The organism is Paracoccus tibetensis (assembly GCF_900102505.1).
Taxonomy (GTDB): domain Bacteria; phylum Pseudomonadota; class Alphaproteobacteria; order Rhodobacterales; family Rhodobacteraceae; genus Paracoccus; species Paracoccus tibetensis.
Map to the genome: position 1 here is coordinate 111,499 of NZ_FMVT01000004.1, position 55,648 is coordinate 167,146.

Consider the following 55,648-nt stretch of genomic DNA (forward strand, 5'->3'; position numbering starts at 1 on the left):
TAGACGCCGTCCACCTTCGTCCCCTTGAAGATCGCCTCGCAGTTCATCTCCGAGGCGCGCAGTGTCGCCGCCGTGTCGGTGGTGAAGTAGGGATTGCCCGTGCCGGCCGCGAAGATGACGATGCGCTTTTTTTCCAGATGCCGGATCGCGCGGCGGCGGATATAGGGCTCGCAGACCTCGTCCATGCGGATGGCGCTGATGACGCGGCAGTGCAGGCCCTTGGCTTCCAGCGCGGACTGCATCGCCAGCGCGTTCATCACGGTCGCCAGCATCCCCATGTAGTCGGCCGTCGTCCGCTCCATTCCCTGCGCGCTGCCCTGCAGGCCGCGGAAGATGTTGCCGCCGCCGATGACCATGCAGACCTCGACGCCCATCTGCTGAACCGATTCGACCTCGTCCGCGATGCGGCTGACGGTGGGCGGGTGCAGCCCGTAGCCCTGGTCGCCCATGAGCGCCTCGCCCGAGATCTTCAGCATCACGCGGCCATAATGGCGGGAGGGCTCGGTTGTCATGGATCAGGCTCCTGGGATGTGAGGCATCGCTTTCATCGCCGCGTTAGATGTCGCAAAAGGCCGCCAGTATCAACCGCCGGATCGCCGGCCGAAGCGCCTCGTGAGAATGCTAGAGCTTAGCCAGATCGACCCGGACCGCCACCTGCTGATCGCGGGACCGACCGCCAGCGGGAAGTCGGCGCTGGCGCTGGCCGTCGCGCGGGCGCAGGGCGGCACGATCGTGAACGCGGATGCGCTTCAGGTCTGGTCCTGCTGGCGCGTCCTGACCGCCCGCCCCTCGGCGGCCGAGGAGGCGCTCGCGCCCCATGCGCTGTATGGACATGTGGCGCCGGACCAGGGCTATTCGGTCGGCGCGTGGCTGCGCGAGGTGGCCGGGCTGATGGGGCGCGGGCGGCTGATCGTCGTCGGCGGCACGGGGCTCTACCTGACGGCGCTGACCCGCGGCCTGGCCGAGATCCCGCCGGTCCTCGACGAGATCCGCGCCGAGGGCGACGCGCTCCTGCGCAGCGACCGGGGCCTTGCGCGCATGATCGCGGGCCTCGACGCGGCGACGGCGGCGGGGATCGACCTGCGCAACCCAGCCCGCGTGCAGCGGGCATGGGAGGTGCTGCGGGCCACTGGGCGCGGGCTGCGGGACTGGCAGGCCGAGATGCCGCCGCCCCTGATGCCGGAGGCGCACAGCCAGCGGCTGGTTCTTCAGGCCGACCCCGCCTGGCTCGCCCGCCGCATCGCCCGCCGCTTCGAGACGATGCTGCAGGGTGGCGCGCTGGAGGAGGTGCGGGCGATGCTGCCTCTCTGGGACCCTGCGCGCCAATGGGCGCGGGCGATCGGGGCGCCCGAGCTGGTCGCGCATCTGGACGGGCGGATGGACCTCGCGGCCGCCTGCGAGGCGGCGACGATCTCCACCCGGCAATACGCCAAGGCCCAGAGGATCTGGTTCCGCGGCCGGATGCGCGATTGGGAAACGTGGCCGGCCGGAGACAGTCCGCACGCACCCGCCTGATTCGTGCGGGAACTTGCAACGATTCATTGTGTTTTAACCAGAGTGGGCGATTATCCGCCTATGGTGGTTGTAATGATGGACCGGGGCGCCTCGCCATGTCGATGTTTGGACGGACGGATTGGACCAAGGGCTTTCCCTTCTCGCCTTCGCGGCTGCGCGAGGTCGGGCGGGGCGTCGCCGCGCCTGGCCGCGCCCGGATCACCCGTGCCGACATCCTCGACGACGGCGCCCCGCTCGCGCTGCCTCCCCGTCCTGCGGTAACCGAGGATGCGCCCGCCCGCGCGGCCCAGGCCCTGCCGGAGGCGCTGCGGCTGCGGGGCACGCCGCCCTCGCGCCGTTTCGCTCCGCGCCGGGCCAGCCTGCGGCTTCTGCCGCTCGGTTCGTTCTGCTGGGGCAGCCGCAGCACCCCGCCGCAGCCGCGCACCCGCCCCGACCATGTGCTGGTCTGGGTGACCGCCGGCCGGCTTCGGCTGGACCTGCCGCGGCAGGCGATCCTCATGTCGGCGGGCGACATCCGCTACATCCCGGCCGGCACCGCCTTCGCCGCGCTGCCCCAAGCCGGGACCGAGGGCCACGCCCTACTCCTCTCGCCCGAGATGACCGCGGGGCTGGAGCCGCCGCTGCCCGCCAGCCAGTTCGCGGGCGCCGCCGGGGCGCAGTCCGAGGCGCTGGCCCTGAACCTCTCCGAACTGGCGGAGGAGGCCGCGCGCGCCACCGATCCCAAGGCCCTGCTCTGCCTTCTGAACATGCTCTCGCTGCGCCTCGGCCGGCTCGCGCCAGAGCGTGCGGCCGAGGACGATCCGGCGCTGCCGCCCGATCTGCCCCTGGTCGACCGGTTCCTCGGCCTTGCCGTGCAGGACCTGTCGACCTGCCGGACGCTAGCCGACCTCGCGCAGGATCTCGGCACGACGCTGACCGCCCTTGACCGCGCCTGCCGCAGCGCACGTGGGCGGCGGGCGGTGGATCTGGTCAACGAGCTGCGGCTCGAGCGGGCGGCCGAGATGCTGCGCCACAGCGACGCGCCGAGCGCGCGCATCGCGCAGGAGCTGGGCTACAGCAGCCAGGCGCATTTCGCCCGCGCCTTCGTCGCGGCCACGGGCCGCACGCCCGACGTCTTCCGCGCGCAGCGCGGCTGAGCGCGTCAGGGCCAGCGGGCCAGCGGCGGCAGGCTCATCAGCACCGCGTCGGCATTGTGGCCCGTCTCGAGCCCGAACTTCGTGCCGCGGTCATAGACGAGGTTGTATTCGGCATAGAGCCCGCGATGGACCAGCTGCCGGTCGCGGTCCCCCGCGTCAAAGGGCGTCGCCATCCGCTGCTCCGCCAGCGGCAGGAAGGCCGGCAGGAACGCCTCGCCCACCGCGCGGGTAAAGGCGAAGTCCGCGGCCCAACTGCCGGTGTTGAGGTCGTCGTAGAAGATGCCGCCGACGCCGCGGGCCCGCCCCCGATGCGGGATGAAGAAATACTCGTCCGCCCAGGCCTTGAAACGGTCGTAGTAGTCGGCTCCGTGCGCCGTGCAGGCATCGCGCAGCGTTCCGTGGAAATGGGCGGTGTCCTCGGCATATTCGATGCAGGGGTTCAGGTCGGCGCCGCCGCCGAACCACCAGGCGCCCGGCGTCCAGAACATGCGGGTGTTCATGTGGACGGCCGGTGCGTGGGGGTTCTGCATATGCGCGACGAGGCTGATCCCCGAGGCCCAGAAGCGCGGGTCCTCGGCCATGCCCGGCACGCCGCGCGCGGCCATCGCCGCCTGCGCGCGCGGGGCGAGGGTGCCGTGTACCTCGGACCAGTTCACGCCGACCTTCTCGAAGACCCGCCCGCCGCGCATCACCGACATGAGGCCGCCGCCGCCATCCTCGGCGCGCGTGGTCGGCGTCACCTCGAAGCGGCCGGGCGCCGTCGTGCCGGGCCCGCGATCCTCCAGCGCCTCGAAGGCGGCGACGATGCGGTCGCGCAGCGCGTGAAACCAGTCCGCAGCCTGGCGCCGTTCCATGTCCATCGCAGCACCTTTCGTGATTTGCCAAGGCTCGCGGCCGGGCCTAGCATTCGTGGCATCGATGTAAAGAGACCCGTCATGCCCCGCAACACCGCCCTGGCCCTGATCGCGGCCCTTCCGCTTGCCCTCGCCGCCTGCGGCACCCCGCAGGAGCAGTGCATCAGCCGCAACACCAGCGAATACCGCACGGTCAGCCGGCTCCTGGCCGAGGTCGAGGGCAACCTCGCGCGCGGCTACGAGTGGCGCGAGCGGCAGGTGCTGCGCTCGCGCTTCGCGCAGTGCCAGTATGTCAGCCGCGACCGCGACGGCAACCAGGTGATCGGCACCTATGGCTGCTGGCGAGACTACACCGACAGCGAGCGCTACCGCGTGCCGATCGATCCGGCGGCCGAGACGCGCAAGCGCGACAACCTCGTGGCCCGGCGCGCCGCGCTGGCCCCCGGCGCGCAGCAGGCGGTCGAGGCCTGCCGCGCCGCCTATCCCGAGGCCAGCTAGAGGATCTGCGCCGTCACCGGGTCGGCGAGGCTGCGCCCGCCATCGACCGTGACGATCTGCCCGGTCACGAAGCGCGCGCCCTCGCTGACCAGATACTGCACCGTCTCGGCCAGCTCGTCCGCCGCCGCGATGCGGCCAAGCGGCGTGCCGGCGATGATCTGCCCGCGCTTTTCGGGGGTCTCCTTCAGGGCGCATTGCAGCTCGTGCGACATGACGCTGCTGAAGCTGACGCCGTTGACGCGGATGCGGTGCGGCGCCAGCGCCAGCGCCAGCCCCCGAGTCGCCTGCTCTTGCGCAGCGCAGGCGATCGAGTAGCCCAGCATCGACGGCACCGGCCGCCGCGCCGCCAGGGTCGAGACGTTGACGATGGCGCCGGCCTGCACCTGCTCGCCGTCGTCCTCGGCCTGCCGGATCATCCGCTTGGCGACGATCTGCGACAGGCGCAGCCCGGCCAGCATGTTCTGGCGCAGCATCTCCTCGACGGCGTCGATATCGGTGTCCAGCGGGTCCGAGCTGCGCACGAAGCGATGCGCGTTCACCAGGATGTCCACCCGGTCGAAGGCGTCCAGCGTGGCCGAGAGCAGGTTCGCCATGGCCAGCTTCTCGGACATGTTGCCGATGAAGCGCCGCGCGTCGGGCACGTCCTGGTAGTCCGAGATGACCGAGTTCAAGGCGGCCTCGTCCCCGTCGGCCAGCATCACCCGCGCGCCCCGCTCGACGAAGTGGCGCGCGATGGCGAGGCCCACGCCGCGGGCGGCTCCGGTCACGATGGCCGTCCGGCCCTGGATCGACAGTGTCATCTGGATCTCCTGCGCCGCGCGGGTGCGGCCTGAGGCTGGCCGCCGGCGCGGCGGGCGCCCGTCGCCTCGATGATCTTGAAGCTGTTGTCGCCGCCGATCTCGGTGACCTGCGCGAAATGCTGCGCCAGCGCCGCCTCGTAGGGCAGATGCCGGTTCGCCACCATCCACAGCCGCCCCGCCCCCGTCAGCAGCCGCGCCGCCGTCGCGATGAAGGCCTGTCCGAGCCGCGGGTCGGCCTGCCGCCCCTCGTGGAAGGGCGGGTTCATCACCACGCCGTTGACCGGCTCGGGCAGGCGGAAGTCGCGGGCGTCGGCCCAGTGGAAGCGCGCGCGGCGGTCGGTCACGTTGCGCCGCGCCAGTTGCAGCGCGGCGTGGTCCGCCTCCACGAGGTCAAGCTGCTGCACGCCGGGGCGCGCCAGGACCTGCGCCGACAGCCAGCCCCAGCCTGCGCCCAGATCGACCATCCGCGTCGGCAGCTTGTCGGGCAGATGCGCCGCCAGGACGGCCGAGCCGGGATCGACGCCATCGGCCGAGAAGACCCCGGGAAGGGTCGCAAAACCCGCCGCGGCCTCGAGCGGCGTCTCGCGCCAGTCGGCCGGCAGCCAGTCGCCCGCCGGCAGGATAAGGCGGAAGATCTTGCCATGCGCCTTGCTGTGGACCTCGTCGACTGGACCGAGCTGGCGCAGCTCGCGCAGCAGCGCGTCGACCCCGTCGGTCTTCTGCCCGTCGATCCACAGCGCAGCCCCTGCCGGAAGCCGCGCCGCCGCATCCGCAACCGCCGCCCGCGCCGCGGCCTTGGACCGCGGCAGCCGGACGATCGCCAGATCGAACGCGCCCTCGACCTCGGGCGCGACGTCGTAGCCGCGGGCGGCGAGGGCCTGGTGGTCGGGGAAGTTGCCTTGGCGGATCAGGGTGAGTGTCGGGTCAAGCGGCGAAAGATCGTCGCTGCCGCCGGCGCCGATGACCAGCACCCGGCCTCCGGGATGGCCGTCCGGGAAGGCCAGGTGAAGTCGGGATTGCGTCAACTGCTACTCTTTTTCCATGGTGCATTGCAGCGGGTGCTGCTGACGGCGGGCCAATTCCATGACCTGCGCCACCTTCGTCTCGGCGACTTCGTGCGAGAAGACGCCGACCACCGCGACGCCCTTGCGATGGACGGTCAGCATGATCTCGATCGCCTGCGCATGGGTCATGTGGAACAGCCGCTCGAGGACATGGACCACGAACTCCATCGGCGTGAAGTCGTCGTTCAGCAGCAGCACCTTGTACATTGGCGGGCGTTGCGTGCGGCTGCGGGGCTTGACGGCCAGATCGGACTGGTCGTCAGGCGGCGTGCTGTCGGTCATCCAGTGCGTCATCGGGGTAAGGTCGTTCCTGAGGCCATCCGCGGGCGGAGCCGCGCCCCGGCACCGCCTGCATCCAGCGGAATATAGTCGAAACCTGCCCGGATGAAAGCCCCCCGCCCCCGCGCCGGTTCCCGCGCCGCCACCCAAGGCAGGGGCAGCGTGCGGGATGCCGTCGCAAAATATCTTCAATCCAAGGTTTATTGCGGTTTTGCCCCATGCTATTGTCATTTTGATAATGATTGGCGTGCAACAAACGACACGCCTGCCAGAGGCAGAGAGACAGTGACAGTGACCCGATTCCTTTCCGCATTTCGGCTGTGGGCGCTTGCGGTGGTGACCGTGCCGCTTCTTGCCGGCGCCATCGCGCAGCCCGCCGCCGCCGCGCCCTTCGCGGCCTATGTCATGGACGCGCGCACCGGCCAGCCCGTCTACCGGCAGAACTCGGACACGCGGCTGCACCCGGCCTCGCTGACCAAGATGATGACGCTCTACATGGCCTTCACGGCCATCGAGCGGGGGCAGGTCCGGCTCGATTCGCGCTTCACCATCTCCAGCAAGGCGGCGAACGAGCCGCCCTCGAAGCTGGGGCTGCGCGCCGGCCAGCAGATCGAGCTGCGCTATCTCATCCGCGCCGCCGCGATCAAGTCGGCGAACGACGCGGCCACCGCCATCGGCGAGGGGCTGGCAGGCTCCGAGGAGGCGTTCACCCAGCAGATGACGCAGATGGCCCGCGCCCTGGGGATGAACAACTCGCAGTTCCGCAACGCGCATGGCCTGACGCGCGAGGGGCACTACTCGACCGCCCATGACATGAGCGTGCTGGGGCGCCACCTCTTCTACGACTTCCCGCAATACTACAACCTGTTCTCGCGCCGCTCGGCGGATGCGGGCGTGGCGCAGGTCGCCTCGACCAACCGGCGCTTCCTCGATGATTACGCCGGCGCGGACGGGATCAAGACCGGCTACACGCGGGCGGCGGGCTTCAACCTGACCGCCTCGGCACAGCGCGGCAACAAGCGCCTGATCGCGACCGTCTTCGGCGGCACCTCGACCGCCCACCGCAATCAGGTCATGGCCGGGCTGCTGGACGCCAGCTTCCCCCGCATCGCCGACCGCGTGCGCGAGGTGCGGCCGCAGCGCCCGCGGATGCTGGTGCAGACGACGACCCGCCGCGCGCAGGTCGCCGCCAGCCCCGCCGCGACGCAGCCCGAGCCGCAGCGCATGGTCCTGGCCGCCTCGCCGGCCCCGCAGGCTCGGCCGGCCGAGGCCGCGAGTCTCGTCGCCGTCGCCGCCCCCGCCATTCCCGCGGCCCCTGTCCCCGACCTGACCGAGGCGCTGCGCCAGGCCGGCGCGGTCCCCGAGGCCCCGGCAGCGCCCAAGGGCGCGCTGGCCCTCGCCTCCAGTCAGCGTCCGCGCCTGCGCCCGGGCAGCGCGGCGCCGACGGCAGTGGCCGCAGCCCCCGCCGCCGAGGCCGAGACCGCCGTGACCGCAAGCCTCGCCGCCCCTGTCCTGGCCGCCTCGTCGCGGCCGCGCCCCTCGCCCCGCCGCAGCACGGCCAGCGCCGCCAGCACGGCTGCCGTCGTTGCCGATGCCGCGCCGGCGGAGGCCCCGGTCGCCGCGCCTGCCGCCGCCAGCGAGGCCGGCCTCGGCCTGCTCAGCTCGCCCGCGCCCCGTCCGCGCTCCGAGACCGTCATCCTTGCCGCGATGGGCGAGGGCGATCTGGGCAACCCGGAGGCGCTGGAGATCGTCAGCCGCCCGGCCGACAGTGGCCGCAGCTTCGGCGTCTCGGTCGGCATCTACCCTTCGCAGAGCCAGGCCGAGCGCGAACTGCTGAGCATGGCGCTGCAGGACGGCGCGATCCTCGGCAACGCACGCCGACACGTCGCCGACACGCGTCGCGGCTTCAACGCCCAGTTCGTGAACCTGAACAAGGGCCAGGCGGAGCTTGCCTGCGAGCGCCTGCGCAGCCGCTCGCGCGAGTGCAGCGTCATCGGCCGCTGACGGACTGAGACATCCGCAACAAAGGCGCGGCCTCGGCCGCGCCTTTTTCTTTGTCTAGGATCGACGCGAACGGACGCGTCGCGCTGCAGCCGGAGAGTGTCGCGTGCTGTGGATGCGTCGCCCGCGCATGCCTGATGCCCGTCCCGTCTCTGGGCGACCGGCCGCGGCACGAGGCCGACCGACATCCGCGCAAGGAAAAGGGGCGGGCCTTCCGGCCCGCCCCTGCAGTCGCGTCGCATATCCCTCAGTCGGCGCGGCCTTTGGCCAGGACGTTTGGCGTCACCATCTGGCGCTGCCAGAGGAACAGCCCCACCGCCGCCGTCAGGCCGATTGCGTCCGAGATCCACCCGACCGCGATCATCGACAGCGCCGCGGCCAGCAGCACGATCCGCACCAGGCCGGAGGCATGGCCGAAATAGTAGCCGATCACCCCTGCCGACAGCAGGAACATCCCCAGAAGCGCCGAAGCCGTCGCGTGGATGATGTCGATCGTCTCGCCCTGCATCAGCAGCTCATGCGCGCCGAAGAACATGAAGGGCACGATGAAGGCGGCGAGGCCCAGCTTGAAGGCCTCGACCGAGGTCTTCATCGGGTCCGACCCCGACAGCCCCGCCCCCGCATAGGCGGCCAGCGCGACCGGCGGCGTGATGGCCGACATGACCGCGTAGTAGAAGACGAAGAAATGCGCGACCAGCACCGGCACGCCCAGCTGGATCAGCCCCGGCGCAACCACCGCCGCCGCCACCGCATAGGCGGCCGTCGTCGGCATCCCCATCCCCAGGATGATCGAGATGCACATCGCGAAGAACATCGCCAGATACTGGTTCTGGTCGGCGATGGTCAGCAGCAGCGAGGAGAAGCGCGCGCCGACCCCGGTCAGGGCGATGACGCCGACGATCACGCCCGCCGCGGCGCAGACCGCGACCAGCTGGATCGACATCTTCGCGCCCAGTTCCAGCGCGTGGAAGATCTGGCGCGGGCCCATCTTGTGCGGCGTCAGCCAGCTGACCATAGCCGCCGCCGCCATGCCCATCGCCCCCGCCCGGATCACCGAATAGCCGGCAAAGAGCGTGTAGATCAGGATGATGATCGGCAGGAACAGGTAGACCTGCTTGATCAGGTCGGCAAATCGCGGCAGCTCGGAGCGCGGCAGGCCCTTCATGTTCAGCTTCAGCGCCTGCAGGTCCACCATGAAGTAGACCGACACGAAGTAGAGCAGCGCCGGGATGATCGCGGCGATGACGATGTCGGTATAGGGAATGCCCGTCACCTCGGCCATGATGAAGGCGCCCGCGCCCATGATCGGCGGCAGGATCTGCCCGCCCGAGGAGGCGGTCGCCTCGATGGCGGCCGAGGTCTTGGGCGAATAGCCGACCTTCTTCATCAGCGGGATGGTCAGCGAGCCGGTGGACACGACGTTGCCCGCCGAGGTGCCGTTGATCATGCCCATCAGGCCCGAGGCGAAGACGGCGACCTTCGCCGGGCCTCCGCGCGCCTGGCCCGCGCAGGCAAAGGCGAAGTTCACGAAGTAGTCGCCGACCTTCGAGGCCTGAAGGAAGGCCGCGAATGCGATGAAGAGGATGATGTAGGTCGAGCTGACCGCGATGGGATCGCCCAGCACGCCCTGGTCGGTGAAGATGTAGGTGAAGAACCGCGTCGGCGTGTAGCCGCGGTGGTTCAGGAAGCCCGGCAGCCACGGCCCGAGGAAGCTGTAGGCGATGAAGACGCCCACGATCACCACCAGCGCAAGGCCGGTCAGGCGGCGCGCCAGCTCCAGGATCAGCAGGACGCCCGTGACGGCGGCCCAGAGATCGCCCGGCTGCGCCATGCCCGTGCCCGCCCGCATCCGCAGCGGCGCGACGACGAAGAGGATGTAGCCCAGCACCGCCAGCGCCGCAAAGCCGAGCGCGACGTCAAGAAGCGGGATGCGGCGGCGCGAGCGGGGCGAGAAGAACCAGCCCGCGAGGATGGCGGCGACGGTGCCGACGGCCAATGGGATGCCGTAGGTCCTAAAGGCGAAGCCCGGCGGCTGCGCGGCGCCGGCGATCCACCATCCGCCCCAGGCAATCGCGATCATCAGGAAGCCGTAGCCGATGCCGGCCACGGCCACGGCGGTCAGCGCGAGGCCGACGGGATGGCGCGCCGCGCCGGGCGCGGGGTCCTCGGTCGTCTGGCTGAGGGCGGAATAGGTCAGGAAGCCGATCAGCAGCCCCCCGCAGAGGTGGATCATCCGGTAGGTCCAGGTCTCCAGCGGATAGAGGACCATGACGACCAGGTGAAAGACGGTATAGGCGGCGCAGAGGATGGCGATCAGCAGGCCGATGCGGCCCTGTGGGTCGCGCTGGTTGCCGGCCAGCGGCTCGTCATCGACGCCTTGCGCGATGACCGGGCCGGCTCCCGCCGCCGAGGCAGCTTGAACGGACATGTGTGGGTTCTCCGTCGGCGCGGATCACGCGGACAGGGTGCCGCCGCCGGGCCGTTCGATATGGGACAAGGGGAGAGGCAGGCTTCCCGGGGGCCGCGACGGCCCCCGGGGCAGGATCAGGTGCGGATCAGCCGCGCAGCTCGTCCGGGATCTCGATGCCGGCCTCGTCGAAGAACCGCAGCGCGCCCGGGTGGTAGGGCAGGAAGGTGTTCTTGTCGGCGTTCTCCGGCAGGGTCTCGGCGGCGGTCGCGTGGATCTGCATCATCGCCTCGTTGTTCTCCATCACCAGCTTGGTGATCTCGTAGGCGAGGCTTTCGGGCATGTCGGCATGGGCGATGGCGAAGTTCCACATGGCGACGGTGCCGTGGCCCTCGGGGAAGCCCTGGTACATGCCGCCCGGCACGTCGAAGGCCGACACTTCCGGCAGCGCTTCCAGGATCTGGGTGCGCTGCTCCTCGGTGAAGCCGAAGATGTTGACCGGGTTTTCCGCCGCGATCTGCGCAAAGGCCGAGATCGGCACGCCCGCCGCGAAGGCGAAGGCGTCGATCAGGCCGTCCTTGACCTGGCTGGTGGCGTCGTTGGCGCCGGCGTAGCTGATGTTGGCTTCAACGCCCAGCACCTCGAAGAAGCGCGGCCAGTAGGTCGCGGCGGTCCCGCCGGCCGGGCCGACCGAGACGCGCTTGCCGTTCATGTCCATGACGTCGGCGATGCCCGAGGATTGCAGCGCCACCGCCTCGAACGGGGTCTGGTACATCGGGAAGAGCGCGCGCAGCGAGGCATGCTCGACGCCCGGGGCCAGCTCGCTCTGGCCGGTCCAGGCCTCGTAGGCCGGGCCCATCGTGACGAGGCCGATCTGGTGATCGCCCGTCTCGACCAGCGTCGCGTTCTGCACGGGGCCGCCTGTCACCTCGGCCGAGGCGTTCACGTTGAGGCTCTGCGAGATGAGGCCGGCAAGGCCCGTGCCGTAGATGAAGTAGGTGCCGCCCTGGCTCGCGGTGCCGATGGTCAGGCTGGACGGCCAGTCCGCGCGGTCCTCCTGCGCGAGGGCGGGCGAGATGGCAAGGGCGGCGGCGGCCGCGATGGCGGCTGTGGTCAGGCGCATTGAATTCCTCCCGTTGGTGATCGGACGGCGCGGGGCCGGCCGGACGGGATCAGCTACTGCCCGTCATGCACCCGGCGCAATGCGGGCATGCGTCCGCCGCGCAGGAAAACGTGGATGCGGGCGCCGCGATGGGTGGAAGCGGTAACATCGGCCGGCCAGGCATGTGTGGATTTGGCCCCATCACTCGCCCTCGTCTCCGCCATCGCCATAGAGCGCCTTGTCGATCCGGTGCTTCTGCATCTTCTCCCAGAGCGACTTCCGCGACAGGCCGAGCGTCTCGTAGACCGGCTTCAGCCGCCCGCCATGCGCCGCAAGGGTCGAGACGATCAGCTCGCGCTCGAATGCGGCCACCCGCTGCGCGAGGCGGGCCTGGCCGGGCGCGTCCTCCTCGGCCGGTTGCAACGCGATGCCCAGGGCGTGGCGGTCGGCGGCGTTGCGAAGCTCGCGCACATTGCCGGGCCAGTCGCGGCTGGCGACCTCGGCCAGCAGCTGCGGCGGCACCGGGGCGAGCGGGCGCTGGTGGCGCGACGCGGCCTCCTGCACCAGCTTGATGAACAGAAGCTGCACGTCCTCGCGCCGCGCGGAAAGGGGCGGGACATGCAGCGTCACCACGTTCAGCCGATAGAGAAGGTCGGCCCGGAAACGCCCGGCCAGCGCCTCGTCCTCGAGCGAGCGGCGCGAGGTGGCGATGAAGCGCACGTCCAGCACCCGGTCCTCGTTCGAGCCGAGCGGCGTGATGACCCGGTCCTGCACCACCCGCAGCAGCTTGGCCTGCAGGTCCAGCGGCATCGAGCCGATCTCGTCCAGCAGCACCGTGCCGCCCTTGGCATGTTCGAATTTGCCGTAACGCGCCCGGAGGGCACCGGGAAAGGCGCCGGCCTCGTGACCGAACAGCTCGGATTCGATCAGCGCCCCCGGCAGGGCGGCGCAGTCGATGGCGATGAAGGGGCGGCGCGCGCGCGGCGACAGGTCATGCAGGGCGCGGGCGACGACCTCCTTGCCGGTGCCGGTCTCGCCCACGATCAGCACGTCGGCATCGGTCGGCCCGATGGTGCGCAGCCGCCGGCGCAGGTCGATCATCGCGGTCGAGCGGCCCACGAGCCGCGTCTCCAGATCGTCCGCCTGCCCCGCCGCGGCGCGCAGCACGCGGTTCTCCAGCACGACGCCGCGATAGGCCAGCGCGCGCGAGACGATCTTGACCAGCTGCTGGGCGTCGAAGGGCTTTTCGACAAAGTCATGCGCCCCCTCGCGCATCGAGCGCACGGCCAGCTGCACGTCGCCATGGCCGGTGATCAGGATCACCGGGATCTCGGGGTCGATGTCGCGGATGCGGTTCATCAGCGTCAGCCCGTCCATGCCGGGCATGCGGATGTCCGAGATGACGACCCCCTCGAAGCCGAAGCCGACCCGGTCCAGCGCGGCTTGCGCATCGGGCAGTTCCTCGACCTCGAAACCCTCGAGATCCAGGGCCTGGGCCGTCGAAAGCCGCATCGCCGCGTCGTCATCGACCAGAAGGACGCGCCCCTTCATGCCACTTCCTGCTGCGCCGACGGGCGCGCCAGCTCCACCTCGAACACCGCGCCGCCGTCATTCATCACGCGAAGTTCCCCGCCGAAGTCCTTGATGATGTTAAACGAGATCGAGAGGCCCAGCCCCAGCCCGCTGCCCACCCCCTTGGTCGAGAAGAAGGGGTCGAAGATCCGCTCCTCCAGCCCCGCCGGCACGCCGGGGCCGTTGTCGCTGACCCGCAGGACGATGCGCTCGGGCGTCTTGCGCACCGCCAGGCGGATCAGCCCGTCCTCGCGCCCCTCCAGCGCGTCGAGCGCGTTCGAGATGAGGTTCACGATCACCTGCTGGAAGCGCACCGGCCCCGCGCGGACCATGAGCGGGCCGGGCGGCAGGTCGGTCTCGATTCGCACGGGCCGGTCCCCGAGCCGCCAGGCGATCACCTCCATCGCGTCGCGGACGACCTCGTGCAGGTCCACGTCCGAGAGCTGCGCGTTCGGCTTGCGCGCGAAGTTGCGCAGGGTGCGGCCGATTTCGGTCATCCGGTCGGCAAGGCCGAGGATGCGGGTGATGTTCTCGCTCGCCTCGGCCTGCCGTCCCCGCTGCAGATAGGTCAGCGCATTGGCCGCAAAGTTGCGCACCGCGCCAAGCGGCTGGTTCAGCTCGTGCGAGAGGGCCGCCGACATCTGGCCGAGCGCGGCCAGCTTCGCCGACTGCACCAGGTGGCGCTGCGTGCGGCGCAGTTCGGCCTCGGTGGCGCGGCGCTCGGCGACCTCGGCCTCGAGGCGGGTGTTCAGCGCCGCCAGCTCGGCCGTGCGTTCGGCCACGCGCCCCTCCAGCTGGCTCTGCGCCTCCTGCTGCATCTGCAGCCGCTCGCGCAGGCGGGCGCGGCGCTGCGCCACGGCCGCGACACCCGCCGCGCCGAGGGCCAGCGCCAGCAGGGCCAGCACCACCGCGATCACGGCCTGGCGACGGGCGGGCGCGGTGTCCAGAAGCACCTGCACCGTCCAGCCGGCCTCGGGCATCGCCTCGGCGACGACCACGAATTCGCGCCGGCCCTCGGGCAGGTCCAGCTGCATCAGCCGATGCGCGCCCACCTGGCCCACCCGCTCCAGCGGCAGCGGCTCGAGCGGGGCGGCATCATAGCGGCGGGTGGCGGCGACGCGGGCGCGGGCCTCGTCCGACAGCGGCGCCAGCGCGCGGAACTGCCAGTCGCGGCGGCTGGCGAGGAAGACGATCCCCTCGTCATCCGTCACGATGATCTCGTATTCCGCGGCGCGCCAGCTGTCCTCAATCGCGTCCACATCGACCTTCAGCGCCAGCGCGCCCACGATCCGGCCCCGGTTCCGCACCGGCGCGCCGAAATAGTAGCCGCGCTTGGCCGAGGTGGTTCCGAGCGCGAAGAACCGCCCCTGCCCGCCCGCCACCGCATCGCTGAAATAGGGCCGGTAGTCGAAGCGCTGGCCGATGAAGCTGAGGGGCTGGTCGAAATTGCTGGCCGCGACTGTCATCCCGTCGAGCCGCATGATGTAGCTGTCCGACAGGCCCATCATCGCGTTGACATGGCGCAGGTAGAGGTTGGCCCCGGCGATGGTCGCGCCCGGCGCCTCGGGGTCCAGCGCATCCGCCAGAAGCTGCTCGGTCGCCATGAGCTCGGGCAGGCGCTCGTAGCGGGCAAGCTCCCCGCGCAACCCCGAGATGGCGAGGCGCAGCACGTTCTCGCCCTGCGGCACCGTCGCCGCGATCGAGCGTGCGGGCAGCCAGCCGGTGCCGAGCGTCAGCACGACGGCGATGCCGAGCGCCAGCGCCAGAAGCGCCGCCGCCCGCCGCTTTCGCCATGTCCCGCGCTGAAGCCGTCTCACGTCGCCCCTCCTGCCCGGCGCATCTTCCCCCGCCCGGACAGGCGCGGCAAGCGGCCTTGTCAGCCATGCGGGGCCGTGGAACAAGATGCGCATGAGCGAACGTGTCGGACCGTCAGAGCTGATCGCGCGGCTGCGGCCGCTGACCGAGGGGCCGCAGCGGCGGCTGGTGGCGCTGGCCGGTCCCCCGGCGGCGGGCAAGAGCCATATCTGCGACATCCTGCAGAAGCAGCTGCCACAGGCGGGGCTCTTGCAGATGGACGGGTTTCATCTCGACGACCGGTTGCTGCACCAGCGGGGGATGCTGGCGCGGAAGGGCGCGCCCGAATCGTTCGATCTGGACGGGCTTTCGGTGATGCTGGACCGGCTGTCAGCCGATGACGGGCGCGACGTCCTGGTGCCGGTCTTCGACCGAAGCATCGAGACGAGCCGGGGTGCTGCCGCCGAGATCACTGCGCAGACGCGGCTCATCCTGGTCGAGGGCAACTACCTGCTGCTCGACCGCCCCGGCTGGCGCGACCTGGCGCGGCACTTCGCGCTGACGGTCATGCTGGAGGCGCCAGAGCCTGTGCTGCTCGCACGGCTTCAGGGCCGGTGGGCGGGGTATGATCCCGGCACGCTGCGCGTCAAGCTGGACGGGAACGACCTGCCGAACATGCGCCTCGTGCTGGAGGCGAGCCGGCCGGCCGACCTGATCCTGCCTACGGGCTAGGGCGACCGGCCCGGCGGCGCCGCGCGATCTCGAAGGCGATGGCGCCGACGACCGTGGCGGCGATGATGATCAGCGCCAGCGCGTTGACCGCCGGGGTCAGGCCGGTGCGGACCTTGGTCGCGATGAACACGGTCAGCGGCGTCTCGAAGCCGCGCACGAAGAGCGTCGTGTTGTAGTTCTCGACCGATTGCAGCACTGCAAGGCCGCTTGCCGCCAGCAGCGCGGGGCGCAGGAAGGGCAGCGTCACGCGGCGGAACACCATCACCTTCGAGGCGCCGAGGCCCAGGGCCGCCTCCTCCTGCGTGCGGTCGAAGCGTTGCAGGCGCGCCATCACCATCAGCATGACGTAGCAGATGATGAAGGTGGACTGCGCCAGCACGATCAGGAAGATGCCCCCGCCGATCCCCAGCTGCCGCCAGAGGATCAGCGTCGAGATGCCGATGACCACCCCCGGCGTCAGCAGCGGCGAGACCATCAGCGCGTATGCGAAGCCCTTGGCGCGCGCGTGCAGCGAGGTCAGCACCAAGGCCGCCGCCGTCCCGATGGGCACCGCCACCACCACCACGCAGACCGCCACGATCAGCGAGGTCCAGAGCGACTGCCACATCGTCCGGTCCGCCCACATGGCCGCGAACCAGTCGGTCGTCGTGCCCTGCCAAGGGATCACGGTCGGAAAGCGGCTCTCGTTGAAGGCGGCGGCGCCCATGATGATGAGCGGCGCGAAGAGGTAGAGCCCGAAGGCCACGAGATAGAGCCAGAAGAGGGCGTTGAAGATCCGCTCGGAACCGCTCATTTGGCGACATCCGCCAGGTTGACGCGGGCGATCTTCAGCGTGACCAGCACGACGGCGAGGCAGAGGACCAGCAGCACCAGCGCATATGCCGCCCCCCGATTCCAGTCGCCGCCCTCGAAGAACCAGTTGTAGATGATCTCGGTGAACCAGCGGCTGCCGGGCGCGCCCAGCAGCGCCGGCGCGACATAGCTGCCGGCAGCCAGCATGAAGGTGAAGACGAAGCCCGTCGCGATGCCGGCCTTGGCATGGGGGATGACCACGCGGGTATGGATGCGCCAGGGCGAGGCGCCGAGGTCGCGCGCGGCCTCGATCTGCGCCTTCTCGAGGCTCTCGATGGCGTTGTAGATCGGCAGCAGCATGAACAGGATATAGGCATAGACCATCGCGGCCAGCACGCCGCCGTCGCCCTGCCAGCGGATCGGCGCCTCGATGATCCCGAGGTTCATCAGCACCGCGTTCAGCGGGCCGCGATAGGCCAGGATGATGAACCAGGCGAGGGTCCGCAGCACCTCGTTGATGAAGAAGGGAATGATGATCAGCAGCAGGACGACCGAGAGCTGGCCCACCGTCGCCCGCTGCGCCATCCAGAAGGCGATCGGATAGCAGACGAGGAAGGTCGTCAGCGCGACCAGGGCGCTGGCCCAGATGGTCTTGAGGAAGATCGTCCGATGCGTCGCCTCGCCGGCGAGATAGGCGATGTTCGCCAGCGAATAGGTGTCGGTCGGCCCGCCGATCGCCGCGGGCGGCAGGTTCGGGCGCAGCGCATAGTCGATCATCATCAGGTTCGGCGCCAGCACCATGCCGGCCAGCCAGACCAGCACCAGCGCGACGAAGATCGTCGAGAGGCCCGGTCCGAAGCGGCGGTAGAGATCACCCATCTCCCAGCACCACCGCATGTTCGGGCTGAAAGCCGAAGCGCGCCTCGGCCCCGGGCGCGGGCGCATCGCCAAGCCGCGTCGAGGGGACAGAGGCCGCCAGCGCCGCCCCGTCCGCAAAGGCGCCGTGGACGAGGGCGAAGGCGCCCTCGAAATCCACACGCTCGACCTTGGCGGTCAGGCTGTTGGTCGCGCCGCCGGGCATCAGCGCCTCGGGGCGGATGTAGATCGTGCCCGCCTGCCCCGCGGCGGCCCCCTGCCCCGCGCGGCCGGTCAGCGCGCCGAGCGCCGTCTCGATCCGCGCCTGCCCGCCCGCGACTTCGGTGATGCGGCCGGCCAGCGCGTTCGTCTCGCCCACGAAGCGGGCCACGAAGGGCGTGGCGGGGTTGTCGTACAGCTCCCGCGGGGTGGCGACCTGTTGCAGCAGGCCCGCCGACATCACGGCGACGCGGTCGGACATGGCCAGCGCCTCGGACTGGTCGTGGGTGATGTAGATGAAGGTGACGCCGGTGCGCTTTTGCAGCGCGCGCAGCTCGGCCCGCATGTGCTGGCGCAGCTTCAGGTCAAGCGCGGACAGCGGCTCATCGAGCAGCAGCACCCCCGGCTCGACCGCCAGGGCGCGGGCGATGGCGACGCGCTGGCGCTGGCCGCCCGATAGCTCGCCCGGCATCCGGTTGCCATAGCCTTCCAGCGCGATCAGGCGCAGCAGCTCCTCGGCCTTGGCACGGCGTTCCGCCTTGCCGACGCCGCGGGCCTCGAGGCCGAAGGCGATGTTCTCCCAGACCGTCATCAGCGGAAACAGGGCCAGCGACTGGAAGATCATCGCGGTCGGCCGCTGGTTCGGACCGAGGCCCTTCATGTCGCGCCCGCCGATCAGCACCCGGCCCTCGGTCGGCTCGATGAAGCCCGCGATCATCCGCAGGATCGTCGTCTTGCCGCAACCGGATGGCCCGAGGATCGAGAAGAACTCGCCCTCCCGGACCTTGAACGTGACATCGCTGACGGCGCGAGTCGTGCCGAAGGTCATGCCGATGCCGGCCAGCTCGACGGAATGGGACATGGAACCTCCTTGATGGGGGGCGGCGTGAAGGCCGCCCCCGGAAAGATCAGGCCGACAGGAAGCGGTCCTGATACTCGTTGCGGCGGGTGACGTACCAGTTTTCCTGGATCGGCCACCACCACAGCTTCTCGAGCGCATCCCCGGGATAGGCGGCGGCGAAGAACGCCCGCGCCTCGTCCGAGATCAGCTGGTCCGAGCCGACGGCGGTCGAGTTGATCGAGGTGGCGTTGGTGTACATCGCGCCGGCTTCCGGGGTGAGGAACCAGTTGATGAACTCGTAGGCCTCGTCCACGTTCGCGGCGCCCGACGGGATCGACAGGCCCTCCATCCAGGCCAGCGCACCCTCGCGCGGGGCGATGAAGCCGACCGGCAGCCCCTCGCGCGCCAGCGCGGCGGCGGTCGAGTCCCAGGTCTGGCCGATGTTCGCGCCGTTGACGCGGAAGGCGCCCTGCGCCTCGTTCTCGTTGGTCCAGAACTGGATGATGCGGCCCTTGCGCTCGATCGCCTCGGCCAGGATCACGTCGAAGATCTCGACCTGCGCCTGCTCGTCGGTGAAGGCGTCCAGCAGAGGGCGCGGCAGACGGCCCTCGGCTTCCAGCCACAGGCCCAGCCCGATCAGCGAGGAATGGCCGCGCACGGTCGCCTGCGCGTTCTCGTTGTTCCAGATGTCGCCATAGGAGGCGGTGCCGTATTCCAGCGGCATCTGCTCGGTGTCATAGGCGATGGCCTCGGTGCCCCAATCGGTCGGGACCTGGAAGCGCTGTCCGTCCACCACGGCGCCGAGATTGGTCGAGTTCTCCCACGCGCTCGGCAGGACGCGGTCCACCTCGATGCGCGATTCGTCGATGGGCTGCACCAGGCCGAACTCGACGTAGTTCGGCACGCGGTCCACGGTCGGCCAGATCAGGTCGAAGCCGGCACCGTTGTTGGCGCGCAGCTGGTTCAGCAGCTCGTCGTTCGTGCCGTATCCGGTGAAGTTCGGGGTGATCCCGGTGGCTTCGCGGAACGCGGTCAGGATCTCCTCCGTCAGATAGCCCTCCCATGCGAAGATGTTGACCTGCCCCGCGCCCTGCGCCATCGCGCGGCGCGCCAGATAGGGCGAAGCCAGAGTCACGCCCGCGGTGGCCGCAGCGCCCCGCAGCAATCCGCGCCTGTTGATCCGGTTCATGGAAACTTCCTCCTGTTGATCAAGATGATCGCCACCTCTAGCCGCAGGGCAAGACGGTTCCGTGACAGCGCCCTTTGGTCATGCCGGGGATGCTAACCGCGCTGTCACAATCTGCAAAGAACAAGTTGCCGCAACAACTTGCGCGAGAGAGCGGGACGCCGTGGCACCCGCCGTGCGGAAATTTTGGGCAGCGCGGGCCGGCGCTTATTTTACCATTTGATAAAATTTCGGACCTGTGAGAGCCTGATTCTACCAACAGGGAAAAGCCAGGAGACGCAAATGTCCCAAGCCAGACTGTCGCCCGGCGTCGTGCCGGGGCGGCTGACGCCCGATGCGCTGGCCGCGAACTTCACCGATGTCGCGCCGCCCTTGGACCGGCACGAGGCGCAGGTGGCCGCCGACCGCTGCTATTTCTGCCATGACGCGCCCTGCATCACGGCCTGCCCCACCGGCATCGACATCCCGCTCTTCATCCGCCAGATCGGCACCGGTACGCCCGACGCGGCCGCGATGACGATCCTCGGCGCGAACATCTTCGGCGGCATGTGCGCTCGCGTCTGTCCGACCGAGAACCTCTGCGAGGGCGCCTGCGTCCGCGAGGCCGCCGAGGGCCGACCGGTCGAGATCGGCGCCCTGCAGCGCTACGCCACCGACCACCTGATGGCGAAGGGCGCCCATCCCTTCACGCGCGCGGCGCCCACCGGGCATCGCGTGGCGGTCGTCGGCGCGGGTCCGGCGGGCCTGGCCTGCGCGCACCGGCTGGCGATGAAGGGGATCGACGTCACCGTCTTCGAGGCGAGGCCGAAGCCGGGCGGGCTGAACGAATACGGCATCGCCAGCTACAAGGCGGTGGACGGCTTCGCGCAGGCCGAGGTCGAGTGGCTCCTGAAGATCGGCGGGATCGAGCTGCGGCACGGTCATCGCCTCGGCGCCGAGATCACGCTGGAGGAGCTGCGGGCGGATTATGACGCGGTCTTCCTGGGCATGGGCCTCTCCGGCGTCAACGCGCTCGGCGCGCCGGGCGAGGAGCGGATGCATGTGCTGGACGCGGTCGACTTCATCCGCGACCTTCGGCAGGCGAGCGATCTGACCGCCCTGCCCGTCGGCCGCGACGTGGTGGTGATCGGCGGCGGCATGACGGCGGTGGACGCGGCGGTGCAGGCCCGGCTTCTGGGCGCCGAGAACGTGACCATCCTCTACCGCCGCGGGCAGGAACGCATGGCCGCCAGCCGGCACGAGCAGGAGCACGCGACCGCCTCGGGCGTCCGGATCATCTGCAACGCCGTGCCGGTGGCGCTGCATGGCAACGGCACCGTCGCGCAGATCGAATGCGCCTATACCGACGACAGCAGCGGCGCGCTGGTGGTGACCGATCAGCGCTTCCGCCTGCCCGCCGACCAGGTCTTCCGCGCCATCGGTCAGCGCCTTGACGGCACGCCGGACGAGCTGCGCCTGACCGGCGGCAAGATCGACGTGGACGCGGTGGGACGCAGCTCGATTCCCGGTGTCTGGGCCGGCGGCGATTGCGCTCTGGGGGGCGATGACCTTACCGTGACCGCCGTGGCGGAAGGCCGGGACGCGGCCGAGGACATCGTGGAGTATCTGGGTGCAAGAACATGACGACGGGCTGCTGGTCGGGATCAGCGCCCCCTTTTTCCGGCATGACGGGCAGCTTCATGTCGAGCGGCAGACCATCCTCGGCCTTGCCGCCTGGCGCGCGAATTTCGGCCGCGTGACCGCCTTCTCGATCTGCCACGACGCGCCCGCGCCGCAAGGCTGGGAGCCGTGGCCAGAGGGCGGACCCGCAGACGGCATCGCGCTGGTGCCCCTGCCCGACACCTACCGGCCGCGCATCCTGCTGCGCCAGCGCCGCAGCGTCGCGCGCCAGCTGCTGCAGCTGATGCGGACCCACCGCTACCGGACCTTCGCCTATGGCGGCTGGCTGGGCGATCCGGGCGAGATCGCGGCCTCGACCGCGCGGGCGAACGGGCTCAGCCACGGGGTCTGGTTTGACCGGGTGGAGTCGCAGGTGGCCGTGGCCGAGGCGGGCGGACCCGAGAAGCTGGGCCTGAAGGCCAGGCTGCGCCGCGCCATCTTCGTCTTCCACGAGAACCGGGCCGTGCGCCACGCGCAGCTCAGCCTGCTGCACGGCGCCAGCGTCTTCCGCCACTTCCAGCCCATCGCGAAGAACCCGCATCAGGTCGAGGACATCCACTTCACCGACGCCGACTTCATCGACGAAGCGGCGCTGGCCGAGAAGCAGGCCGCCGTGGCGACCGGCCCGCTGCAGATCCTCTATTGCGGCCGGGCGGCCCCGATGAAGGGACCGGAGGACTGGATCGCGGCGCTGATCCAGCTGAAGCGGCGCGGCATCGCGTTCCACGCGCGCTGGCTTGGCGACGGCGAGATGCTGGCGCAGATGAAGGCCGCCGCGCAGGAGGGCGGGCTCGACGAAACGGACCTGACCTTCGATGGCTTCGTCGCGGACCCGCAGCGCGTCCGCGACGCCTATCGCGCGGCGCATCTGCTGCTCTTCTGCCACAAGTCGGACGAGTCGCCCCGCAACCTGATCGAGAGCCTCCATTCCGGCACGCCGCTTATCGGCTACCGCGACCCCTATTCCGCCGAGCTGGTGGCCGAGAAGGATGCCGGCATCCTGGTCCCGCGGGGCGATGTCGGCGCCCTTGCCCAGGCCGTGGCGGCGCTGGACGCGGACCGGGACCGACTGTCGCAGCTTGTCGGCCGGGCGGGCCGGTCGGCGCGCCACTTGACGCGGGACGCCGTCTTCCGCCACCGCAGCACCATTATTCGACATCAACTGGACCAGCAACGCGAACCGCGCAGCTAGAGAGGGTGACATGGCAGATCTTCGCAGCAACTTCATCGGCATCAAGTCTCCGAACCCGTTCTGGCTGGCCTCGGCCCCGCCAACGGACAAGGAATACAACGTCCGCCGCGCCTACGAGGCGGGCTGGGGCGGGGTCGTCTGGAAGACCCTCGGCTCCGAGGGTCCGCCGGTCGTGAACGTCAACGGCCCGCGCTACGGCGTGATCCACGGCGCCGACCGCCGCGTCCTCGGCATCAACAACATCGAGCTGATCACCGACCGCCCGCTGGAGGTGAACCTGCGCGAGATCAAGTCGGTCAAGCGCGACTACCCGGACCGGGCGCTGATCATCAGCCTGATGGTCCCCTGCGACGAGGAGAGCTGGAAGGCGATTCTGCACCGCATCGAGGACACGGGCGCCGACGGGGTCGAGCTGAACTTCGGCTGCCCCCACGGCATGGCCGAGCGCGGCATGGGCTCGGCCGTGGGCCAGGTGCCGGAATATATCGAGATGGTGACGCGGTGGGTGAAGAAGCACTCGCGCATGCCCTGCATCGTGAAGCTGACGCCGAACATCACCGATGTCAGGAAGCCCGCCGAAGCCGCCAAGCGCGGCGGGGCGGACGCGGTGAGCCTGATCAACACGATCAACTCGATCACCTCGGTCGACCTCGACCTCTTCGCGCCCCAGCCCACCATCGACGGCAAGGGCAGCCATGGCGGCTATTGCGGCCCGGCGGTCAAGCCAATCGCGCTGAACATGGTGGCCGAAATCGCCCGGTCCGCCGAGACCCGGGGCATCCCGATCAGCGGCATCGGCGGCGTCACCACCTGGCGCGACGCGGCCGAGTTCATGGCGCTTGGCGCCGGCAACGTGCAGGTCTGCACGGCGGCGATGACCTACGGCTTCAAGATCGTGCAGGAGATGATCTCGGGCCTGGCGGACTATCTCGACAGCCACCAGATGCAGCTGGACGACCTGATCGGCCGCGCGGTGCCCAACGTCACCGACTGGCAGCACCTGAACCTGAACTACATCACCAAGGCGGTGATCGACCAGGATCTCTGCATCAGCTGCGGGCGCTGCTATGCGGCCTGCGAGGACACTTCGCACCAGGCCATCGCGATGAACCCCGGCCGAGTCTTCGAGGTGATCGAGGAGGAATGCGTCGCCTGCAATCTCTGCCTCGACGTCTGCCCGGTCGAGAACTGCATCACCATGCGCGAGCTGGAGATCGGCGAGATCGACAAGCGCACCGGCGAGCCGCGTCGGGAATATGCGAACTGGACGAGCCATCCGAACAACCCGATGGCGGCGCAGGCGGCGGAGTAGGCTCTTGCGTCCCGCGATGGCCGGGGGGCTTCGCGCCCCCCGGACCCCCCGCGGGGTATTTCCGCAACGGAGAATGTAAAGCGATCGCTCTGCGCTTCTCCGTTGTTCAAATACCCATTCGGCCTCAGAGCCCGTATATGCTGCCGAACTTGTGCTCGAGATAGTTGAGGAGCGGCGCTTCGCTGACCGGGGCGCGGGTGGCGGTCTCGATCAGTTCGGTTGGCGCCAGCAGCCCGCCGTGGCGCTGCACATTCTCGCGCAGCCATTCCACGGCCGGCCCGGCATCGCCGCGGGCAAGCGCCGCGTCCAGGTCGGGCACGGCGGCGCGCAGCGCCCGGTCGAGGCAGCCGGCATAGACATTGCCGAGCGCATAGGTCGGGAAGTAGCCGAAGAGGCCGACGGACCAGTGGACATCCTGCAGGACGCCATTGGCGGGGCGGTCCACCGCGACGCCGAAATCGGCGTGGAAGCGGGCGTTCCAGGCCTCGGGCAGGTCCTTGACGTCGAGGCGCCCGGCGATCAGGTCCCGCTCGATGTCGAAGCGCATCATGATGTGCAGGTTGTATTGCACCTCGTCCGCCTCGGTGCGGATGAAGCCGGGGGTGACGCGGTTGACGGTGGCGTAGAAGGCGTCCGGGTCGGTGATGTTCAGCCCGTCGAAGGCATCCGACATGCGCTGGAACAGCCAGCCGGCGAAGGCGCGGCCGCGGCCCATCTGGTTCTCGTAGATGCGGCTCTGGCTTTCATGGACGCCCATCGACACGCCCCGGCCGAGGGGGGTGAAGGCGTAGTCCGGATCGATCCCCAGCTCGTAGGAGGAATGGCCGACCTCGTGGATGGTCGAGTAGAGGCAGTTGAACGGGTCGGTCTCGACCACCCGCGTGGTGATGCGGCTGTCCTGCCAGCGGCCCGAGCTGAACGGGTGGACCGCAATGTCCATGCGCCCGCGGCTCCAGTCATAGCCGAAGGCGGTCGCGACGGTGCGGGTGAGGCGCAGCTGGGTTTCCTGCGGGAAGTGCCCGCTGAGCGGCTGCGGCTGGCGCTCAGTGCCGAGCACCGCATCGCGAAGCGCAACGAGGCGCGGGCGCATCCGGTCGAAGAGCTGCGCGATCCGGGCGCCGGTCATGCCGGGCTCGTAATCGTCCAGCAGCGCGTCATAGAGATCGCCGCCATCCGCCAGCGCCGCGGCCTCTTCGCGCTTCAGCATCAGGATCTGGTCGAGGACGGGCAGATAGGCCTCGGGCGCATCGGCCGCGCGGGCCTCGGCCCAGATGCCCTGCGCCAGCGATGTCTGGCGGGCCAGTTCCTCGGCCAGGCGCGCGGGGATGCGGCTGGCGCGGGTGAAGTCGCGCTGGATCAGCGCCGCGATACGGGTCTCGGCCTCGGTCCGCGGGCTTGCCGCGTCGAGCCACTCGCCAATGCGCGGATCGGTGCGGCGCTCGTGAAGCACGGCCTCCATCGCCGCCATCTCCTCGGAGCGCTGCTCGGTTGCGCCGCGGGGCATCACGGTTTCCTGGTCCCAGCCAAGGCGTTCGGCCACGGAGGACAGCGCCTCGGTCTGGCGCTGGAAGGCGAGAAGGTCGTCGAAGGCGTTCATCGCTTGGCTCCGCGGATCGAGGTTTCAACCGGGTAGCGCGCATGGTGGCGGGCGCGCAGGATCATGGTGATCAGCACGACGGCGCCGAACTGGTGGGTCAGCGCCAGGTGCAGGGGCGAGGCGTGGATGACGTTGAGGATGCCGAGGCCGATCTGCGCCGCCATCGCGACGATCATCACGGTGAAGGCGCCGCGGGTGACCGGGTGGGGCGAGCGGCGGGCGCGCAGGAAGACCACCACGGCGAAGATCGCCAGCAAGTAGCCGGTCATGCGGTGGATGAACTGCACCAGCGCCGGGTTCTCGAAGAAGTTGCGCCAGCCGAGCGTCGCGTCCCAGATGGTGGACGGAATCCACTCGCCGCCCATCGTCGGCCAGCCGGTATACATGCGGCCCGCGTCGATGCCGGCGACCAGCGCGCCGAGGATGATCTGGACGAAGGTCAGGTGCAGAAGGCCGGTGGACATGCCGAAGAGCTTGGCCTCTCCGGCGCGGCGGGCGCGCAGCAGCTCGGCCTCCGAGCGCGAGAGCTGCAGGACGTACCAGGCGATCAGCGACAGGATCAGGAAAGCGATGCCGAGATGGGTGGCGAGCCGGTACGAGGCGACGCGGGTCATCCCCTCGCCAAGGCCGGAGCTGACCATCCACCAGCCGATCGCGCCCTGCAGCCCGCCGAGCGCGCCGAGGCCCAGAAGGCGCGGCGTCCAGCCGGCCGGGATGCGGCTGGTGGCCCAAAAGAAGACGAAGCCGACGGCCCAGACCAGCCCGACGACGCGACCCAGCAGGCGGTGGCCCCATTCCCACCAGTAGATGAACTGGAACTCGCTGAGCGACATGCCCGCGTTGACTTCCTGGTATTGCGGGATCTGGCGGTAGAGGTCGAACTCGCGCTGCCAGTCGGCCGCGTTCATCGGCGGGATCGCCCCGGTGACCGGGCGCCATTCGGTGATCGAGAGGCCCGAGCCGGTCAGCCGCGTCGCCCCGCCCACCACGATCATCGCCAGGACCAGCAGGAACAGCACCGCGAGCCAGGCGCGGATCGCGCGCCGGGCGCCCTTGGGGCGGGCGTCGATCATGCCGGTGGTCTGGACGGGACGGGCGGCTGCGGGGTCCGAGACTTCCTGGAAGACAGGGCGCTTGGCCATGCGTGGCTCCTTTCGGGCGGAGGGTAGGTGTCGCCTAGCGGCGGGTCAACTGGCGCAGGATGCCGTGCAGCACGCGCACGTCGCCGCGGGTCAGCGGCAGGCGCGACCACATGTTGCGCAGGTTCAGCCGCATCGAGGCCGCCTTGGTGTCGGGAAAGAAGAAGCCCGCCTCGGTCAGCCTCTCGTCGTAGTGATCCCCGAGCCGCTCGATCTCAACGCGGTCGGCCAGCTCCTCGCTGTCGGCGCGTCGGGCATGGGGGGCGGGCTCGGGCGGCAGGGTGTCACGGCCCAGCTCGTAGCCCATCAGCAGCACCGCCTGCGCGAGGTTCAGCGAGGGGAACTCGGGGTTCACCGGCACCGTCACGATGGCATTGGCGCGGGCGATGTCGTCGTTTTCCAGCCCCGTCCGCTCGGGGCCGAAGATGATCGCGCTGCGGCCGGCCCTTGCGCGCGTCTCGGCCATTGCGGCCTCGGGGGTCAGGACGGGCTTGGTCAGCTCGCGGCCCCGCGCCGTCGTGGCATAGGCATATTCGATGCCCTTCATCGCCTCGGCCAGCGTCGGGTAGACCTTGGCGTGATCCAGCACCCGGCCCGCCGCGCCGGAGGCCATGGCGACCGCCTTGGGGTTCGGCCAGCCGTCGCGTGGGGCGACCAGCCGCATCTCGGTCAGCCCGAAATTCAGCATGGCGCGGGCGGCGGCGCCGATATTCTCGCCCATCTGGGGCGCGACGAGGATGACGGCGGGAGCGTTCGGCAGGATGGGGCGTTCGGTCTGCATGGGCAGGCAGATAGTCCGTCTGGCGGCGGCCCACAAGCTGCGCTATCTGCGACAGAAAGGAGTTCCCGATGACCGACGCACCCCAGCTTTACCTGATGACCCCGGCGGGCGCGCAGGCCTCGGCCCTCGGGCCGCTGCTGACCGAGGTGATGGACCGCTTCCCTCCTGCCTGCCTGCGCATCCGCGCCGGCGCCGAGGAGGACGAGCTGGGCCGGCTTGCGGACCTGGCGCGCGAGATCGCCCATGCCCGCGACGTGGCGGTGGTGATCGACGACCATATCAAGCTGGCGCAGCGGCACGGGCTCGACGGGGTGCACCTGACCGACGGCGCGCGCAGCGTGCGCTATGCGCGCAAGGAGCTGGGCGATGACGCCATCGTCGGGGCCTTCTGCGGCAGTTCGCGGCACGAGGGGATGACGGCGGGCGAGAACGGCGCCGATTACGTCAGCTTCGGCCCCGTCGGGGATTCGGCGCTGTACCGGGGCGAGCCGGCCGCGCTGGAGCTGTTCCAGTGGTGGTCCGAGATGATCGAGGTGCCGGTCGTGGCCGAGGGCGCCATCACGCGCGAGCTGATCAACAGCCTGTCGCCGCTGAGCGACTTCATCGCCATCGGCCCCGAGATCTGGGGCGAGGAAGACCCGCTGGACGCGCTCGGCCTGCTCTGGAACTAGAGGATCACCGGCGTCCGGTCGCCTGCCGCGAAACGGCGCAGGACGGCCGGATAGAGCCGATGCTCCTGCACCAGCACCCGCGCGGCCAGCGTGGCGGCGTCGTCGCCTGGCAGGATCGGCACCCGCGCCTGGCCCAGCATGGGGCCGGCATCCAGCTCGGGCGTGACCTCGTGGACGGTGCAGCCGGCCTCGGCATCACCGGCGGCGATGGCGCGGGCGTGTGTGTTCAGGCCGGGGTATTTCGGGAGCAGAGACGGGTGGATGTTCAGCATCCGCCCGGCGAAGCGCTGGACGAAGTCCGGCGTCAGGATGCGCATGAAGCCCGCGAGGCAGAGGATGTCCGGCTCGGCCTCCAGCAGCGGGCGCAGCAGCGCGGCCTCGAAGCCCGCGCGGTCCTTCGGGAAGTTCCGGTGATCGACGGCGGCCGTCGGGATGCCGGCCTCGGTCGCGCGATTCAGGCCCCCGGCGGCCGGGTTGTTCGAGGCGACCAGCACCGGGCGCGCCGGGTGATCGCCCGCCATGTCCTCGATTAGCCGGACCATGTTGGACCCGCCGCCCGAGATCAGGATGGCGACGCGTTTCACGCAAGCGCGCCGGAATAGCGGATGCCCGCGCCCGGGGTCACAGCGCCGAGGCGGTGGACCGTCTCGCCCTGCCCCGCCAGCAGCTCGGCCAGCGCGTCCGCGCGGTCGGCGGCCACGACCAGCACCATGCCGATGCCGCTGTTGAAGGTCTTGAGCATCTCGGCCTGATCGATACCGCCCGCCTCGGCCAGCCAGCGGAACACCGGCGGCAGGGTCCATGCGCCCAGGTCGATGTCGGCGCCCATATCCTTCGGCAGCACGCGCGGCAGGTTCTCGGTCAGCCCGCCGCCGGTGATGTGCGCGAGCGCATGAACGCCCCCCGCTCGGATCGCCGCCAGAGCCGGCCTGACGTAGAGCCGCGTCGGGACCAGCAGCGCGGCGCCAAGCGCGCCCTCCGCAAAGGGCGCTGCGTCGGACCAGCCGAGGCCGGCCCGCTCGGCCACCTTGCGGACCAGCGAGTAGCCGTTGGAATGCACCCCGTCCGAGCCGAGGCCCAGCAGCACGTCCCCCTCGGCCACGTTCGCCGGCATCGCCGTGCCGCGCTGCATCGCGCCGACGGCGAAGCCCGCGAGGTCGAAGTCGCCGTCGTGATACATGCCCGGCATCTCGGCAGTCTCGCCGCCGATCAGGGCGCAGCCGGCGGCCTTGCAGCCCCGCGCGATGCCTTCCACCACCCGCGCGCCCTCGTCGACCGACAGCTTGCCGGTAGCGAAATAGTCGAGAAAGAACAGCGGCTCGGCCCCCTGGCAGACCAGGTCGTTGACGCACATGGCGACGAGGTCCTGCCCGATCCCGTCCAGGTGGCCGGTGTCGATGGCGATCCGCAGCTTCGTGCCCACCCCGTCCGTGGCCGCGACCAGAACCGGATCGTCATAGCCCGCGGCCTTCAGGTCGAACAGCGCGCCGAAGCCGCCGAGCGCGTCCATGACGCCGGGCCGCGCGGTGGCGGCGGCGGCGGGCTTGATCCGCTCGACCAGCGCATTGCCCGCGTCGATGTCGACGCCCGCGTCGCGATAGCTGATCCCGTTCTTCGTCATGGCGGCCCCCGGCTGATGTCGCGCCTCCGATAGCCGAAGCCTGCCGCCGGGGCAACGCCCGAGGCGCCGACTTTGGGATGCCCGCCGAGACGCTTGACCGCCCCGCCCGCACGGATTAACCGGGATGCGCTGCGGGGGCCTGTAGCTCAATTGGTTAGAGCAGGGCGCTCATAACGCCTTGGTTGCGGGTTCAAGTCCTGCCGGGCCTACCAGGCGGCGCCTGCCAGACGTCCCCCCTGCCCCGCACGAAATGCCCCGCGCGCCATGCACCGCCCGCCATGCACCGCCCGCCATGCACTGCGATGCGTCAGAAGAAGATGTCGGCAAGATCGTCCTCGGCCGCGCCGGTCTCGGCCTCTGGATGGCTCTCCGGGATCACGCCGGGGAAGATGCGGGCGAGGATGTCCCGCTCCTCGCGCATCGTGTAGTCGGCCGCGAGCCGCGTCGCCAGCGCCGAGAGGTCGGCCTCGGAGGGCGCTGCCGCGGCGAAGGTGCCGAGCGCGTCGATCAGCGCGTTGATCAGCGTGCGGCCCTCGACATGGCCCTGCATCAGCCCCTTGGCGCGGGCGACGCGGGCTGGCACGTCGGCCGCCGCCCCCTGGGCCCCGGCCAGCTGGGCGAGGCACTCGGCCTCGGCCGCGCCGACAGCGGCGACGACGGCGCCGATTACGCCGCGGATGGCCGCCGCGCTGCCCGTCTCGACCGGCAGAAGGACGGACTGCAACGCGTCCGCCGCCGCCGCTGTGCGGGCGACGCCCATCCGGATCAGGTCGCCGCCCGCCTGGGCGCTTGCGGCGCTGTCGCGGATCTCGTGCGCGATGTAACCGATCGTGCGGTCGCCGCTGTCGCGGTCGGCGGCATGAATCGCGGCGTTGAAGCCGGCCAGGCGCAGCGAGAACTCGATCTCGTCGAGGCTCGAGGTCATGGCGGCGAACTGCTCGGCCGCGCGCACGCAATCTGCGAGGCTGTCGCAGATCTGGGCGCGGTGACGCTCGCGCATGAGGAACCGCTCTTCCAGTTGCTGCGCCTGCTGCACAAGGCCGATGGCGCCGTCCTCGGCCCGGTCCCGCTCGTCGCGCAGCATGGCGGCGACGAGGCCCGCCCCGCTGCGCGACTGCGACAGGATGCCGTCGAGACTGCCACCGATCATCGACATCCGGTCCTGATAAAGCTGCGCGAGATCCAGAAGCTGCGCGCGCTCGAGCCGCGCGATCGCGGCGATCCAGGCCCGCCGCGTCGGCGCGTCGGCCGGCAGGTCCGGGCCCGCGGTCGCGCCAGAGAGCAGCGCGGACATCAGGCCCAGATGCGCGACCACATGCTCCAGCCGCTGCCGGGCGATGTCGTGAAACTGGAGGACGGCGACGACCTCGCCCACGGCCCGCGCGGCCTCGGCAAAGGCCAGATGCGCGCCGGCCCGGCCTTCGTCCGCCGCGCCACGACGTGCGGCGAGGCCGCGCGACAGGGCGGCGACGACCTCTTGCAGCGGCGCCTGGCGGGCCTCCTCGTGCTGGCGCTCGCGCAGCAGGCCAGCCGCCGCGCCAAGCGAGCGGTGCAGTTCGGCCAGCCGCTCGGACAGTGCGGCGGCCTGCCTGCGCCCGCCGCCCACGAGAGCCGAGACCTGGTCGAGGAACGGCGCCATCGGGCTGCCCCGGCCGGCGATCGAGCCGGTATGCGTCCGCGCCACCAGCGCGATGTAGTCCAGCAGCTTGAAGGCACGCTCCACCTGCTCGTTCCCGGCCGCCGCGTCCTCGCGCCCGGCCAGAACCTCGGCCAGCTGCCGCTCGATCGCCTGGCCGTTCCGGGCGAGCGTCGCGGCATGGCCGGCGGTGGTGCCGAGCCGTTCGTCGATCTGCTGGACCTCGGGGCCGGTCATCACGTCGATGGTGCGCGCCAGCGCAGCCTCGATCCGGCGCAGCATGGCGTGAAGGGCCGCCAGGTCCTCGCCGGCGGCGATATAGGCGCCTTCGCTGCGGGCGTTCCAGCCGGCCAGCGCGTCTGCCAGCGCCGAAAGCTGCGCCTCGGGATGCAGCGCCAGCGATCCGTCATCAAGTCGTCGTGCAAGGGCGGCCATGATCCTCAGCCTTTCGCGGGAGCGGTGGAATGTTCGGCGGCGGCGAAGCGCATGACCTCGGGCGCCATCCGGGCCAGGGGCAGCTCGGCCTCGACCGCGCCCATCCGCATCGCCTCCTTCGGCATGCCGTAGACGACACAGCTCGCCTCGTCCTGCCCGAGCGTGCGGGCGCCGGCCTCGCGCATCTCCAGAAGCCCGCGCGCGCCATCGTCGCCCATCCCGGTCAGGATGATGCCAAGCGCGTTCGGCCCCGCCGCCCGCGCCGTCGAGCGGAACAGCACGTCGACCGAAGGGCGGTGCCGCGAGACGAGCGGACCCTGCCGCACCTCGACGCGGTACTGCGCGCCACTGCGATGCAGCAGCATGTGGTGATCGCCCGGCGCGATCAGCGCAAGGCCGGGGATCAGCCGGTCGCCCGTCTCGGCCTCGCGCACCTCGATCCGGCAGAGATCGTGCAGGCGGCGCGCGAAGGCGGCGGTGAAGCCCGCGGGCATGTGCTGGACGATGGCGAGGCCCGGCGCATCGGCGGGCAGCGCCTCGAGCAGAAGGCGCAGCGCCTCGGTCCCGCCGGTCGAGGCACCGATGGCGACCAGCCGGTCGGTCGTCTGCAGCGCCGTGCGCCGGCCGGGCGGGGGCAGGACGGCGTCGGCGGTCAGCTTGCGGCTCGTCTCGATCCGGCTGCGCGGTCGCAGTCGCGCCGCGGCGGCGGCCCGGACGGCGTCGCAGATCCGCGTCCGCGCCTCGAGCAGGAACTGCGTCGTGCCGAGCCTCGGCTTGGTGATGATCTCGACCGCCCCCGCCTCTAGCGCGGCCAGCGCGGCGGGCGAGCCGGCATTGGCGAGGGACGAGCAGATCACCACCGGCAGCGGGCGCTGCTGCATGAGCTTTTGCACAAAGGTGATCCCGTCCATGCGCGGCATCTCGATGTCGCAGATGATGACGTCGGGCAACTCGGCCCGCATCCGCTCGGCCGCGAAATAGGGGTCCGAGGCGGTGCCCATCACCGTCATGCCCGGCTCGACGGCGATGATGTCGCCAAGCGCGGCCCGCACGCTGGCGGAATCGTCGACGATCAGGACCTTGATGTCGGCCATGGCTCAGTCCTCCAGCCGTTCGTGGATGTTGTTGTGCAGCAGCCGCAGCGGAGCCTGCCGCTCGCGGCTCATGTCGGAATGGCCCAGCACCAGCAGGCCGCTCGGCCGCAGATGCGCGCAAAGCTTACGGACGATCCGCGCCTGCGTCTCGGCGTCGAAGTAGATCAGCACGTTGCGGCAGAAGATGACGTCCATCATCCGCCCGGGCAGGTAGCGCGCGTCCATTAGGTTTACTTGGCCGAAGCGCAGGTTCCGGCGCAGGCCTGGCGCCACGCGCAACTGGCCGGCCCCCGCGCCGTCGCGCAGCAGGTAGCGCGCGGCCAGCTCGGCCGGAACGCGGCCGGCGGCCTCGGCGGCATAGTTGCCGCGGCGCGCGCGCCTGAGCGCGCTGATCGAGATGTCCGTGGCCAGCACCGACCAGCTCCACCCGCCCCCCTCGGCCGCGCTTGCGGCGGCGGCGAGCATGGCCAGCGACCAGGCTTCTTCGCCGGTCGAGCAGGCGGCGGACCACATCGCCAGGTGGCCCGGTGTCCCGCCCTCTGCCAGCTCCTGCAGGCGGGCCGGCGTCAGGTACGCGAAATGCGGCGGCTCGCGGAAGAACGAGGTCTCGTTCGTCACCACGCTGTCCACGAAGGCCTGCAGCTCGTCCTTCGGCGGGTTCGGCCCGGTCAGCAGGTCGGCGTAGGTCTCGAAGTCGGACAGCCCTGCCGCGCGCAGCCTGCGCCCGAGCCGCGTCTGCAGCATCAGCCGCTTGGAGGGGGCCAGCGAGATGCCGCAGCTCTGCCGCACCAGCGCCGCCAGGCGGCGGAAGGTCGCCTCGCGCAGCGGCACGGTGGCCGCGAGGACGCCGGCCGCGGCGGCAGCCGCGTCGGGCTGGCGGCGGACGGGGTGGATCAGGGTCATGGCGGCGTCCTTGAAGCGGGAAAGGGTGCAGGCGGCTAAGGGTCAGGCGGCCGGCTGGCCGAATGGGGCGCGGCCGAAGATCGCGCTGACGTCGAGCAGCGTCATGAACTCGCCCATCCGCCGGCCGATGCCGTGGATGAAGCTGTCATCCCACCGCTCGCCGAGGCTGGGCGGCCGGTCGAGTGCGGCGGGATCGTGCTCGACCACCTCCAGCACCGCGTCGGCGATGATCGCGATGACCGTAGGGGCGCCTTCGGCCTCGATCTCCAGCACCACGATGCGCCGGTCGCGGCTGCCGGCTGCGTCGTCGCCCGCGATGCGCAGCCGCTGCTTCAGGTCGATCACCGGCACCCCTTCGTGGCGCACGTCGATGATGCCCAGAAGGCTGGCCGGCGCGTTCGCCACGGGCGTGATCGGCGCCACGTCCAGCACCTCGCGCACATGGCGGACAGGGATGCCGAAGACGCCGCGGCCGAGCCGCAGGGTCAGGATCTGCGCGGCCTCCTCCTGCCCGTCGCCGACGGGCAGGAGATCATCCGCGATGCGGGACGGGGCGATCATGCGCTGAGCCTTTCGAAGCCCCCCTCGTCGCCCGCGGCGCCGAGGTCCAGGTCGAACCCGCCCTCGGCCGCGGGGCCGGACTGCGCCGGCCGGACCTTGGCCGCAGCGCGCTTCACGGGCGCGGCAGCGGGCTTTCTGGACGCGCGGCCGGCCATCTCGGTCTGCATCTGCCGGTCCAGCTCGTCCTCGCTTCTGGCCGCGGCGGGGGTGGTGGCAGCCGCCGCGTCACGCGACAGCACGAAGAAGCCCGCGCGCTCGTTCAGCATGGCGGCCTGCGCCGAGAGCTGCTCGGCTGTGGCCGACATCTCGTTGGCGGCGGCGGCGTTCTGCTGGGTCACCTCGTCCAGCTGCTGGATCGCCTGGTTGATCTGCTCGGCGCCCGCGTTCTGCTCGCGGCAGGCGGCCGAGATCTCGCCGACCAGTTCCGCCGTGCGCTGGATGTCCGGCACGAGGTCCTGCAGCATCCGGCCCGCCTCTTCCGAGATGCCGAGGGTCGAGGCGGACAGCTCGCCGATCTCGGTCGAGGCGAGCTGCGAGCGTTCGGCCAGCTTGCGCACCTCGGATGCGACGACGGCGAAGCCCTTGCCGTGCTGGCCGGCCCGCGCGGCCTCGATCGCGGCGTTCAGGGCCAGAAGGTCGGTCTGGCGCGCGATCTCCTGCACGATCTGGATCTTGTCGGCGATGGTCCGCATCGCGTCGACCGAGTTCGCCACGGCCTTGCCGGTCTTCTCGGCGTTGAGGCTGGCCTGGCCCGCGATCTTCTCGGTCTGCGCCGCGTTCTCGGCGTTCTGGCGGATGTTGGCCGCCATCTGCTCCATCGCGGCCGAAGCCTCCTCGGTAGCGGCCGCCTGTTCGGTCGAGCCCTGGCTCAGCTGCTCGGCCGTGGCCGAGGATTGCTGCGAACCCGCCGCGACCTGGCCCGAGCTGGAGATGACGTCCCCGACGATGCGGCGCAGGTTCTCGGTCATCGCCTTCATCGCCCGCATCAGATCGCCGATCTCGTCCGCGCCCCGCGCGTCAAGCTCGGTCGTCAGATCGCCGCGCCCGATGGCCTCGGCCGCCTTGACCGAGCGGTTCAGCCCGCGCGAGATCGAGATCGCCATCCACAGCGCGGCGGCCGCGCCGATGGCAATTGCGGCCAGGACGATCGCAACGAGTTTGTTCCGCATCTGGACGTAGGAAGCCTCAGTCTCCGCGCTCTTCGCGGCGGCCGCGGCATCGCTGTCGTTCGAGATCTGCGCCAGCTGCCCGTCGAGCCGCTCAGAAACGGGGAGGAGCCCCTTCGACAGCATCTCGAGCGCCGCGTATTCGCGCAGCTCCAGCGCCGAGTCGAGCTGCGCGCGCAGCACGGCCAAGGCGGCGGTCCAGCTGGTGTTGAGGTCGGGCACAAGCGCCATGAAGTTCCGGCTGACCAGCGGGATGGCCTTCAGCTCGGCCAGCGCGGCCTCGACGGCGGCGACCTGCTGCTCGGCATGCTCGACCTGCGCGCGGGTATGCTCGGGCGAGGGACGCGCGGCGGCGTCGATGGTGCTGATGCGCGCCGTCATGGCGCTGGTCGACACCGTCTCGGCCAGGCTCAGCGCCCGGACGAGATCGCGCATCGGCGCCGCGGAATGCACCCCCTGCCCGCTGTCGGCCGACGGCTCGCCGAGGTTCCGAAGGCCCTCGCTCAGGCGGGCGGCGTCGGCGAGAAAGGCGGTGAAGACCTGCTCGGTCGCCTCCAGCACGGTGCCCGGCGCCTCGCTGTCGGCGGCGTTTGACAGCTCCAGCGCGCGGCGCGCGGTATCGGCGAACTCGGCCATGTCCGCGGTCAGCGACGCGTGCTGCTCGCGGCTGGCGTCGTCCACATGCGACAGAAGCTGCTCGCGATAGGCTTCCAGCTCGGCGATGCGCGTGTCGAAGGCCTCGACATACTTGGCGCGCTCGGCGAGGTCGTTCGTGATGTAGGCGCGGTTCACCAGCCGCCGGACATCGGTCAGGCTCTCGCGCATCGCGCGGCTGGTCTGCACCTGCGCGAAGGGGCCGGACACGAACTGGTGGAAATCCTCGTTCGCGTCTTGAAGGCTCTGCATCGCCATGTAGCCGCTTCCGGCCGTGAGCGTGAGAATGACCGCAAAGGAGGCGATCAGCTTCGTCTTGATCGTCAGTCGCATGGGTTGGGATCCTGTTCTGGGGAAAAAGGGGACTCGTTCACTGTGGGCGCGCGGCGTCGGCCGCGACGATTTCCGCGAGATCGAGGACGATCACGTAGCGGTCGCCCCGCTGAATGACGCCTTGCATCAGCGCGGCCGGCCAGCGGGTGCTGCCGGGGGGCGCGGGGCGCAGCGCGCCCTGCGCGATGTCGATCACCTCGTAGACGGCATCGGCACGCAGGCCGACGAGGAACGGATCGCCCGGCCGGTCCACATGCGTGACGATGAGGCGGGTCGTCTCGCGATCCTCGGCCGCGGCCATGCCGAAGCGGGTCCTGAGATCCAGCAGCGGCATCACGTTGCCGCGCACGTTGACCAGCCCGGGCACATGGGCCGGGGCGAAGGGCACGCGGGTCATCGGGGGCGGGTCCAGCACCTCGCGCACGGTGGCGACGGGTAGCGCGAAGATGTCCTCGTCGAGCGCGATGGTCAGGTAGTCCTGGCCGAGGGTGGTGGCGGTCGTGGTCTGCATGGCGATCTCCGTCAGGCGACGTGCGGCAGAGACGCGCCGGGCTGGCGGGCCGGCGCGGGTGGCAGCGTCTGGCAGCGGGCCAGTGCCGGGACGTCGAGGATGAGGGCGACGGACCCGTCGCCGAGGATCGTCGCGCCGGCAAGGCCGGGCACGCAGCGGTGCAGCGGCGAGAGCGGCTTGATGACCGTCTGGTGCTGGCCGATGACCTGATCGACCACGACGCCGGTCTTGCCGCCCTCGGTCTCGAGCACCGCGACGACGCTGCCGCTGCGGGCGGTGCCGAAGATCCGGTCGGTCCAGAGCAGCGGCACCATCGTGCCGCGAATGTCGACGAAGTTCCGCCCGCTGGATGTCCCGGTCTCGACCTGCGCCAGCTCGACGCATTCCTCGACCGAGGCGACCGGCAGGATGCACATGGTCGCGCCGATGGCGACCTGCAGCCCCTCGATGATGGCCAGCGTCAGCGGCAGGCGCAGCGTGATGCGCGTGCCGCGGCCCGGCTCGCTGGCGATCTCGATGCTGCCCTGCAGGTCCGTGATCGTCCGCTTGACGACATCCATCCCCACCCCGCGCCCCGAGAGGCTCGAGACCGCCTGCGCCGTCGAGAGGCCCGGATGGAAGATCAGCTGGTCGATCTGGCCCGGCGTCAGCTCCTCCTCGGGGCCGACGATGCCGGCGGCCAGCGCCTTGGCGCGGATGCGGCCGCGGTCGAGGCCGGCGCCGTCATCCTCGATGGTGATGATCATCTCGCCGCCCGACTGGCGCGCGCAGAGGCGCAGCGTGCCGCGGCGCGGCTTTCCGGCCGCCTCGCGCGCCTCCGGCGTCTCGATCCCGTGGTCGATGGCGTTGCGGATGATGTGAACCAGGGGATCGCCGAGCCGGTCGAGGACCGTCTTGTCCAGCTCGGTCTCCTCGCCGCTGAGGACCAGCTGGATGTCCTTTTTCAGGCTGTCCGCCAGGTCGCGGACGACGCGGCGATAGCGGCTGAAAAGCTGGTCGATGGGCAGCATCCGCATGTCCATCGCGCTGTCGCGCAGGTCGGCGGACAGGCGCTCGACCTCCTCGACGATCGAGGAGAGCGCGGCGTCATGCCGGTGATGGGCCAGCGCGGTCAGCCGGGCCTGGGCGATGACCAGTTCCCCCACCTGACCCAGCAGCGTGTCGAGCCGCGCGGCGGAGACCCGGACCTGGCTGTCCGCCGGCTCGGCCGTCGCCGCATCGCGCGGGGCGGCGGCGGGCGCCTCGTCCACAGGCGCGCGAGGTCGGGCCGGCGCCTCGGGCATGGCGGGGGCGATCTCGGTGATGCTGACGACGCCCGGCTCGTCGACGAAGATAAACACGTCCTCGATGGCCGCGCGGTCCGCCGCGGTGGTCAGCGTCATCTGCCAGTGCATCGACAGCTGGGCCGGATCGAGCCGGTCCAGGTCCGGGACGGCGCCGGTCAGCGGGGTGACGAGGCAATCCCCCAGCCCGCGCAGCTCGTCGATCAGCGCCAGCGGGTTGGTGCCGAAGGCCAGCGCCGTGGGCGGCAGGCGCAGGTTGATCATCACCTGCCGCATGTCCGGCTGCGCCTCCGGCGCAAGCGGCGTGGCGGCGGGCACGCTCTCGGGCGCGGCCCCGGTCAGCTCGCGCAGCGCGGCCAGCAGGTGCAGCGTCTCGGCCTCGTGTTCGACGCCCGGCGTGAAGAGAAGCCGCCGCAGGTGATCGCCCGCGCGCAGGAAGACACCGACGAGGCGGGGACCGAGCGGCACGCGCCCCTGCCGGACCAGCTCGAACGTGTCCTCCAGGTGATGGGCGAAGGCCGCCATTTCGGCCGGGCCGAACATCGCCCCCGAGCCCTTCAGCGTGTGCAGCGCGCGGAAGGTGGTGTTGATCAGGGCCGCGTCGTCGGGACGCGCCTCGAGGTCCAGAAGCGCCGCCTCGAGCTGCTCGAGCAGGTCGCGGGCCTCGTCAAGGAAGGTCTGGGTGGCATCAAGCAGGCTCATGTGGCGCTCTTTCGGGAAAGGGGGATCAGGCGGGACCGACGAGCTTGGCGACCACCGCCCGCAGCTTGGCCGGGTCGAAGGGCTTGACCAGCCAGCCGGTCGCGCCGGCGGCCTTGCCCTCCTGCTTGCGGGCCTCGTCGGATTCGGTGGTCAGCATGACGATCGGCACGCCCGCGTAGTCCGACAGCGTCCGGACCTGCCGGATCATCGAGATGCCGTCGAGGTTCGGCATGTTGAGATCGGTGATGATCAGCGAGAACGGCGCGCCGTTCAGCTTGCTCAGCGCGTCCAGCCCGTCGACGGCCGCAACCGCGCTGTAGCCCGCCGATTGAAGCGCGAAGGTGACCATCTGCCGGATGCTGGCAGAATCGTCGACGCAGAGGATGGGGTGAGGCATCGGATGCTCCTTGAGCAGCGGGAGAGGGAGGTTCAGGCTCTGTCGGCGGCTGCCGAAAGGCCGCCGGGGTCAGCGCGCAGGCCGGCGCGGCGGGCGGCCTCGGCGACGGCGGGCGAGAGGGTCAAGGCAAAGTCGCGCCCCGCTGCCCGGCAGCTCTTCTGGGAAGCGATGATGATCTGCAGCAGGCTGACATCGGTTTCCTCGACCGCGCTGGCGTCGATCCGGAACGCGGCGCTTCCGCCATGAAAGGCGGCGCGGCAGTCGCGGTGGATCGCCTCGGCCTGCACCAGCGTGCAGCGGGCCGGCAGGGCAAAAGTCGTTGACGCGGGCGCTGCGTTCGCGCCCGCGCTCTCGCTGGAATGTCCGGCTTCGGCGGCGACGGGCTTCTGATGTAAGTTCGCAAGTTGCGATTGCATGGCTGACCCTCGTTTCTCCTTCGCTGCTCTTGCCATGAGCACGGCACGCAGTCCTGCTTCGGAAAGGAGAGGAGGGTCAGGCGGAAGCAGAGCGGCCGCTATACGAAGCGGCCATTCCTCTGCGAAAGGATAGGATCAGGCGCAGCGGTGAAGGTCGTTTCCCGCGGACCGGAGGGGTAATGTGCCCAACACGGCGACGAGCCGCGGGATCTCCAACAGCCCAAACGGAAAGACGCGCATGGCTGTCTGCCATGCGCGTCCTTCCGTTGGGATTTTGCAGCCGGTTTAGAACGCCGCGATCATCGCCGCGAGGACCGCGAGACCAGCGGCGAAGGCCGTGACCTTCAGCGCCAGCTGCGGTTTCGGACGGGCGGCCTCGGCACGCTCGTAGCTGCGCGTCGCGAAGGCCGACGGGATGGTCGGGCCACGGTAGCTGTTGCTCTCGCCAGTCATGTTCCTGTCCATCGCACCACACCTCCCCCTGTTTCTACCCCGGGACAAATGCCCGGTGCAGCACCTGCCTGACAGGCTGGTTAACGATCCGTCACCCATGCCTCGCCAGAGGCTCTCCCGAGGCTTGGGCGCGGGTGTCAGTCGCTGTATTCGACGAAGCTGGACGCGCACATCGTGCGGTCAGCACTGCATGTGACGTAGGGAACAGGCTGCTCCACCGGCGCGCAGGCAGAAATGCAAACAATGAGAACCAACAACCGCAAGACACGTCCCTCCGACAATCTGCAACGTAACGCGGCAGACCGGTTTTGGTCCCATATCTAATTGTACAGTTTTTACCAGCGCCAGACGGCACCGGCGGAAGCTGCGTGTTTGAGGCGGGACACCAAGGCAACGGCGCGACCTGCGACCAAGTTCCGCACTGGTGGCGCCTGTCCTGCTGGCCTAGCCTGACCGCTGAAGTCGCGTCATGGGGTCACGATGCCGAACGTCCGCACCTGCGTCCCGAACCCGGGTCTCATCCTGTCGCAGCGGGCCCGTGCATGCCGCGCCTGATCCTGGTGCTGGGCGACCAGCTGACGCATGACGGTGCCGCGCTGCGCACTGCCGCCGAGGGCGACCTGATCGTCATGGCCGAGGTCACGGACGAGGCCACCTATGTCCGCCACCATCCCAAGAAGATCGCCTTCCTCTTCGCTGCCATGCGCCGCTTCGCCGGCGAGCTGCGCGACAAGGGGCACCACGTCGCCTATACCCGCCTGGACGATCCCGAGAACAGCCACTCGATCCCCGGCGAGCTTCTGCGCCGCGCGGCCGAGCATGGTGCGGAGGGCGTGCTGGTCACCGAGCCCGGCGAGTGGCGGCTGATCGAGGCGCTTCACGACCTGCCCCTGCCCGTCACGCAGCTGCCCGACGACCGCTTCTTCGCCTCCCATGCCGAGTTTGCGGCCTGGGCCGAGGGCCGGCGCGAGCTGCGGATGGAGTGGTTCTACCGAGAGATGCGCCGCAAGACTGGCCTGCTGATGAACGGCGACGAGCCGGAGGGCGGCAAGTGGAACTTCGACCACGACAACCGCAAGCCCGCCGCCCCTGACCTGCTGCGCGCGCCCCCGCCCTCCTTCCCGCCCGATGCGCTTACTAAGGAGGTGCTGGCCCTTGTCGAGGCGCGCTTCGCGGATCACTTCGGCGACCTCCTTCCCTTCGACTATGCGACCGACCGCGAGGGTGCGCTGAAGGCGATGGCGCATTTCATCCAGCACTCGCTGGACGAGTTCGGCCCCTACCAGGACGCGATGCTGACGGACGATCCGTTCCTGCACCACTCGGTCCTCTCGCCCTACATCAACGCCGGCCTCCTGACCGCGTTCGAGGTCTGCGAGGCGGCAGCAAAGGCCTATGCCGAGGGGAAGGTGCGGCTCAACTCGGCCGAGGGGTTCATCCGCCAGATCCTCGGCTGGCGCGAGTTCATGCGGGGGATCTACTTCCTCGAGGGGCCGGACTACCCCAACCGCAACGTGCTGCGCCACGACCGCGACCTGCCGCCGCTTTATTGGGGTGCGCCGACGAAGATGCACTGCCTGTCGCAGGCGGTGGGGCAGACGCAGCGCCACGCCTATGCCCATCACATCCAGCGCCTGATGATCACCGGCAATTTCGCGCTGCTGGCGGGCTGCGATCCTCATCAGGTGCATGAATGGTATCTCGAGGTCTACATCGACGCCTATGAATGGGTCGAGGCGCCGAACACCATCGGCATGAGCCAGTTCGCCGATGGCGGGCTGGTCGGCAGCAAGCCCTATGTCAGTTCCGGCAACTACATCAACAAGATGTCGGACTACTGCGCGGGCTGCGCCTACAAGGTCAGCGCCAAGACCGGCAAGGACGCCTGCCCGTTCAACCTGCTCTACTGGGACTTCCTCGACCGCCACCGCGACCGGTTCGAGAAGAACCCCCGGATCGGCCGCATCTACGCGACCTGGGACCGGATGGACGAGGCGCGGCGCCAGACCATCCGCGCCGAGGCGGCCGACTTCCTCGCGCGCATGGACGCGGACGAGACGGTCTGACCTTGACCCCGCCCGGCCCGCGCGGGAAGCTCCGCGGGCTTCATCGGGAGGGCGCCATGGATTGCACCTGCGGACATCACCACGCGCCGGCGGCGGACACGGGCGGGGCCGAGATCCCGCTGACGCGCCCGCTGGTCGCGCTGCACGGGCGGCTGATCTGCCGGGACGCGGCGCAGATGATGCTGGCGCTGGACCTCCTGCCCGAACATGCCCGCCTCAGCCGCGCCGAGCCCGGCTGCCTGCGCTTCGAGATCGCGCAGGATGACGACCCGCTGGTCTGGACGCTGGATGAGGTCTTCGCGGATAAGGCCGCCTTCGCCGCCCATCAGGACCGCGCAAGGGCCAGCGAGTGGGGCCTGCGCAGCACGGATCTCGGGCGCGACTTCCACCGCCACGCGCTTCTGCCGCGCCTGCGCCCCGAGGCGGCGGGCGACACGGCCGGTATCGACGCGCTGCTCAGTGCCGCGTTCGGCGGAGGGGACGAGGCCGCGCTGGTCCGCGCGCTGCGGGCGGCGGGCGATCTGACCCATTCCCTCGTTGCCCATGCGGGCGGGGTGCCGGTGGGCCATGTCGCCCTCTCGCCGCTCGCGGCCAAGCGTCCCGCCCTCGCACTGGCCCCGCTGGCGGTTCATCCGGCGCTTCAGGGGCGCGGGATCGGCACCGCGCTGGTGCGGGCGGCGCTGGAGGCGGCGGGTGACCGGCCCGTGGTCGTGCTGGGCGAGCCTGCCTTCTACGCCCGCTTCGGCTTTGCGCCCGCCGATCTCGCCTCGCCCTATGCCGGCGCGCATCTGATGATCCGGGGCAATCTGCCGGCCGGCAGCGGCATCGCCCATGCGCCGGCCTTCGCGACGCTCTGACCCACGGGCTTGCACGCCTGCCTTCAAGCCGCCACATCTTGGCAGCAAGCTAGGAAAGGACCAATGATGGCGATGATGCAGTTTGACGCGGCCGAGCGCGTGGCGGGACAGGGCGAATTCGGCGAGCTGCCGGAATGGGACCTGACCGATCTCTACCCCGCCCCCGACAGCCCCGAGCTGAAGGCCGACATCGCCGAGCTGGGAGCCCGCGCCTCCGACTTCGCCGCCCGCTATCAGGGCAAGCTGGCCGAGCTGACGCCGGGCGAGATGCTGGCCTGCATCGAGGAAAACGAACGGATCGACATCCTCGCCGGCCGCATCATGTCCTATGTCGCGCTGCGCTATTACCAGAACACGACCGACCCGATCCGCGCCAAGCAGATGGGCGATCTTCAGGCGAAACTCACCGACCTGACGACGCCGCTGGTCTTCTTCGGGCTCGAGTTCAACCGCATCCCCGAGGACCGCTATCAGCAGGTCTTCACCGCCGCGGACGGCCCCGCCCGCTACAAGCCCGCCTTCGACCGGATGCGCGCGATGCGCCCGCACCAGCTCTCGGACGAGCTGGAGCAGTTCCTCCACGACAACTCGGTCGTCGGCGCCGCCGCCTGGAACCGCCTTTTCGACGAGACGATGGCCGGGCTGACCTTCGACGTCGCGGGCGAGACGATGGGCCTCGAGGCGACGCTGAACCTGCTGACCGAGCACGACCGCGGCCGGCGCGAGGCCGGCGCCCATGCGCTGGCGAAGGTCTTCGGGGCGAACGTCGGCCTGTTTTCACGCATCCACAACACGCTGGCGAAGGAAAAGGCGATCGAGGACAAGTGGCGCAAGATGCCCTCGCCCCAGCACGGCCGGCACCTGTCGAACCATGTCGAGCCGGAGGTGGTCGAGGCCCTTCGCAACGCCGTCACCGCTGCCTATCCGCGCCTGTCGCATCGCTACTACGCGCTGAAGGCCCGCTGGCTCGGCCTCGACAAGCTGCAGGTCTGGGACCGCAACGCCCCCCTGCCGACCGAGACGCCCCGCACCATCGACTGGCCCGAGGCGCGGGCGACGGTCATGGACGCCTATGCCGGCTTCTCTCCGAAGCTGGCCGAGCTGGCGCAGCCCTTCTTCGACCAGGGCTGGATCGACGCCGCTGTGAAGCCCGGCAAGGCGCCCGGCGCCTTCGCCCATCCCACGGTGACCACGGCGCATCCCTATATCCTCTTGAACTACCTCGGCAAACCGCGCGACGTGATGACGCTGGCCCACGAGCTGGGGCACGGCGTCCACCAGCGCCTCGCCGCCGGGCAGGGCGAGATCCTGGCCTCGACGCCGCTGACGCTGGCCGAGACGGCTTCGGTCTTCGGCGAGATGCTGACCTTCCGCACGCTGCTGGCCAAGACCACCGACCCGGCGCAGAAGAAGGCGCTGCTGGCCGGCAAGGTCGAGGACATGATCAACACGGTCGTCCGCCAGATCGCCTTCTACGACTTCGAATGCCGCCTGCATGCTGCCCGCGCCGAGGGCGAGCTGACGCCGGACGACATCAACGCCCTCTGGATGGCGGTCCAGCACGAAAGCCTCGGCCCGGTCTTCGAGTTCATGCCGGGCTACGAGACCTTCTGGACCTATGTGCCGCATTTCGTGCACTCGCCCTTCTACGTCTATGCCTATGCCTTCGGCGACGGGCTGGTGAACGCGCTTTACGCCGCCTACGAGGACGGGCTGCCGGACTTCCAGGCCAAGTATTTCGAGCTGCTGAAGGCGGGCGGGTCCAAGCACCATAGCGAGTTGCTGGCGCCCTTCGGGCTGGACGCGTCGGATCCGGCCTTCTGGGACAAGGGCCTGTCGATGATCGAGGGCTTCATAGACCAGCTCGAGGCGCTGGAGGACTGATGGCTGCGCGGGGCGGCGTCTGATGCCCCTGCCCCGCGCGCCCGACCGCCTGCCCGGCGAGATGGCCGAGGCGCTCGGCCATGCCGTCGCCAGCTTCGGCTTTCTCGAGGAGGCGCTGAAGCGCGCCATCTTCTCGCTCACGCGGCAGGACATCGAGCCGGCGGACGAGGCCGCGCTGGAGCGCTGGCTGCGGCGGATGGAGGAGATCGCGGACGACACGCTCGGCACGCTGATCGACAGCTTCCTGGCCGCCGCCCGGCGCGCCGGGGTCGAGGATCACGCGCAGCTCGCCGCCGATCTCGCCGCGACACGGCTCATGCGGAACCTCCTCTGCCACGCCTCCTGGCGGCCGGGGGCTCAGCCGGGCCACTGGCACCCGACCTTCATCAACACCAGGGGCGAGCGGCACCCGCACGACATGACGCCCGCCGACCTGCACGCGGTGCGGGCCGAGACGCTGCGGCTGGCGCGCCGCGTCGTGTCGATCATGCGCGCCACCGGCATCGACGGGCAGTGGGCCGGGCATGAGGACGACTAGCCGGGCCTCATCGGCGCGGGTGCGGCTTTCGCGCGTTGCAAGGTTCGGCGCGCCGCGCTAACACCCGGCAAATCCTGCAAGCGAGGAAGTCATGTCGTCCCCCCTTCGCCTCGGCATCGCCGGGCTCGGCACCGTCGGGATCGGTGTCGTCAAGATCGTGCAGAAACATGCCGACCTGCTGGCGCAGCGCGCCGGCCGCCCCGTCGCCATCACCGCGATCTCGGCCCGCGACCGGATGAAGAACCGCAGCGCGGACCTGTCGGGCTATCGTTGGGCCGAAGACCCGATGGCCGTTGCCACCGCCGATGACGTGGACGTCTACCTGGAGCTGATCGGCGGCGACAACGGCATCGCCAAGGACAGCATCGAGGCCGCGCTGCGCGCCGGCAAGGACGTGGTGACTGCGAACAAGGCGCTGCTGGCCGTCCATGGGCAGGAACTGGCGGCGCTGGCCGAAAGCCTCGGCCGGGTGATCCGCTTCGAGGCCGCCGTCGCGGGTGGCATCCCCGTGATCAAGGCGATGACCGAGTCCCTGGCCGGCAACCGCATCACCCGCGTCATGGGCGTGATGAACGGCACCTGCAACTACATCCTGACCCGCATGGAAAGCGCCGGCCTGCCCTACGAGGCGGTCTTCGAGGAGGCGCGCCAGCTGGGCTATCTTGAAGCCGACCCGACGCTGGATGTCGGCGGCATCGACGCCGGCCACAAGCTGGCGATCCTCAGCTCGATCGCCTTCGGCACGCAGGTCAGCTTCGACGCGGTCGAGCTGGAGGGGATCGAGCGCGTCAGCATCGACGACATACACCGCGCCCGCGACATGGGCTACCGCATCAAGCTGCTGGGCGTGGCGCAGATGACCGCCCGGGGGCTGGAGCAGCGCATGTCGCCCTGCCTCGTGCCGGCGGACAGCCCGCTCGGCCAGCTGGTCGGCGGCACGAACATGGTCGTGATCGAGGGCGACAGCGTCGGCCAGATCGTCCTGCGCGGCGCCGGGGCCGGCGAGGGTCCGACCGCAAGCGCGGTGATGTCCGACATCGTCGAGATCGCGCGCGGCGTGCGCCTGCCGGTCTTCGGCCAGCCCGCGGCCTCGCTGCTGGCGCCTCAGCACGCGCGGACCGCGGTGCCGGCGGCCTATTACATCCGCCTCGAGCTGCAGGACAAGCCGGGGGCGCTGGCGAAGGTCGCGACGGTGCTGGGCAATGCCGGGATCTCGATCGACCGGATGCGGCAATACGGCCAGCACAGCCCGGACAGCGTGCCGGTGCTTGTGGTGACTCACAAGACGACGCCCGAGGCGATCGACTTCGCCATCGAGGCCCTGCCCCGCACGGGCGTTCTGGTCAGCGAGCCGGTCGAGCTGCGGATCGAGGAAGTCTGACCCGCACCGCGCGCCCTCGTCGAGGGTGGCGCGCGGACCCTCTTAAGTAGAAGACCGATGCCCGTTCAACGGGTTGCCTTGGCACGCCGCGATCCGCGCGGCCGATGCCTAAAATACGCATCAAGATTCGTTCGCAATGCGCTGTCTTTTCTCACATAGCATCAAGGAAAGGTAAATTTAAGGAAGGGGTAACCATGTTCATGACCACAACCCTGGCGCACTACCAGATGCCCCTGCTTCAACTGGCATCCGTCGGGGTCAAGACCGAAATCGGCGCAGACCAGCGCAGCGTCTTCGTGCGGCCGATCACCTCGATCAGTCCGCTGACCGAGCTGCCGAAGGCGCAGATCGTCCAGAAGCCCGAGAAGACGACCCTGCCCTTCGAGTTCAAGCAGTGGCTCGCGCGCATCCAGAATTACGAGGCCACCGCAGGTCGCGAGACGGCCCGCCCCAGTGCGCCGCCGGCCCAGATGGCCGCTGCGCCGGAAGCCGCCCCCGCCACCCAGGAACCCGCAGCACAGCAGGCCGAGCCCGAGGCGAGCGCGCCGGAACCCGCGGCTCCGCCCGCCGAGCCGGAACAGCCGCAGGCAGCACCCTCGGATGCGTCCAGCACGGCCACGGCACCCGAGCCGACGCCCGAGCCGGTCGCGACAGTCCCGGCTGAGCCCGCGCCCGCACCGGCTCCCGAAGCCGCGCCGACCCCGGCTCCGACGGCCGGCACGCAACCTGCAGCGGCCCCGGCGCCATCTGCTGAACCGACGGCGGCACCGACGACGTCCACGACGACCGCACCCGCCACGTCGTCCAACACGTCAACCGGAACGACTTCGACGACGACGACGCAGCCAACCACGACGCAGCCGACCACGACGACCTCGGGCAGCGGCGGCGGCCTGCTGGGCCGCCTGCTGCGCTAGGACAGCCTTGACCTGCGCCCTGTCGTTCCGGCGGGGCGCAGGTGGATCCGCGTCAGCGCACCTTGGCGGTCAGTGCGGCGACGCCCGGAAGCTCCTTGCCTTCCATCCATTCGAGGAAGGCGCCGCCAGCGGTCGAGATGAAGGTGAAATCCGCCGAGGCGCCGGCCTTGTTCAGCGCCGCGACCGTGTCGCCCCCGCCGGCCACCGACACCAGCGAGCCCGCCCGCGTCAGCTCGGCCGCCGCCTGCGCCGCGGCGTTCGTGGCGCGGTCGAAGGGCTCGATCTCGAAGGCCCCGAGCGGGCCGTTCCAGATCAGCGTGCGGCAGGCGGTCATCGCCTGGCGCAGCGCCTCGACCGTCTGCGGCCCCGCGTCGAGGATCATCGCGTCCTCGGGGCACTCGGCCACCGGCAGCACCTCGTTCTCGGCGCCGGCCTTGAACTCGCGCGCCACCACGATGTCCACCGGCAGGTGGATGCGGCAGCCGGTCGCCTCGGCCTTCTCCAGGATCGCGCGCGCCGTGTCGGCCATGTCGCGCTCGGCCAGCGACTTGCCGACCTCGACGCCCTTCGCGACCAGGAAGGTGTTGGCCATGCCGCCGCCGATGACGAGGTGGTCCACCTTCTCGACGAGGTTGGTCAGCAGGTCGAGCTTGGTCGAGACCTTGGCCCCGCCCACCACCGCCATCACCGGGCGTTGCGGATGGCCGAGCGCGGCGTCCAGCGCTTTCAGCTCGGCCTCCATCAGAAGGCCCGCGCCGGCGTTCAGAAGCCGCGCCAGTCCCTCGGTCGAGGCATGGGCGCGGTGCGCGGCCGAAAAGGCGTCGTTCACGAAGACCCCGCCGAGCGCGGCCAGCGAGGCGGCGAAGGTGGCGTCATTGGCCTCCTCGCCGGCATGGAAGCGCGTGTTCTCCAGCAGGCCGACATCGCCCTTCTTCAGCGCGGCCACGGCCCGCTTGGCGGTGCCGCCAATGCAGTCCTCGGCGAAGGTGACCGGCTGGCCAAGCGCGGCCTCCAGCGCCGGGACAACCTGGCGCAAGCTCATGCTGTCCACCCGCTGGCCCTTGGGACGGTCGAAATGCGCGAGCAGCACCGGGATGCCGCCCCGCGCCTGGATCGCGCGCACCGTCGGCACGATCTTCTCGATCCGGGTGGAGTCGGTGACCTGCCCGTTCTCGACCGGCACGTTCAGATCGACGCGGGTCAGCACGACCTTTCCGTCCATTTCCAGATCGTCAATGGTGTGAAACTTGGCCATGTCGCGTCCTTCCGGGGGCTTGGGGGCGTTGGCATGGCTTGTCCCGCATGGCGCGTCCGGCGTCAACTCTGCGTGAGCCTGCGCTTTCCCGCCGCGCCGGGGCGCGTCACGGTTTCGCGCGTTGCGGCCCGCCGCGCCAGCCCCTAAGTCTGGGGCCGAACGACCGCAAAGGAGGGCCGCATGGCCGAGATCAAGGACCCCGAGAACACCGTCATCATCGAGCTGAAGGACGGCCGCGTCGTTGTCGAGCTGCTGGCGGACGTGGCGCCCAAGCACGCCGCGCGCATGAAGGAGCTGGCCCGCGCCGGCGCCTATGACAACGTCGCCTTCCACCGCGTGATCGAGGGCTTCATGGCCCAGACCGGCGACGTCGCCCATGCAAACATGGAGAAGGACTTCGACATCCGCCGCGCCGGCACCGGCGGGTCGGACCTGCCGGACCTGCCGGCCGAGTTCTCGAAGCTGCCGCACGACCGCGGCACGATCGGCGCCGCGCGCTCGCAGAACCCCAACAGCGCGAACAGCCAGTTCTTCATCAACTTCAAAGACAACCATTTCCTGAACGGCCAGTACACCGTCTATGGCCGCGTGATCGAGGGGATGGAGCATGTGGACAAGATCATGCGCGGCGAGCCGCCCGCGCAGCCCGACCGCATGATCAGCGTGAAGGTGGCCGCCGATGCATAAGCTCGCCCTGATCCTCGCCGCCCTCGCCCTGACCGCCGGCGTCGCCCTGGCGCAGGAGAACCCCGCCGTCGAGGACGGCCCCGGGCCGAACCTCGTGATCGAGGTCGCCGATGCCGAGGGCAATTCCAAGGGCACGATGGTCCTCGACCTCTTCCCCGAGGTCGCCCCGAACCATGTCGCCCGCCTGACCGAGCTGGCCGAGAGCGGCGCCTATGACGGCGTCGTCTTCCACCGCGTGATCGAGGGCTTCATGGCCCAGACCGGCGATGTGGAGCACGGCCGCCAGGACGGCGACACGGCGATGGCCGGCATGGGCGGCTCGGACCTGCCCGATCTGGAGGCCGAGTTCAGCGACCTGCCCTTCGAGCGCGGCACCGTCGGCATGGCCCGCTCGGCCAATCCGAACAGCGCCAACAGCCAGTTCTTCATCGACCTGGCCCCGGCGGGCTTCCTCGACGGGCAGTACACGGTCGTCGGCCAACTGGTCGAAGGCTGGGAAGTGCTGGACAGCATCAAGCTGGGCGATCCGGCCGCCAATGGCGCGGTCAGCGAGCCGGACTACATGCTCTCGGTCACGGTCGCCGAAACCGAAGAGTGACCTGACGGCGCGGGGGGCCGGCCGGGCCGGCCCCTTTCGCACTTGCAGCATGAGCGGCTGCATCTTTACACTGCGCGAATGGACACGCGCATCCTGACCCAGACCACCCTCATCACCCCCTCGGCCCCCGTGGCCCGAGAGCGGCACGGGTGGCGCGGCAAATGCCTGCAACGGCTGGTCCGCATGGGCCTGCCGGTCCCGCGCAGCTTCGCCATCTCCTGCGAGACCGTGCAGCAGATCGCCTCGGGCCGCCCGCTGCCGCTCGAGGAGCTGTCGCGCATCTTCGAGGGCGGCAGCGGCCTTGTCAGCGTGCGCCCCTCGGCCATGATGCCGGAATGGGGCGGTCCCGGCACGGTGCTGAACGTCGGCATCAACGACAGCCTGCACCGCGTGCTGAGCGATCAGATCGGCCGCGCGAATGCCGACGCGATCTACCTGTCCTTCGTGCAAAGCTACGCGATCCACATCGCCCGCCTCGACCCCGACATGTTCGCGCAGGAGGGCAGCGGCGCGCTGCCCGATGCGCTGGCCCTCTACCGCTCCGAGATGGACGAGCCCTTCCCGCAGGACCCGGCGATGCAGCTCTCCGAGGTGCTGCGCTCGATGGCGCGGGCCTGGGAGGGACCGACCGCGCGCATCCTGCGCGAGGCAAAGGGCGCGCCGGCCGAAGCCCCCCTGGGCCTTGTCGTCCAGGAGATGGCGCTTGCGCTCGGCCCCGGCCTCTGCGGCTCGGGGACGATCCAGTTCAGCGACCCGGTCACCGGCACCCCCCGCGTCACCGGCCGTTTCCGGGGCCAGCATCACGGCGCCGCCGTTGGGGCGGGGGCCGAGACGCTTTATCTGACCCGCGACGAGCGTGGCCCCTCGCTGGAGGAGGTCGCGCCCGAGATCTTCGCCGACCTCGTGCGCTTCGGCATCGCCGCCCGCGAGCGGCTGCGCGAGGAGATGCAGATCGAGTTCGTGGTGACCGGCGGGCAGATCTCGGTCCTCGACGCCACCCGCGTCGCCCGCAGCGCCCGCGCGAGCGTCCGCATCGCCGTCAGCCTGGCGCGCGACGGGATCATCCAGCCGCAAGAGGCGCTGATGCGGGTCGAGCCGCGCGCCCTTGCCGACCTTCTGCACCACCAGGTCGATCCGCGGGCGCCGCGCGACCTTCTGGCTCGCGGGATCAACGCCAGCCCCGGCGCCGCGACCGGGCGCATCGTCTTCTCGGCCGCGGCCGCGCAGGCGGCCGATGCGCGGGGCGAGCCTTCGATCCTGGTGCGCCGCGAGACCGTGCCCGAGGACATCCGCGGCATGCATGCCGCCGTCGGCGTGCTGACCGAGCGTGGCGGCACGACCAGCCATGCGGCGGTCATCGCCCGCGGCCTCGGCCGGCCCTGCATCGTCGGCGCCTCCGGCATCCGCATCGACGCCCGCGCCCGGCAGCTGATCGCAGGCGGGCGCACGCTGTCCGAGGGCGACGAGATCACCATCGACGGCAGCTCGGGCGAGGTTCTGGCCGGGGCAGCCGCGCTTCTGCCGCCCGCGCTGGACGACACCTTCACGCAGCTCTTGGACTGGGCCGACGAGGCCGGCGGGATCGCCGTGCGTGCCAATGCCGACACGCCCGACGACGCCATCACCGCGCGGCGCTTCAAGGCGCAGGGCATCGGCCTCTGCCGGACCGAGCACATGTTCTTCGACGCCGAGCGCCTGCCCGCCATGCGCGAGATGATCTTCGCCGACACGCCCGAGGACCGGCGCCGCGCGCTGGCGCGCATCCTGCCGATGCAGCGCCAGGACTTCACCCATCTCTTCGAGATCATGGCCGGGCTGCCGGTGACCATCCGCCTCTTCGATCCGCCGCTGCACGAGTTCCTGCCGCATGACCGCGACGGCCTGCGCGAGCTGGCCGAGTCGCTGGACCTGCCCCTGTCGGACGTCACCCGCCGCGTCGAGGCCTTGTCCGAGTTCAATCCCATGCTGGGCATGCGCGGCGTCAGGCTGGGCATCACCATGCCCGAGATCTACGACATGCAGGCCCGCGCCATCTTCGAGGCCACGATCGAGGCGAACCGCCACGGCAGCCCGGTGGTGCCCGAGATCATGATCCCGCTGGTCAGCGCCCGGCGCGAAGTCGAGCTGGTCAAGACCCGCGTGGACGCCGTCGCCGCCGCCGTCCGCAACGAGCGCCATGCCGACTTCGCCTATCGCCTCGGCGTCATGGTCGAGACGCCGCGCGCCGCCCTGCGCGCCGGCGAGATCGCCTCGCACAGCGCCTTTCTGTCCTTCGGCACGAACGACCTGACTCAGATGACCTATGGCCTCTCGCGCGATGACGCGGGGCGCTTCATGGGCACCTATGTGGCCCAGGGCGTCTTCCCCGAGGACCCGTTCCACGTCCTCGACCAGGAGGGGGTGGGCGAGCTGCTGCTGACCGGGGCGCTGCGCGCGCGCCAGCAGCAGCCCGAGATCACCATCTCGGTCTGTGGCGAGCATGGCGGCAATCCCGAGTCCATCGCCTTCTGCCACGAGGCCGGATTCGACTACGTCTCGTGCTCACCCTTCCGTGTTCCCGTGGCGCGTCTGGCGGCGGCGCAGGCCGCGATCCGCGCCAGGCTCTACATGGACTGGGGTGATTCTTTTCCTTGATGGGCCGTAATACGGCTGGCGAGTGGACGGCGCCCATACCCGTCAAACGCGAAGCTCGGCCGGTTCCTGCCAGTTAACCAACTTCCGGGCGGCAGGCTTCTGCCCGAAACGGCGCCTTGCGGCGCGTTCCCCGCCCTCACGCGGATGTGGGATGGCGCGAGCAACACGGACAATCCTAAGCAACGTGAGGTCGTCGGACCGGCACTCTGCTCGTGCTGGCTGTCCGATGTTCATGAACCGTCAACTGCTTGACGCTAAGAAGGACCAACCATGCCCACGCTGCTTCACCGGGCGGCGCACAGTCTTCTTTGTGCCGCCATCGCCCTGCCCCTCATCACGACCAGCGCCTCCGCCGGGGGTAACGGCTCGCTGTTCTCGTCCGAGGCGGGGCTTTTCGGGGCACTCGCCCTGACGACGAACGTGCCGCAGACGTCGCCGCTTCTATATGCCAACAGCGATCCTGTGAAAGTGGAAATCGAGCCCGACATCGACGTCGAGCAACTTCATCTGGCCAGCGCCAGCCGCCCCTATTCCGAAGCCGATCTGGCCTGCATGGCCGAGGCGCTTTATCACGAGGCGCGCGGCGAGGGCACGCAGGGCCAGCAGGCCGTGGCCGAGGTCATCCTGAACCGCGTCGACAGCCGCCAGTTCCCTTCGTCGGTCTGCGGCGTCATCAACCAGCCCAGCCAGTTCAGCTACACCATCGGCGGCGCCAAGCCGATGCGCAACAAGTCCGCCATCATGCGCGCCCGCGCCATCGCCGAGGCCGCCCTGTCTGGCGCCCCGCGCAACCTGACCGGCGGCGCCACCTATTTCCACACGCCCGCCGTCCGCCCCTCCTGGTCGCATCGCTTCCAGCGCACGGTCCAGATCGGCCGGCACATCTTCTACCGCCCCGGCACGCGCGTCGCCTCAAACTAAGTTCGGCCCCGGCCACGCGGCGGGGGTTGTCGCGGCCCGTGAATTGCGCTGAATGGCAGGCATGACCCAAGCCGACCGCATCTTCCTTCGCGACCATGTCCTCTCGGCCGAAATCGGCGCCTTCCAGTCCGAGCGCGGGCGCGAGCAGCGTCTGCGCTTCAACCTCGACGTCGAGCTGCGCGATCCGGTGACGGGCGCGGGGGACGAGGTGGACCGCATCCTCTCCTACGACGTGCTGGTCCAGGCGGTGGACACCGCCATGGCGGCGCAGCGCTACGACCTGGTCGAGACGCTGGCCGAGCGGATCGTGGCCGAGGTTCTTGCCCATCCCCAGGCCGCGGCCATCACCGTCACGGTCGAGAAGCTGGACCGCGGCCCCGGCTCGCTCGGCGTCTCGCTTCGGCGGGACCGGGCCAGCATGCCGGCCACGGGGGTGCAGGCCAATTGGCGCCTGCTCCTCTGGAACGCCGCCGCACCGCGCCCCGAGGGCCGCGTCGTCGTGGTACCGCCCGAGACCGGCCTGCCCCTGCCGCCGGGCGCCAACCGCCGCCGCATCCAGCTTCTGGCGCTGGACCAGTCGGCCTGGGCGCTGGCGGGTGAGCTGTCGCTGGAGGTCGCCGCAACCCGCACCGAGCTGGAGGCTGCGATCCACATGGCCACGCCGGTGGTCTGGGCGCCGGCGCGGCTGGCGGCCGAGGCCGAGGACGGCGGCACCAGCCCCCTGGAACTCGCGCTGTGGCTGGGCGCACGGCTCGGCGCCGCGGGCCTTGACCTCGCGCTGCCCGCGGATGCCGCCATGCCCGACCTGCCGGCCGGCACGCGCCTGCCCGTCGCCCGGCTCGCGTCCGGGGCGGAATGAGCGCGCAGGTCTATTACCGCCCCATCCCCTCGGGTGAAGGAGGGCGGTGGCAGCTTGCCGGCGGCTGGAGCCGCTTTTCGGAACTCGAGCGCCTCTGCCGGGGCGAGCCGCCGCGCCGCGTCACCGATGCGCCGCCCGAGGTGATCGCCGCGCTCACCGCCCCGCGCCCGCCCCTGATGGGACTTTCGCTGGACGCGCCGCGCATCATGGGGATCGTCAACGCGACGCCCGACAGTTTCTCGGACGGCGGCGCCTATGATCCCGCCGCCCAGGCCCGGCAGCTGGCCGCGGCGGGGGCCGACATCCTCGACATCGGCGGCGAATCCACCCGGCCCGGCGCTGCGGAAGTGCCTGTGCCGGAAGAGCTGGACCGTATCCTGCCCGCCATCCGCGCCGGAGCCGCGCTGCTGCCGGTGTCGGTGGACACGCGCAAGGCCGCCGTTGCCGGCCCGGCGCTGGAGGCGGGCGCGGGCCTTGTCAACGACGTCTCGGGCTTCGACTTCGACCCCGCCCTGCCCGCCTTGGTGGCCGCCGCGGGCGTGCCGGTCTGCCTGATGCACGCGCAGGGCCTGCCGGCGACGATGCAGGACGACCCGCGCTATGACGACGTGCTGCTGGACGTCTATGACGCGCTCGAGGCGCGCATTCGGCGGGCCGATGCGGCCGGCATCCCGCGTGCGAGGATCGTGATCGACCCCGGCATCGGCTTCGGCAAGACCGAGGCGCATAATCTGGCCATCCTCCGGCGCATTTCGCTGTATCATGGCCTTGGCTGCGCGATCCTGCTGGGCGTCTCGCGCAAGCGCTTCATCGGCAGCATCGGCGGCGCGCCTGCGCCGGCCGACCGCGCCGCGGGGACGCTGGCGCTGAGCCTGATGGCGGTGATGC

At 70.3% G+C, this 55,648-nt stretch carries 50 protein-coding genes and 1 tRNA gene (2 of these 51 running past the window's edge); 22 read left to right on the forward strand and 29 right to left on the reverse strand.

Annotated features, from left to right (window positions below):
• On the reverse strand, positions 1-512 hold the 5' portion of the coding sequence (pyrH, locus tag BLP73_RS06790; protein ID WP_090741669.1) for a UMP kinase. 214 nt of this gene lie to the left of the window's left edge; 512 of the gene's 726 nt are visible here — the first part of the coding sequence; it begins with the start codon at positions 510-512; the stop codon falls past the left edge of the window.
• A 106-nt stretch (positions 513-618) separates the two neighbouring features.
• Here pyrH and miaA point away from each other — a divergent pair, with 106 nt between their 5' ends.
• Both miaA and BLP73_RS06800 read left to right on the forward strand, forming a co-directional pair.
• Complete coding sequence (miaA, locus tag BLP73_RS06795; RefSeq protein ID WP_090741671.1) at positions 619-1,515, forward strand: tRNA (adenosine(37)-N6)-dimethylallyltransferase MiaA; 897 nt, start codon at positions 619-621, stop codon at positions 1,513-1,515.
• 95 nt (positions 1,516-1,610) lie between these two features.
• The gene (locus BLP73_RS06800; RefSeq protein ID WP_090741673.1) at positions 1,611-2,651 is read left to right on the forward strand and encodes a helix-turn-helix transcriptional regulator; all 1,041 of its coding nucleotides are present in this window, start codon (positions 1,611-1,613) and stop codon (positions 2,649-2,651) included.
• 5 nt (positions 2,652-2,656) lie between these two features.
• Here the strand turns inward: BLP73_RS06800 and hemF are convergent, their stop codons facing one another.
• A complete protein-coding gene (gene hemF, locus BLP73_RS06805) occupies positions 2,657-3,511 on the reverse strand; it encodes an oxygen-dependent coproporphyrinogen oxidase (protein WP_090741676.1) in 855 nt (284 codons plus the stop codon).
• Between the two features lie 75 nt (positions 3,512-3,586).
• Here hemF and BLP73_RS06810 point away from each other — a divergent pair, with 75 nt between their 5' ends.
• Entirely contained in the window at positions 3,587-4,003 is a 417-nt protein-coding gene (locus BLP73_RS06810) for a hypothetical protein (protein ID WP_090741678.1), read from the forward strand.
• Here the strand turns inward: BLP73_RS06810 and BLP73_RS06815 are convergent.
• Genes BLP73_RS06815 through clpS form a run of 3 tightly spaced genes read right to left on the reverse strand, consistent with a single transcriptional unit; the run spans position 4,000 to position 6,149 of the window.
• Positions 4,000-4,803 carry an SDR family NAD(P)-dependent oxidoreductase gene (locus BLP73_RS06815; protein ID WP_090741680.1) on the reverse strand — a complete coding sequence of 268 codons (804 nt, stop codon included), beginning with the start codon at positions 4,801-4,803 and terminating at the stop codon, positions 4,000-4,002. The two genes, BLP73_RS06810 and BLP73_RS06815, sit on opposite strands and share 4 nt — an antisense overlap.
• Complete coding sequence (locus tag BLP73_RS06820; protein WP_245686577.1) at positions 4,800-5,828, reverse strand: class I SAM-dependent methyltransferase; 1,029 nt, start codon at positions 5,826-5,828, stop codon at positions 4,800-4,802. Before BLP73_RS06820 ends, BLP73_RS06815 begins: the two co-directional genes overlap by 4 nt.
• Positions 5,829-5,831: 3 nt before the next feature.
• Positions 5,832-6,149 (reverse strand): ATP-dependent Clp protease adapter ClpS, encoded by a 318-nt coding sequence (gene clpS, locus BLP73_RS06825; protein WP_090742109.1) that lies wholly within the window; start codon positions 6,147-6,149, stop codon positions 5,832-5,834.
• Positions 6,150-6,437: 288 nt separating this feature from the next.
• Between clpS and BLP73_RS06830 the strand changes: the two genes are divergently transcribed.
• Complete coding sequence (locus BLP73_RS06830; protein ID WP_281179921.1) at positions 6,438-8,150, forward strand: D-alanyl-D-alanine carboxypeptidase family protein; 1,713 nt, start codon at positions 6,438-6,440, stop codon at positions 8,148-8,150.
• Between the two features lie 244 nt (positions 8,151-8,394).
• On the opposite strand, the gene BLP73_RS06835 is transcribed toward BLP73_RS06830, so the two are convergent.
• From BLP73_RS06835 to BLP73_RS06850, 4 genes are all read right to left on the reverse strand, one after another.
• Positions 8,395-10,575, reverse strand: a complete 2,181-nt coding sequence (locus BLP73_RS06835; RefSeq protein ID WP_090741685.1) for a TRAP transporter permease — start codon at positions 10,573-10,575, stop codon at positions 8,395-8,397.
• 127 nt (positions 10,576-10,702) lie between these two features.
• Positions 10,703-11,677 (reverse strand): TAXI family TRAP transporter solute-binding subunit, encoded by a 975-nt coding sequence (locus BLP73_RS06840; protein WP_090741687.1) that lies wholly within the window; start codon positions 11,675-11,677, stop codon positions 10,703-10,705.
• A gap of 180 nt (positions 11,678-11,857) precedes the next feature.
• A complete protein-coding gene (locus BLP73_RS06845; RefSeq protein WP_090741689.1) occupies positions 11,858-13,207 on the reverse strand; it encodes a sigma-54-dependent transcriptional regulator in 1,350 nt (449 codons plus the stop codon).
• Positions 13,204-15,045: a sensor histidine kinase gene (locus tag BLP73_RS06850; protein WP_217630643.1), complete on the reverse strand. Its 1,842-nt coding sequence runs from the start codon at positions 15,043-15,045 to the stop codon at positions 13,204-13,206. The genes BLP73_RS06845 and BLP73_RS06850 overlap by 4 nt, the downstream gene beginning before the upstream one ends.
• 91 nt (positions 15,046-15,136) lie before the next feature.
• On the opposite strand from BLP73_RS06850, the gene BLP73_RS06855 reads away from it, so the two are divergent.
• The gene (locus tag BLP73_RS06855) at positions 15,137-15,754 is read left to right on the forward strand and encodes a nucleoside/nucleotide kinase family protein (RefSeq protein ID WP_217630644.1); all 618 of its coding nucleotides are present in this window, start codon (positions 15,137-15,139) and stop codon (positions 15,752-15,754) included.
• Here BLP73_RS06855 and BLP73_RS06860 read toward each other — a convergent pair.
• From BLP73_RS06860 to BLP73_RS06875, 4 genes are read right to left on the reverse strand one after another with little or no spacing between them, the layout of a single operon-like run.
• Positions 15,744-16,547, reverse strand: a complete 804-nt coding sequence (locus BLP73_RS06860; protein ID WP_090741691.1) for an ABC transporter permease — start codon at positions 16,545-16,547, stop codon at positions 15,744-15,746. The two genes, BLP73_RS06855 and BLP73_RS06860, sit on opposite strands and share 11 nt — an antisense overlap.
• Complete coding sequence (locus BLP73_RS06865; protein ID WP_090741693.1) at positions 16,544-17,425, reverse strand: ABC transporter permease; 882 nt, start codon at positions 17,423-17,425, stop codon at positions 16,544-16,546. Before BLP73_RS06865 ends, BLP73_RS06860 begins: the two co-directional genes overlap by 4 nt.
• A complete protein-coding gene (locus tag BLP73_RS06870; RefSeq protein ID WP_090741695.1) occupies positions 17,418-18,482 on the reverse strand; it encodes an ABC transporter ATP-binding protein in 1,065 nt (354 codons plus the stop codon). The genes BLP73_RS06865 and BLP73_RS06870 overlap by 8 nt, the downstream gene beginning before the upstream one ends.
• 46 nt (positions 18,483-18,528) lie before the next feature.
• Positions 18,529-19,650: an extracellular solute-binding protein gene (locus BLP73_RS06875; protein WP_090741697.1), complete on the reverse strand. Its 1,122-nt coding sequence runs from the start codon at positions 19,648-19,650 to the stop codon at positions 18,529-18,531.
• Between the two features lie 279 nt (positions 19,651-19,929).
• Between BLP73_RS06875 and BLP73_RS06880 the strand changes: the two genes are divergently transcribed.
• Genes BLP73_RS06880 through preA form a run of 3 tightly spaced genes read left to right on the forward strand, consistent with a single transcriptional unit; the run spans position 19,930 to position 23,810 of the window.
• On the forward strand, positions 19,930-21,270 hold the full coding sequence (locus BLP73_RS06880; RefSeq protein WP_090741699.1) for an NAD(P)-dependent oxidoreductase: 1,341 nt from the start codon (positions 19,930-19,932) through the stop codon (positions 21,268-21,270).
• Entirely contained in the window at positions 21,257-22,498 is a 1,242-nt protein-coding gene (locus BLP73_RS06885) for a glycosyltransferase (RefSeq protein ID WP_090741701.1), read from the forward strand. Before BLP73_RS06880 ends, BLP73_RS06885 begins: the two co-directional genes overlap by 14 nt.
• Before the next feature lie 10 nt (positions 22,499-22,508).
• Positions 22,509-23,810: an NAD-dependent dihydropyrimidine dehydrogenase subunit PreA gene (preA, locus tag BLP73_RS06890; protein ID WP_090741703.1), complete on the forward strand. Its 1,302-nt coding sequence runs from the start codon at positions 22,509-22,511 to the stop codon at positions 23,808-23,810.
• A gap of 124 nt (positions 23,811-23,934) precedes the next feature.
• Here the strand turns inward: preA and BLP73_RS06895 are convergent, their stop codons facing one another.
• The 3 genes from BLP73_RS06895 to BLP73_RS06905 are packed head-to-tail and all read right to left on the reverse strand — an operon-like array spanning position 23,935 to position 27,327.
• Positions 23,935-25,407 carry a carboxypeptidase M32 gene (locus tag BLP73_RS06895; RefSeq protein ID WP_090741705.1) on the reverse strand — a complete coding sequence of 491 codons (1,473 nt, stop codon included), beginning with the start codon at positions 25,405-25,407 and terminating at the stop codon, positions 23,935-23,937.
• Positions 25,404-26,549, reverse strand: a complete 1,146-nt coding sequence (gene ctaA / locus BLP73_RS06900) for a heme A synthase (protein WP_090741707.1) — start codon at positions 26,547-26,549, stop codon at positions 25,404-25,406. Before ctaA ends, BLP73_RS06895 begins: the two co-directional genes overlap by 4 nt.
• A 34-nt stretch (positions 26,550-26,583) precedes the next feature.
• Positions 26,584-27,327, reverse strand: a complete 744-nt coding sequence (locus BLP73_RS06905) for an RNA methyltransferase (RefSeq protein WP_090741709.1) — start codon at positions 27,325-27,327, stop codon at positions 26,584-26,586.
• 68 nt (positions 27,328-27,395) lie between these two features.
• Here BLP73_RS06905 and BLP73_RS06910 point away from each other — a divergent pair, with 68 nt between their 5' ends.
• Entirely contained in the window at positions 27,396-27,998 is a 603-nt protein-coding gene (locus BLP73_RS06910; protein ID WP_090741711.1) for a thiamine phosphate synthase, read from the forward strand.
• Here BLP73_RS06910 and purN read toward each other — a convergent pair.
• Both purN and purM read right to left on the reverse strand, forming a co-directional pair.
• Positions 27,995-28,582 (reverse strand): phosphoribosylglycinamide formyltransferase, encoded by a 588-nt coding sequence (gene purN, locus BLP73_RS06915; protein WP_090741713.1) that lies wholly within the window; start codon positions 28,580-28,582, stop codon positions 27,995-27,997. The two genes, BLP73_RS06910 and purN, sit on opposite strands and share 4 nt — an antisense overlap.
• Entirely contained in the window at positions 28,579-29,619 is a 1,041-nt protein-coding gene (purM, locus tag BLP73_RS06920) for a phosphoribosylformylglycinamidine cyclo-ligase (RefSeq protein ID WP_090741715.1), read from the reverse strand. The genes purN and purM overlap by 4 nt, the downstream gene beginning before the upstream one ends.
• 135 nt (positions 29,620-29,754) lie before the next feature.
• Here purM and BLP73_RS06925 point away from each other — a divergent pair.
• A tRNA-Ile gene (locus BLP73_RS06925) sits at positions 29,755-29,831 on the forward strand.
• 95 nt (positions 29,832-29,926) lie between these two features.
• Here BLP73_RS06925 and BLP73_RS06930 read toward each other — a convergent pair.
• From BLP73_RS06930 to BLP73_RS19335, 10 genes are all read right to left on the reverse strand, one after another.
• Positions 29,927-31,690: a hypothetical protein gene (locus BLP73_RS06930; RefSeq protein WP_090741717.1), complete on the reverse strand. Its 1,764-nt coding sequence runs from the start codon at positions 31,688-31,690 to the stop codon at positions 29,927-29,929.
• Between the two features lie 5 nt (positions 31,691-31,695).
• Positions 31,696-32,784 (reverse strand): protein-glutamate methylesterase/protein-glutamine glutaminase, encoded by a 1,089-nt coding sequence (locus tag BLP73_RS06935; RefSeq protein ID WP_090741719.1) that lies wholly within the window; start codon positions 32,782-32,784, stop codon positions 31,696-31,698.
• Positions 32,785-32,787: 3 nt separating this feature from the next.
• On the reverse strand, positions 32,788-33,687 hold the full coding sequence (locus tag BLP73_RS06940) for a CheR family methyltransferase (protein WP_090741721.1): 900 nt from the start codon (positions 33,685-33,687) through the stop codon (positions 32,788-32,790).
• A gap of 42 nt (positions 33,688-33,729) precedes the next feature.
• On the reverse strand, positions 33,730-34,248 hold the full coding sequence (locus tag BLP73_RS06945; RefSeq protein ID WP_090741723.1) for a chemotaxis protein CheW: 519 nt from the start codon (positions 34,246-34,248) through the stop codon (positions 33,730-33,732).
• The gene (locus BLP73_RS06950; RefSeq protein WP_090741725.1) at positions 34,245-36,401 is read right to left on the reverse strand and encodes a HAMP domain-containing methyl-accepting chemotaxis protein; all 2,157 of its coding nucleotides are present in this window, start codon (positions 36,399-36,401) and stop codon (positions 34,245-34,247) included. Before BLP73_RS06950 ends, BLP73_RS06945 begins: the two co-directional genes overlap by 4 nt.
• 37 nt (positions 36,402-36,438) lie before the next feature.
• A complete protein-coding gene (locus tag BLP73_RS06955; protein ID WP_090741727.1) occupies positions 36,439-36,912 on the reverse strand; it encodes a chemotaxis protein CheW in 474 nt (157 codons plus the stop codon).
• 11 nt (positions 36,913-36,923) lie between these two features.
• On the reverse strand, positions 36,924-38,897 hold the full coding sequence (locus tag BLP73_RS06960; RefSeq protein WP_090741730.1) for a chemotaxis protein CheA: 1,974 nt from the start codon (positions 38,895-38,897) through the stop codon (positions 36,924-36,926).
• Between the two features lie 25 nt (positions 38,898-38,922).
• The gene (locus BLP73_RS06965) at positions 38,923-39,294 is read right to left on the reverse strand and encodes a response regulator (RefSeq protein WP_090741732.1); all 372 of its coding nucleotides are present in this window, start codon (positions 39,292-39,294) and stop codon (positions 38,923-38,925) included.
• Positions 39,295-39,326: 32 nt separating this feature from the next.
• A complete protein-coding gene (locus tag BLP73_RS06970) occupies positions 39,327-39,710 on the reverse strand; it encodes an STAS domain-containing protein (protein WP_175453265.1) in 384 nt (127 codons plus the stop codon).
• A 285-nt stretch (positions 39,711-39,995) separates the two neighbouring features.
• A complete protein-coding gene (locus BLP73_RS19335; RefSeq protein ID WP_175453266.1) occupies positions 39,996-40,163 on the reverse strand; it encodes a hypothetical protein in 168 nt (55 codons plus the stop codon).
• Between the two features lie 542 nt (positions 40,164-40,705).
• On the opposite strand from BLP73_RS19335, the gene BLP73_RS06975 reads away from it, so the two are divergent.
• The 6 genes from BLP73_RS06975 (at position 40,706) to BLP73_RS07000 (ending at position 47,806) form a co-directional block, all read left to right on the forward strand.
• Complete coding sequence (locus BLP73_RS06975) at positions 40,706-42,229, forward strand: cryptochrome/photolyase family protein (protein WP_090741736.1); 1,524 nt, start codon at positions 40,706-40,708, stop codon at positions 42,227-42,229.
• 56 nt (positions 42,230-42,285) lie between these two features.
• Positions 42,286-43,086 (forward strand): GNAT family N-acetyltransferase, encoded by an 801-nt coding sequence (locus tag BLP73_RS06980; RefSeq protein ID WP_090741739.1) that lies wholly within the window; start codon positions 42,286-42,288, stop codon positions 43,084-43,086.
• 66 nt (positions 43,087-43,152) lie between these two features.
• The gene (locus tag BLP73_RS06985; protein ID WP_245686578.1) at positions 43,153-44,970 is read left to right on the forward strand and encodes a M3 family oligoendopeptidase; all 1,818 of its coding nucleotides are present in this window, start codon (positions 43,153-43,155) and stop codon (positions 44,968-44,970) included.
• Positions 44,971-44,992: 22 nt separating this feature from the next.
• Complete coding sequence (locus tag BLP73_RS06990) at positions 44,993-45,508, forward strand: hypothetical protein (RefSeq protein ID WP_090741743.1); 516 nt, start codon at positions 44,993-44,995, stop codon at positions 45,506-45,508.
• Positions 45,509-45,599: 91 nt separating this feature from the next.
• Positions 45,600-46,889, forward strand: coding sequence for a homoserine dehydrogenase (locus BLP73_RS06995; RefSeq protein ID WP_090741744.1), 1,290 nt, complete (start codon positions 45,600-45,602; stop codon positions 46,887-46,889).
• Positions 46,890-47,083: 194 nt separating this feature from the next.
• Entirely contained in the window at positions 47,084-47,806 is a 723-nt protein-coding gene (locus BLP73_RS07000; RefSeq protein ID WP_090741747.1) for a hypothetical protein, read from the forward strand.
• A 52-nt stretch (positions 47,807-47,858) separates the two neighbouring features.
• On the opposite strand, the gene BLP73_RS07005 is transcribed toward BLP73_RS07000, so the two are convergent.
• On the reverse strand, positions 47,859-49,061 hold the full coding sequence (locus tag BLP73_RS07005; protein ID WP_090741749.1) for a phosphoglycerate kinase: 1,203 nt from the start codon (positions 49,059-49,061) through the stop codon (positions 47,859-47,861).
• Between the two features lie 180 nt (positions 49,062-49,241).
• Between BLP73_RS07005 and BLP73_RS07010 the strand changes: the two genes are divergently transcribed.
• The 6 genes from BLP73_RS07010 to folP all read left to right on the forward strand — a co-directional run.
• On the forward strand, positions 49,242-49,748 hold the full coding sequence (locus BLP73_RS07010) for a peptidylprolyl isomerase (RefSeq protein WP_090741751.1): 507 nt from the start codon (positions 49,242-49,244) through the stop codon (positions 49,746-49,748).
• Complete coding sequence (locus BLP73_RS07015) at positions 49,741-50,346, forward strand: peptidylprolyl isomerase (RefSeq protein ID WP_090741753.1); 606 nt, start codon at positions 49,741-49,743, stop codon at positions 50,344-50,346. The genes BLP73_RS07010 and BLP73_RS07015 overlap by 8 nt, the downstream gene beginning before the upstream one ends.
• Positions 50,347-50,424: 78 nt before the next feature.
• Positions 50,425-52,980 (forward strand): putative PEP-binding protein, encoded by a 2,556-nt coding sequence (locus tag BLP73_RS07020; RefSeq protein ID WP_090741754.1) that lies wholly within the window; start codon positions 50,425-50,427, stop codon positions 52,978-52,980.
• Positions 52,981-53,250: 270 nt separating this feature from the next.
• Complete coding sequence (locus BLP73_RS07025) at positions 53,251-53,901, forward strand: cell wall hydrolase (protein ID WP_090741757.1); 651 nt, start codon at positions 53,251-53,253, stop codon at positions 53,899-53,901.
• Between the two features lie 61 nt (positions 53,902-53,962).
• Positions 53,963-54,760 (forward strand): dihydroneopterin aldolase, encoded by a 798-nt coding sequence (locus tag BLP73_RS07030; protein WP_090741759.1) that lies wholly within the window; start codon positions 53,963-53,965, stop codon positions 54,758-54,760.
• A protein-coding gene (gene folP, locus BLP73_RS07035; RefSeq protein WP_090741761.1) for a dihydropteroate synthase crosses the window boundary here: on the forward strand, positions 54,757-55,648 show its 5' portion. Its footprint extends 98 nt past the window's final position; the window shows 892 of its 990 coding nt (coding positions 1-892); the start codon lies at positions 54,757-54,759; its stop codon lies beyond the right edge, outside the window. The genes BLP73_RS07030 and folP overlap by 4 nt, the downstream gene beginning before the upstream one ends.

Excerpts from the sequence above, each read along its gene's own strand:
- miaA (WP_090741671.1), top strand. The coding sequence starts at position 619 with ATGCTAGAGCTTAGCCAGATCGACCCGGACCGCCACCTGCTGATCGCG.
- BLP73_RS06800 (WP_090741673.1), top strand. The coding sequence starts at position 1,611 with ATGTCGATGTTTGGACGGACGGATTGGACCAAGGGCTTTCCCTTCTCG.
- hemF (WP_090741676.1), bottom strand. The coding sequence starts at position 3,511 with ATGGACATGGAACGGCGCCAGGCTGCGGACTGGTTTCACGCGCTGCGC.
- BLP73_RS06810 (WP_090741678.1), top strand. The coding sequence starts at position 3,587 with ATGCCCCGCAACACCGCCCTGGCCCTGATCGCGGCCCTTCCGCTTGCC.
- BLP73_RS06815 (WP_090741680.1), bottom strand. The coding sequence starts at position 4,803 with ATGACACTGTCGATCCAGGGCCGGACGGCCATCGTGACCGGAGCCGCC.
- clpS (WP_090742109.1), bottom strand. The coding sequence starts at position 6,149 with ATGACCGACAGCACGCCGCCTGACGACCAGTCCGATCTGGCCGTCAAG.
- BLP73_RS06835 (WP_090741685.1), bottom strand. The coding sequence starts at position 10,575 with ATGTCCGTTCAAGCTGCCTCGGCGGCGGGAGCCGGCCCGGTCATCGCG.
- BLP73_RS06840 (WP_090741687.1), bottom strand. The coding sequence starts at position 11,677 with ATGCGCCTGACCACAGCCGCCATCGCGGCCGCCGCCGCCCTTGCCATC.
- BLP73_RS06845 (WP_090741689.1), bottom strand. The coding sequence starts at position 13,207 with ATGAAGGGGCGCGTCCTTCTGGTCGATGACGACGCGGCGATGCGGCTT.
- BLP73_RS06855 (WP_217630644.1), top strand. The coding sequence starts at position 15,137 with ATGAGCGAACGTGTCGGACCGTCAGAGCTGATCGCGCGGCTGCGGCCG.
- BLP73_RS06860 (WP_090741691.1), bottom strand. The coding sequence starts at position 16,547 with ATGAGCGGTTCCGAGCGGATCTTCAACGCCCTCTTCTGGCTCTATCTC.
- BLP73_RS06865 (WP_090741693.1), bottom strand. The coding sequence starts at position 17,425 with ATGGGTGATCTCTACCGCCGCTTCGGACCGGGCCTCTCGACGATCTTC.
- BLP73_RS06870 (WP_090741695.1), bottom strand. The coding sequence starts at position 18,482 with ATGTCCCATTCCGTCGAGCTGGCCGGCATCGGCATGACCTTCGGCACG.
- BLP73_RS06875 (WP_090741697.1), bottom strand. The coding sequence starts at position 19,650 with ATGAACCGGATCAACAGGCGCGGATTGCTGCGGGGCGCTGCGGCCACC.
- BLP73_RS06880 (WP_090741699.1), top strand. The coding sequence starts at position 19,930 with ATGTCCCAAGCCAGACTGTCGCCCGGCGTCGTGCCGGGGCGGCTGACG.
- preA (WP_090741703.1), top strand. The coding sequence starts at position 22,509 with ATGGCAGATCTTCGCAGCAACTTCATCGGCATCAAGTCTCCGAACCCG.
- BLP73_RS06895 (WP_090741705.1), bottom strand. The coding sequence starts at position 25,407 with ATGAACGCCTTCGACGACCTTCTCGCCTTCCAGCGCCAGACCGAGGCG.
- ctaA (WP_090741707.1), bottom strand. The coding sequence starts at position 26,549 with ATGGCCAAGCGCCCTGTCTTCCAGGAAGTCTCGGACCCCGCAGCCGCC.
- BLP73_RS06905 (WP_090741709.1), bottom strand. The coding sequence starts at position 27,327 with ATGCAGACCGAACGCCCCATCCTGCCGAACGCTCCCGCCGTCATCCTC.
- BLP73_RS06910 (WP_090741711.1), top strand. The coding sequence starts at position 27,396 with ATGACCGACGCACCCCAGCTTTACCTGATGACCCCGGCGGGCGCGCAG.
- purM (WP_090741715.1), bottom strand. The coding sequence starts at position 29,619 with ATGACGAAGAACGGGATCAGCTATCGCGACGCGGGCGTCGACATCGAC.
- BLP73_RS06930 (WP_090741717.1), bottom strand. The coding sequence starts at position 31,690 with ATGGCCGCCCTTGCACGACGACTTGATGACGGATCGCTGGCGCTGCAT.
- BLP73_RS06935 (WP_090741719.1), bottom strand. The coding sequence starts at position 32,784 with ATGGCCGACATCAAGGTCCTGATCGTCGACGATTCCGCCAGCGTGCGG.
- BLP73_RS06940 (WP_090741721.1), bottom strand. The coding sequence starts at position 33,687 with ATGACCCTGATCCACCCCGTCCGCCGCCAGCCCGACGCGGCTGCCGCC.
- BLP73_RS06945 (WP_090741723.1), bottom strand. The coding sequence starts at position 34,248 with ATGATCGCCCCGTCCCGCATCGCGGATGATCTCCTGCCCGTCGGCGAC.
- BLP73_RS06950 (WP_090741725.1), bottom strand. The coding sequence starts at position 36,401 with ATGCGACTGACGATCAAGACGAAGCTGATCGCCTCCTTTGCGGTCATT.
- BLP73_RS06955 (WP_090741727.1), bottom strand. The coding sequence starts at position 36,912 with ATGCAGACCACGACCGCCACCACCCTCGGCCAGGACTACCTGACCATC.
- BLP73_RS06960 (WP_090741730.1), bottom strand. The coding sequence starts at position 38,897 with ATGAGCCTGCTTGATGCCACCCAGACCTTCCTTGACGAGGCCCGCGAC.
- BLP73_RS06965 (WP_090741732.1), bottom strand. The coding sequence starts at position 39,294 with ATGCCTCACCCCATCCTCTGCGTCGACGATTCTGCCAGCATCCGGCAG.
- BLP73_RS06970 (WP_175453265.1), bottom strand. The coding sequence starts at position 39,710 with ATGCAATCGCAACTTGCGAACTTACATCAGAAGCCCGTCGCCGCCGAA.
- BLP73_RS19335 (WP_175453266.1), bottom strand. The coding sequence starts at position 40,163 with ATGACTGGCGAGAGCAACAGCTACCGTGGCCCGACCATCCCGTCGGCC.
- BLP73_RS06975 (WP_090741736.1), top strand. The coding sequence starts at position 40,706 with ATGCCGCGCCTGATCCTGGTGCTGGGCGACCAGCTGACGCATGACGGT.
- BLP73_RS06980 (WP_090741739.1), top strand. The coding sequence starts at position 42,286 with ATGGATTGCACCTGCGGACATCACCACGCGCCGGCGGCGGACACGGGC.
- BLP73_RS06985 (WP_245686578.1), top strand. The coding sequence starts at position 43,153 with ATGGCGATGATGCAGTTTGACGCGGCCGAGCGCGTGGCGGGACAGGGC.
- BLP73_RS06990 (WP_090741743.1), top strand. The coding sequence starts at position 44,993 with ATGCCCCTGCCCCGCGCGCCCGACCGCCTGCCCGGCGAGATGGCCGAG.
- BLP73_RS06995 (WP_090741744.1), top strand. The coding sequence starts at position 45,600 with ATGTCGTCCCCCCTTCGCCTCGGCATCGCCGGGCTCGGCACCGTCGGG.
- BLP73_RS07000 (WP_090741747.1), top strand. The coding sequence starts at position 47,084 with ATGTTCATGACCACAACCCTGGCGCACTACCAGATGCCCCTGCTTCAA.
- BLP73_RS07005 (WP_090741749.1), bottom strand. The coding sequence starts at position 49,061 with ATGGCCAAGTTTCACACCATTGACGATCTGGAAATGGACGGAAAGGTC.
- BLP73_RS07010 (WP_090741751.1), top strand. The coding sequence starts at position 49,242 with ATGGCCGAGATCAAGGACCCCGAGAACACCGTCATCATCGAGCTGAAG.
- BLP73_RS07015 (WP_090741753.1), top strand. The coding sequence starts at position 49,741 with ATGCATAAGCTCGCCCTGATCCTCGCCGCCCTCGCCCTGACCGCCGGC.
- BLP73_RS07020 (WP_090741754.1), top strand. The coding sequence starts at position 50,425 with ATGGACACGCGCATCCTGACCCAGACCACCCTCATCACCCCCTCGGCC.
- BLP73_RS07025 (WP_090741757.1), top strand. The coding sequence starts at position 53,251 with ATGCCCACGCTGCTTCACCGGGCGGCGCACAGTCTTCTTTGTGCCGCC.
- BLP73_RS07030 (WP_090741759.1), top strand. The coding sequence starts at position 53,963 with ATGACCCAAGCCGACCGCATCTTCCTTCGCGACCATGTCCTCTCGGCC.